Genomic DNA, 44820 nt, shown 5'->3' on the forward strand with positions numbered 1-44820 from the left:
GCCAGGAGCAGGTAGAAGAAGTCGACCGCGATGCCCGCCAGGTTGGACAGGACCAGGATGGTGGCGGCCAGCAGGCCCCAGCTGCCCATCCAGCCCACATACGGCCCGAAGGCCCGGGACGCCCAGGTGAAGGTGGTGCCGGCGTCCGGCATCGCCCGGTTGAGCTCCCGGTACCCGACGGCGACCAGCAGCATGGGTATGAAGCCCACGAGGAAGATCGCCGGGAGCTGCTCGCCCACCACGGCGGCGGACGGGCCGAGGGCGCCCGAGAGGGTGTAGGCCGGGGCGATGCAGGAGACCCCGATGACGACCGCGCCCAGCAGCCCGACGCGGCCTTTGGCCAGGCCTTTGCCGCCGCTGTCGTGCTCGCCGGAGGTCGTCGCGCCCGCAACGGAAGTGGTCATGATGGTTCTCCGTCCGTGTGCGGCACGACCACCATCGGGATGGGCAGGTGCCGGAGGATTCTGGCTGCGGTGGTGCCGAGGAAGGTGCGTCGGCGCGGCGCGAGGCGGGAGGAGCCGATCAGCAGGATGCTGCGCGGCTCCCAGTCGATCGACTCGACGGCCTGCTGCATGGTCCGGCCCTGCCCGATCTCGACGGCGGCCCGGCCGTCGGGGACGTCCTGCGCGGCGGTGACGATGAGCTCCGTGGCGCGCTGCCGCGCCGGCTCCTCCGCGCCGTGGTGTTCGTCCAGCTCCAGGAGCGAGACGAGGTGCAGGTCGAGTCCGGTGCGCCGGGCGGCCTCGACGGACTCCCGCACCACCTGCTGCGCCCCGGGCCGGGTGCCGACGGCGCAGTAGATCCGCTCCAGCAGCCCGCGCGACGAGTACCGGCGGGGCACCAGGGCGACCGGGACCGGTGAGGCGTGCAGGAGCTGCGTGGCGACCGGCCCGACGGTGAAGCCGGGGCCGCCCCCGGACGCCGTGCCGACCACGATCAGGCGGGCGTCGAGGTCGGCGGCGGCCTCCAGGATGCCCTGGGCGATCGAGCGGTGCCGGCGGACGTGGGTCTCGACCGGCACCTCGGACGGGACGGAGGCCCGCGCCTCGTCGAGCCACTGCCGGGCCTGGCGCTCGACCAGCGACTCGAAGTCCGGGGCGGGAGGGTAGACCGCGCCGAACGGGGCGTCGGACCGGACCACCAGCACGATGTCGAGGACCGCGCCCAGGGAGCGGGCCAGGTCCGCGCCCAGCCGCAGGGCGACCTTGCTCCGCTCGTCGCCCCCGTAGGCGACGACGTAGTGCGGGACGTGCGGGGTGTGCGGGGTGCTCATGACGCCTCCCCGGGGGTGGCGCCGGCGAGCTCGCCGACGATCTCCTCCGCGGCGGTCCGGCCCATCCGCAGCGCGCCCTCGACGTGCTGGTAGCCCTCGGCGGCCAGGTCGGAGCAGGCCCAGTGGATCGGGCCGACCGGGGTGCGCTGGTCGGCGCCGTACCGGGTGAGGCCGCCGAGGTCGAAGCTGGCGGCGTAGGCGCCGCGGGTCCACTCCTCGCTGCCCCAGTCGGACTCGTAGTAGACGACCGGCTCGAGCGCCCGGTCGCCGAGGTACGAGGCGATGGACTCGAGGATGCGGCGGCGGCGCTCCTTGGCGGGCAGCGCGAAGGCGGCGTCGGCCCTCTCCTCGGCGACGAAGGCGACCAGGGTGCCGCGGGTGTCGCCGTGGTTGGTGTTGTCGTAGACCTCCTGGACCAGCCGGCCGGCGCCGAACCCGGTGCCGGAGAGGCCGTCCTCGCGCCAGAAGGGCGTCTCGTAGACCGCGTGCACCTTGATCACCAGGCCGAGCGAGAAGTGCTGGTGGAGCTGGTGCTGGCGGCGCGGCAGCGGCGGCTCGTAGGAGACCCGGCTGTACAGGTTCGGCGGCACCGCCATGATCACCTTCTTGGCCCGCACGGTGACGCGGTCGGAGATCACGGTGACGCCCGTGTCGTCCCGGCGGATCGTCCGGACCGGGGTGGACAGGTGGACGTCGTCCCCGAGCGCGGCGGCCATCGCCTGGCTGACCGACTGCATGCCGCCGACCACGCGCCGGTCGAGGATGAAGTCCTCGTCGACGAGGTGGGAGAAGGAGCCCGCGGACGCCGCCATCAGGACGGCCTGCAGGGCGGAGAAGGAGTGGGCGGGCTTGGTGAGCATGCCGCCGGCGATGAAGAGGCCGACGTTCTGGCAGGCCTCCTCGTCGTCGGACTGCTCGCGCAGCCAGTGGTGGAAGGAGATCGTGTCCAGCTCACGGGCCCGGGGGTGCGCCCACGGCTCGGAGGGGCCGATCTCGGCGGCGAGCCCGTCGAGGATCTCGATCAGGCGCTCCATCTCGGCGGCCGTGTGGTCGCCGACGGGGAAGCGGTCCCCGGTGTACCGGGTGCGGGTGCCGTCCGGGGCGATGTACACCGAGTCGCCGTCCCGGTAACGGGGGTAGGTCGTGAGGCCGAGCTCGTCGAGCAGGCCGAGCAGTTCGCTCTGGTCGGGCGAGACCCACTGCCCGCCGATCTCCAGCCAGGCACCGTCCACGGTGTCGCTCCACGTGCGCCCGCCGACCCGGTCACGGGCTTCCAGGACGGCGACGGTGAGGCCGGCCTCGGCGAGACGGCGGGCGGCCATCAGGCCGGCCGGTCCGGCGCCGACCACGACGACATCGCGCTCGAGGGTGAGGGGGGTGGGCTGGGGGGTGTGCATGGCGCTTCTTCCGGACGGCAATATGAATGCCGCTCATTTAGCCTGGGTCCCGGGCGTCACGTCAATAGCCTCGGGTAAAGAGTCCACCAACCGAACCAACACACCAAGACCGCCGCAGACGGGGCGAAGCGGGAGCAAGGGGATCGGTGCCGCATCCGGAAGGATCACCGGAACGGCCTCGTGAGATCGTGGCACGGTGACTGCCGCCGAACAGCCGCGACGCCGCGGGCGCCCCACGACGCCGCTGCTTTCGCAGGAGAAGATCACCCGGGCGGCGGTGGAGCTGATCGGCGTCCGCGGTTACGAGGCGCTGACGATGGCGGGGCTGGCGCGGCGGCTGGGGGTGGCCCCGTCCGCCCTCTACAACCACGTGACCTCCAAGCGCCAGCTGCTGCTGTGGCTCCAGGACCACGTCAACCGGGAGATCGACTGCTCCGGCTTCGGCGACCGGCCCTGGGACGCGGCGCTGGAGACGTGGGCGCACTCCTACCGCGAGGCGTACGCGCGCCATTCGCTGCTCGTCCCGGTGATCGCCGTGACGCCCATCGCGGGCTCCCCGCACACCGTCGCGATGTACGAGAAGGTCGCCGCGGGGCTGCGGGACGGCGGGTGGCCCGACGACCAGATCATGGACGTCGTCGTGGCCGTGGAGTCCTTCGTCCTCGGGTCGGCCCTGGACGCGGCCGCGCCCGACGACATCTTCGACGTCCCGGGCGGGCAGGCGCCCGTGCTGGCCGAGGTCGTGGGCGCCCGGGTGGGCCGCGACACGGCCAGGGCGGCCTTCGACCTCGGGCTCGCCACGGTGCTGGCCGGCCTGCGCGACCGGTGGAGGGCCCTCCAGGGTTGAGGGGCACACCGGGTCCGCGTCCCCGGTGTGCCCCTCAGTCCTGCCGGCTGCGGGCGTAGTGGCGCTGGGCCTTGGCGCGGTTGCCGCAGCCGGACATGGAGCACCAGCGGCGGGTGCCGTTCTTCGAGACGTCGAAGAAGTGCAGCACGCACGCCGGGTTCGCGCACGCCCTGATGCGGTCCGGGCGTGACGCCAGCAGGTCCAGCCAGTCGGCGGCGGCGGCCCAGGCGGGCAGCCAGGACGCCTCGTCCACCTCGACCGCGGTGTCCGGGCCGGACGGGGTGAGCGACGGGCGCAGCCGGCCGTGCGCCAGAACGGCGTTGAGGGCCTCGACCGCCTCGGGGGAGGGGTGCTCGGGGTCGGCCACCGCCAGGTCCAGGGCCGCGCGGGCGGTCAGGAGCCGGGTGCGAGTGGTCTCGTCCGGCTGGAGGGCCGCGGCGCCGGTGTCCGCGCCGGTGTCCGCGGCGGTGGCGGTGGCGAGGAGGCGGTGGGTGCGGGCGCCGGCCAGCCAGACCGCCGTTCCGGCGAGGGTGTCCAGCAGGTCGTGACGCCCCTCGGCATCGATCCAGCGGGTGTTGAGCAGGTCCACCGCCAGGGGTTCCCCGGTCAGCGGGCGGGGGTCGACGCCCGTGCCCGCCGCCCGGCCGTCCGCGTCTCCGGCTCCTCGCTCCACCGTCGGTCCCTCCGTGTCCCCGCCGTACCGCTGCCGTCGTCGTCGAGTTTAACCGGTCATCGGGGGATAGGTGGTTGCGCGTCGGCTACCTAACCTCTAAATTCGGTTTCAGTGGTTACGAGATCCGCTCGGAGCCCCCGCACGGAGGCATGTGATCCCCCATGGGCACGTACAAGAACCTGCAGACCGGTCATGTCGCGCTGAACGTCGTCGAGTTGCAGCGGTCGCTCGCCTTCTACCGGGAGGTGTTCGACTTCGAGGTGATCGCCGAGGGCAAGGACGAGGACCGCCGCTGGGTGTTCCTCGGGCACAACGGCCGGCTGCTGGTGGCGCTGTGGCAGCAGAGCGGGGGCGGCTTCACCGCCGACCGGGCCGGGCTGCACCACCTGTCGTTCCAGGTCGACACGGTCGAGGAGGTCCGGGAGGCCGAGCGGGTGCTGACGGCGCTGGGCGCGGAGTTCGCCTACGAGGGCGTCGTGCCGCACGGCGAGAACGGCACCTCGGGCGGCATCTTCTTCACCGACCCCGACGGGATCCGGCTGGAGATCTACGCCCCCACCGGCGCCGACCCCGCCAAGGCCCCGGTCGCCGGGGCGCCGACCTGCGGTTTCTTCTAGGCCGCGCCGGGCCGCCCCGCTGCCCTGCCGTCCCGCCGCCCGCCGCCGTCCCCACCACCCCCGTCGTCACCCGTTCCGTCGGAAGGGAAGCCGTGTCCAGGTATCACAGCGGAGAACGCGCGGTGCAGGAGCGCGCCGGGCTCGCGGAGCAGGCGGCGTTCTCGCTCGGGGGGATCGGTGACGGCGTGCCGCCCGTCGCCCGGGACTTCCTCGCCGAGCAGCCGATGATCGTGGCGGGGGCGGCGGACGCGGAGGGGCGGCTCTGGGCCACCCTGCTCACCGGCCCTCCGGGGTTCCTCCGCGTCCCCGATCCCCGGACGCTGCTGGTGGACGCCTCGCCGGTACCCGGCGACCCCCTCGGTGCCGTGCTGCGCGGCGCGGGCCGCGGTGGACACGGGCTCCAGGTCGGCATGATCGCCGTCGAGCCGGCCACCCGCCGCCGGATGCGGATCAACGGCCGCGCCCGGTGGACGGGGGACGGCCTGCGGGTCGGCATCGACCAGGTCATCGCCAACTGCCCCAAGTACCTGCAGAAACGGGAGTACCGGTGGGCGGAGGACGGAACCGGGGGAGGGATGACCGGGGGCGGGATGGGGGACGGCGGCGGGCGGGCGGCCTCTCCGGCCGTCTCCGTCGGCCGGGCCCTCGACCCTGCCCAGCGCGCCGCCGTCACCGCCGCCGACACCTTCTTCGTCGCCACGGCGGGCGGTGACGGTGACGCCGACGCCTCCCACCGTGGCGGCAACCCCGGCTTCGTGCGGGTGCTGTCGCCCACCCTGCTGCGCTGGCCCGACTACACCGGCAACGCCATGTTCCTCACCCTCGGCAACCTCCAGCTCCACGACGCCGCCGGCCTGCTCTTCCCGGACTGGCGGACCGGGACGCTGCTCCACCTGACCGGCACCGCGAAGGTCGTCTGGGACCCGGCCGAGGTCACCCGGGTGCCGGGGGCGCAACGGCTGGTCGAGTTCGCGGTGGCCGAGGTGCGGGAGCGCCCCGGCGCGTCCCCGCTGCGGTGGTCCGATCCCGCCTACTCCCGCTTCAACCCGCCCACCGTCTGACCCCGCCCTCACGAACGGAGCCTTCCGCCATGCGCATCGCCGTCGACATGGACCTCTGCCGGAACCACGGGCAGTGCGTCTTCGCCGCGCCGGAGATCTTATCCTTCGACGACGACGAGAACCTGCTGTACGAGGAGAACCCCGACCCGCCGCTGCGGGAACAGGCCGAGCGGGCCGCGGCCTCCTGCCCCGTGCGGGCCGTCGTCGTGCACGCGTCCGCTCCCCTGGACGCGCCATGACGTCCGGCGGGCGGGGCGGTCGCGCGGTGGTCGTCGGAGCCTCGTCGGCCGGGCTGCGGGCGGCGGAGACGCTGCGCGCCCGCGGGTGGGACGGGCCGCTGACGATCGTCGGGGAGGAACGCCAACTGCCGTACGCGAGGCCGCCGTTGTCGAAGGAAGTGTTGCTGTCGGCGGAGGAGCCGGAGCCCGTCCGGCTGCCGGTGCCCGCGTCGCTCGGCGCACGGTGGCTGCTGGGCCGCGCCGCCGTGCGGCTCGACACCCGGGCCCGCCGCGTCACGCTGTCGGACGGCACCGAACTCGGCTACGACGGGCTGGTCGTCGCCACCGGGGCGCGGGCCCGCGCCCCCCGCTCCGCACCGCCGGGCGTGTTCACCCTGCGCGGCTGGGACGACGCGGTCGCGCTGCGGGAACGGCTGCTGCCCGGGCGGTCGGTGGTGGTCGCGGGCGGCGGTTTCCTCGGCTGCGAGATCGCCGACGCGGCACGGGCGCGGGGGGCCTCGGTGACCCTGGTGACGCGGGGCGCACGGCCCCTGGACCGCGCCCTGGGCCGGGAGGCGGGCGCGTTCGTCGCCGCCCTGCGGGCCGAGGCCGGCATCAGGGCGCTGCCCCGCGCGGAGGTCACCGGTCTCCGCACCGGGGCGGACGGGGCGCCGCGCGCCGTCGAGCTGGCGGACGGGTCGTCGGTCGCCGCCGACACGGTGGTGGCGGCGCTCGGCGCCGTGCCGGCCGTGGACTGGCTGACCGGATCCGGCCTGCTGCTGGACGGCGGTGTGGTCTGCGACCCCTGGCTCCGGGCGCTGCGGGTGGACGGGACGGTGGCGGAGGGGGTGGTCGCCGCGGGCGACGTGGCCCGGGTGCCGCAGGCCCTCGCCGGCGGCGCCCGCCTCCCCACCGGGCACTGGGCCGACGCCCTCGCCCAGGGCGCGGCGGCGGCCACCACGCTGGCCACCGGCCCGTCCGAGCCGTACGCCGTGGTGCCGTCCTCCTGGTCCGACCTGCACGGCGCGAGGCTCCGCGGGGTCGGTCTGCCCTCCCTGGCGGAGGAGGCGCGGGTGGCCGAGTACGACGTGCCGGGGCGGCGGCTGGAGATCACCTACCACCACCACGGCCGGCTCGTCGGCGCGCTCACCGCCGGGCGCATGTCGCGGCTGGCCGCGCACCGGGCCGAACTCGCCTCTGTGGCCGCTGAGTTGGTGGCCGTCCGGTAGTGAGGGTGGTCTCCGCCCGTTCCGTGGGGCGCCGTGGTGGCTGCCGCCGGGCGGTGCGCGCCGCCCGTTCAGGAGACCGGGTGGCCTGCGGCGTCGGTCCGGTCGGACTGGCTGGAGAACTTGTTGAGGAAGACGTCGTAATGGCCGTCGGGGCGCCGGGTGAGGGTGGCGCCGTCCTGCCAGACGCCGTTCTCGGTCCACCACGGGGAGCCCGCCGGGTCCCCCTGGTTCTGGTGGATGTTGTGCATGCCGAGGTCCCCCTCGGGGTCGTCGTCGAAGGGCTCGCCGAAGACCAGGACCTGCTGCCCGGGGACCAGGACCGACTCCAGGGCCAGCGCCGCGTCGAGGTTGGACCCCGCCTGCCAGGGGTGGGAGCCGGCGAGGTCCAGAAGGTCCTGGAGCCAGGAGGGCGGGCGGCGCAGGAACAGCACGCCGGAGTGGTCCGTCAGCGCGGCGTGGCGCAGGTAGTCCAGTGCGCCCGAGTCCGGGGTCCGCGGCAGTTCGTGGTAGCCCGGGGGCAGGGAGGCGGCCGGTCCCAGCGCCTCCGGGGGGACGGTGAACGTCTTCCACCGGACGCCGACCGCCGACGCGTGGCTGTCGACGTCGACGGCGCAGTGGTAGCGCCCGGCGGGCGCGTCGACCTCGAGGTTGACGTGGAACCAGCGGCCCTGGCTGTCGGGCCGGTCGCGGTGGTGGCGGTGCAGGGTTCCGGAGAGGGCGCCGTAGTGGACGAAGGGCATGCCGTCAGTGAACCAGCCGGTGCCGCCGGTACCCGGCACCGTGCGGGGTCGGTGTCACCCGGTCGCCGCAGGGGAGGGGCGACGGCGCCGAGGTGACAGGCGCCGTGGTGACGGGCGCCGTGGTCACAGGCGAAGGACGGGCACCCGCTTTTGTCGGGTCCCTGGCAATACCCGGGGCGGGGGGGACAGACTGCGGACGTGAGAGAACACATGCGGCAGAAGCTGGGGGTCGCCGCGGCGGGAGCGCTGCCGGGGCTGACCTTCGACCCCCAGGGATACCTGACATTCGCCTGGGGAGCGCTGTCGGCCGTGGCGCTGTTCCTGTCCGGGCAGTTGATCTGGACCTCGCCCCGATCGCCCCGGATGGGCATCGCGCTGCTGCCGCTGGGGCTCATCGGCGTCGCCCAGGACCTGCTGGTCTGGTGCCTGCTGATCTGGTTCACGCCCGTCGCGGTGGACGGGTTCTGGTGGGCGCCGGCCGCCGCGGCGCTGTCCCGGACCGGGGCCTGCCTCGGGCTGTGGCTGCTGCCCCGGGACCGCGCCGAGGCAGCCGCGGCCTGACCGGGAGCCGGGCCTGAGCCCCGGAGCCGCGGCCTGAGCCCGGGGCGTCGGGTGCGGCGTACGCGGGGAGGGCACGCCGCTGCCCGCGGCCGCGGGGAGACCCCGCGGGCGGCGCGGGCGGACGCCCGGGCGCGGCGGCGACCCGGTCAGGCCGAACCCGCGGCCAGCAGGGCGACGTGCGGGAGGGCGAGGAGACCGTCGTCGCCGAGGAGCGGCGCGGCGAGGGCGTCGAACTCCTTGCGGACCGCGTCGATCACGTCCTGGGGCTGCGCCGCGATGAGGGCGCCCGTGGGGCCGACGCCGCCGGCCGTGCCCGCCCACCAGCGGTCGGGGTCCACGCGATGCTCGAAGCGGACCGTCGCGCAGGTCACGCCGGTGAATCCGGCCTCGGCGAGGAGCGCGGCCACGCCTTCCTCGGTGCGCGGGAAGTCCTCCTCCGGCGCGATCGGCGGAAGCGCCGGGGGCAGTTCCACACCGGCCGCGACGACGGCGCGGTGCGCCAGGCTCTGGCCGGCGCCTCTCTCCTCGCCCCACAGGGTGAGGGCGACCCGCCCGCCGTCCCCGGTGACCCGGCGCAGCTCGGCGGCCGCGGTGCGCGGGCGGCCCACGTGGTTGAGCACGAAGTTGGCCAGCACGGCGTCGAACGTGCCGTCCACGAAGGGGAGTTCGGGCAGCGCGGCGACCCGGACGTCCGCCTCCGGAACCGCCTCGGCGGCCCACTGGGTCATGTCCGGCTCGGCGTCGACGGCGCTCACGATGGCCCTGGCCCGGCAGGCCGCGGCGGCGACCGCCCCCGTGCCCGTGCCGACGTCCAGCACCCGGGCGCCGGGGCCGACCTTCGCGGCCTCGACCAGTGCGGGGACGGTGTGCGCGCACAGGCCCGCGAACGTGGCGGCGTACGCCGAGGCGCGCCCGTCCCAGATGCGCCGCTCGGCTTCGTCGAATGCAGTCATGTTCATCGGGGCATGTTACGAACCCCCGTACCGAAATGGGTGTCTGACGGCGTGTCCGGAAGGTGAACCGGTGGTGCCGCGCTGACGCGCGCGCTCCCGAACGCGCCGGTTGTTGCGGGAGGACGAAGGCGGTGTGGCGGTCGCCTTACGGCCCGGCCGCTTCCCTTGTCCGCCCGGGAAGCCGGTCCCTAGGGTCATGGCCATGCGGACATTGTTGCGGCTCACCAAGAGGCGCGCCGTCGACCTGATGCGCGTCGCCACCTCCGTCTGTCGCTGAGCCCCTCGCCCGGCTCCACCGCCCCGCCGGCCGTACCGGCCCCGGCGCGCACGCCCGCCGTGCCGCAGGGCCTGACACGCGCGGTACCCGGCCCGCACCGGTCCGGACCCGGCCCGGATCCAGCGCGGACCCGGCCCGGATCCGGCGCGGACCTGGCTCGGATCCGGCGCGGACCTGGCTCGGATCCGGCGCGGACCTGGCTCGGATCCGGCGTGGACCTGGCCCGGATCCGGCGCGGACCTGGCCTGGACCCGGCCCAGACCGGCTCGGACCCGGCCGCACGTGCCGGGCCCGGCGGGACGGACCGTTTCCCCGGGCTACGTGTCCGCGCCGCCGACCGCCGCGTCACGGCCGCTGCCGGTCCGGCCCGTCGACCCGCCCAGCCGACCCGCCCGTGCGTCGAGCCCTCGTCCACCGCGCGCGGTGCCGCGAGGCGCCGAGGTGTGTCCCGCGCGCGGTGCCGCGAGGCGCCGTACGCCCAGTGCTCCCGCTTCTCCCCCTAAGGCTGCCCTCCATGAAGATCCGTTTCCGTTCCCGCATACCCCGCCCCCCGTCCGGGCGGCCCCGGCGCCCCGCCCTGCTCGCCGCGGTGCCGGCCCTGCTCCTGCTGCTCGCCTCCTGCGCCCTCGACGCGGAGACCGCCGCGAGCAGCGAGGAACTGGCCGGCTCCCGGATCCCCGCCACGGTGGCGCCCGGCACCGAACTCGTCGTCGGCGCACCGTCGTTGAAGGTGGCGCTGGAGCTGTCCGGCCAGATCGACGAGCTGCCGTTCACGGTGGAGTGGGCCAACATCAGCGGTGGCCCGCAGTGCTCGGAGGCGTTCCGGGCCGGGGCGCTGGACGTGTGCGCCGCCGCGGAGATCCCGTCCATCAACGCCCACTGGACCGGCCTGGACACCAAGCTGGTCGCCGCGGCGTTCCGCGAGGACCCCTACGCGAACCCGATCTACGAGCTGGGCATCGCCCCCGGCGCCGGCATCCGCACCCTGGAGGACCTGCGCGGCAAGAAGATCGCCTACAGCCCGGGCCAGGCCCAGGGCGCGCTGGTGCTGCGCGTCCTGCAGAAGGCCGGCCTCGGCCAGGAGGACGTCGAACTGGTCGAGCTCGCCAGCACCGGCGACGTCTACCCGACCGCGCTGGGCAACCACCAGGTGGACGTCGCCCCCATCGCCGACGTCAACATCAAGCGGTACCTGAAGAACTACGGCGGACAGGGCGCCACCACCCTCAAGCACGGCCTGCGCGACGACCCCTCGCACCTCTGGGCGCTCACCGAGTCGGTGGCCGACCCGCAGAAGGCGGCCGCCGTCCGGGAGCTGGTCAAGGTCTGGGCGCGGGCGCAGGTCTGGATCGACGAGCACCCCGACGAGTGGATCGACGGCTGGTACGTCAAGGACCAGGGGCTCAGCCGCGAGGACGGCGAGTACCTGGTCGAGCGGGCCGGACACCCGGACATCCCCGCCGACTGGACCGCGGCCATCGAGCGGCAGCAGCGGACCGTCGACCTGCTCGCCGAGGAGCAGGGCCACGAGCGGTTCGAGGCGAAGACGCTGTTCGACCGGCGGTTCGAGAAGGTCGGCGCTCAGGCCCTGACCGACGGTGCCGGACGGGCCTCGGGCGGCGGAACCGCGGCGAAGAGCGCAGCCCCCGCACAAAGCGGAGCCCCCGCGAAGAGCGGAGCCCCCGCGAAGAGCGGAGCCGCGGCGAAGAGCGGAGCCGCGGCGAAGAGCGGGGGCGCGTCATGAGCGTCGAGGCACCCACCCGTTCCCTCGCGCCGGCGCGCCCCGCCGGTGACCGGCCCGTCGCGGTGCGGAAGCCGCCGCGGACCGGCGCCCGCGGGCGGCGGCTGGGCCCCGGCCGCCCCGTGCGGTACGGCTGGGCCGTCGGCCCCGTACTGCTCCTCGCCCTGTGGGCGGCGGGCTCCGCGGCCGGCTTGGTCGACCCCCGGGCCCTGCCCGCGCCCTGGACCGTGGCCGCCACCGCCGGTGACCTGATCGCCGAGGGGCGCCTCCAGGACCACCTGCTGACCTCGGCCGGACGGGCCGCGCTGGGGCTGGTGTCCGGCGTGGCGGCCGGGCTGCTGCTGGCCCTCGTGTCGGGGCTCAGCCGCATCGGCGAGGCGCTGGTCGACGGTCCGGTGCAGATCAAGCGGGCGGTGCCCTCGCTGGCGCTGATCCCGCTGCTCATCCTGTGGTTCGGCATCGGCGAGACCATGAAGGTCGTCACCATCGCGCTCGGCGTCTTCGTGCCCATCTACATCCACACCCACAACGGCCTGCGGGCCATCGACAACCGCTACGTCGAGCTCGCCGAGACGGTACGGCTGGGCCGGGCCGCCTTCGTCCGCCAGGTCGTCCTCCCGGGCGCGCTGCCGGGCTTCCTGCTCGGCATGCGCTTCGCGGTCACGGCGGCCTGGCTCGCGCTGGCCGTCGTCGAACAGGTCAACGCCACCAGCGGCATCGGCTACATGATGGAACTGGCCCGGACCTACGGACAGACCGACGTGATCCTCGTCGGCCTCGTCGTGTACGGCCTCCTCGGGCTGGTCTCCGACGGCCTGGTGCGGCTCGTCGAGAGGAGGGCGCTGTCATGGCGTCGCACCCTGGCCGGCTGAGCCCGGCCGAAGCCGTCCGGATCGAGGACCTGGTCCGCTCCTTCGACGGGCGCCGCGTCCTCGACGGACTCGGACTGACCGTGCACGAGGGCGAGTTCGTCGCCCTGCTGGGACGCAGCGGATCCGGCAAGAGCACCCTGCTGAGGGCCCTGGCCCGGCTCGACCACGACGTGGACGGCGACGGGCTGCTCACCGCCCCCGACAACGTGTCGGTGGTCTTCCAGGACGCCCGCCTGCTGCCGTGGAAGCGGCTGCTGGACAACGTCGTCCTCGGGCTCGAAGGCCCGGACGCCGAGGAACGCGGACGGGCCGCGCTCGCCGAGGTGGGACTCGCCGGCCGGGAACGGGCCTGGCCCGTGGAACTGTCCGGCGGCGAGCAGCAGCGCGTCTCGCTGGCCCGCTCCCTGGTGCGCGAGCCCCGACTGCTGCTGGCGGACGAGCCGTTCGGGGCGCTGGACGCGCTGACCCGCATCCGGATGCACGCCCTGCTGCGCACCCTGTGCGCCCGGCACCGGCCGGCCGTGCTGCTGGTCACCCACGACGTCGACGAGGCGATCGCGCTCGCCGACCGGGTGGTGGTGCTGGACCACGGCCGGATCGCCGCCGACCTGGAGGTCCGGCTGCCCGCGCCCCGCCGCGCGGGCACACCGGAGCACGGCCGCCTGCGCGACCGCCTCCTCACCCACCTGGGCGTCGACCTCACCGACCTCGACCCCGGCCCCGACCCCGACCCCGGCCCCGCCCTCGACCCCCACCCCGGCTCCGCCCCGGCCCCCACCGCTCCCGAGTCCACCGCCGCAGTCGCCTCCGTCGAGGCCACCACCTCCACCGGCACCACCGCCGACCAGCAGAAGGAGCCCGTCCCGTCATGAGCACCCGCAGATCCCGCACCGCCCTGGCCGCCCTCGCGGCGGCCGTCCTGACCGGCGCGCTCGCCGCCCCGCAGGCCGCGGCGCACCCCCGGACCGCCGGTGACACCGCCGTGGAGTGGTTCGACGTCACCGCCCGCACGGTGGCCGCCGCGCCCGCGCCGACCCAGGTCACCAACAGCCGCACCTGGGCCATCGGCTGGCTGGCCGCCGCCCGGGCCACCCGCGAGACGCCGCGCGGCGTCGACGCGGGCGAGTACCGCCGGGCCGCGCTCGCCTCCGCCCTGCACCGTGCGCTGACCGAACTGGTGCCCACCCAGGCGGCCCAGGTCGACGCCGCGTACGCGGACACGCTGGCCGCGATACCCGACGGCCCCGCCGAGGACCGGGGCGCGGCGGCCGGCGAGCGGCAGGCCGCGCTGCTCCTCGCCGACCGGACCGGGGACGGCCTCGACCCCGCCTCGGTCAACACCCCGTACCCGGTGCCGGCGGCCGGCCCCGGCGTGTGGCAGCCGACGCCGCCCGCCCACGCCCCGGCCACGCAGTACGGCAACCGGGTGGCCGAACCGTTCGCGCTGCGCTCGCAGAGCCAGTTCCGGCTGCCGCCCCCGCCCGCCCTCGACTCGGCCCGGTACGCCGCCGACCTGGCCGAGGTCCGGGCGTACGGCGCGGCGGACAGCGCCGTGCGCACCGCCGAGCAGACCGGGACCGCGCAGTTCTGGTACGGGTCCTCGTTCACCCTGTACACCGAGCCCCTGCGGGTGGCGCTCACCCGCTCCCCGGAGGGCCTGGCGGGGCAGGCCGCGCTGGTGGCGCTCTTCCACGTGGCGTCGGTGGACACCCAGATCGCCACCTCGGACAGCAAGTACGCCCACGCCCGCTGGCGCCCGGTGACGGCGATCCGCACCGGCTCCCTCGACCCGGACCCGCAGTGGACGCCGCTGCACGTCACGCCCGCGCACCCGGACTACCCGAGCGGCCACGGCACCTACTCCGGCTCGGCGGAGGGCGTGCTGACCGCGCTCGCCGGGCCGCGCACCGCGCCGTTCGAGCTGACCAGCCCCACCGCGCCGGGTGTGACCCGCACCTACACGGACTGGCGGCGGCTCTCGGTGGAGAACGTGGACGCCCGCGTCTGGTCCGGCATCCACACGCGGACCGCGGACGAGGCGGGCATCACCCTCGGGAAGAACGTCGCCCGGTACGTGCTGGAGCGCCGGGGGACGCTGCTGGCACCGCGCTGACCGTCCCGGCGGCGACCGTCCCGGCGCCCACCGCCCAGGCGCCGACCGCGCGGGGACGGCGGCACGGTTCCGGAGCCGGGGGTGTACCCAGCACCACCCCCGCTCCGGGTGCCGCGCCCCGTGCGGCGGCGCTCCGGCGTCCGTACCGTCCTCGATGGGGGGCGAAGGGCCCGCCGGAACACCGCAGGGGAACGGGGAGTCGGACCATGACCGTCGCACGGGCAACCATCGCTGCCGCACGGGGACTCGGCCTGGGGGTGATGGCGTTCTTCGGGTCCGTGTTCCTCCTGCTGGGGGTCGTCCTGGCCGCCGCCCTGCTCCCGCTCGGCGTCGGCGCCTACCTGCTGCCTCCCCTGCTCACCGCCGTCCGCCGCCACGCCGACCTGCGACGGCGGACGGCCGAGCGGTGGTACGGGACGAGCATCCCGGGCGCCTACCGTCCCGTGCCCGCCGGAGCGCCCGCCACCGGGGTGACCCGCACCCTGCGCCTGCTGCAGGACCCGGCGGTCCGCCGCGACCTGCTCTGGCTGCCGGTGGACGCGACCGCGGGCTTCTTCCTCGCCCTGCTGCCCGCCGCGCTGCTGGCCAAGGCGGCGGAGGGCCTGGCCCTGGCGCTGGGGTTCTGGCGGGCCGCCGCGGACGGCGGGGACTACTGGTACGTGTTCCTCCCGGTCAGCGGACAGGCCGACGCGATCGGCGCGGGCGTCCTCGGACTGCTCCTGATGCACCTCGCCTTCCGCTTCAACGACCGCCTGCTGCTAGCCCACTTCACCCTCACCCGGACCGTGCTCACGCCCACCGGGCGGGCCGCCCTGGAACACCGGGTCGAGGAGCTCGCCCGCACCCGGCACGACGCCGTGGACACCTCCGCCGCCGAACTGCGCCGCATCGAACGGGACCTGCACGACGGGGCGCAGGCCCGGCTGGTCGCGGTGGGGATGAGCCTCGGCACCGTCGAGGCGCTGCTCGACAAGAACCCCGAGCAGGCGCGGGCGCTGCTCGCGAAGGCCCGCGCGGAGTCCGTGGAGGCGCTCGCCGAACTGCGGGACCTGGTCCGCGGCATCCACCCGCCGGTCCTCGCCGAACGCGGACTCGGCGACGCCGCCCGCGCCCTGGCCCTGCGCACGCCGGTGCCCGTGGAGGCCGACGTCGACCTGCCCGGCCGCGCGGAGCCCGCCGTGGAGTCCGCCGTCTACTTCGCGCTCAGCGAGATGCTCACCAACGTGGTCAAGCACGCCGGCGCGAGCCGCGTCTGGCTGGAGCTCGGACACCACGACGGCATGCTCCGCCTGACCGTCACCGACGACGGCCGCGGCGGCGCCGACCCGGCGGCCGGCACCGGACTGGCGGGAGTGGAGCGGAGGCTGGGAGCATTCGACGGCGTCCTGGCCGTCGTCAGCCCCACCGGCGGCCCCACCGTGGTGACCCTGGAGATTCCGTGCGCGTTGTCCTCGCCGAAGACCTCTTCCTGCTGAGGGACGGCCTGGTCCGGCTGCTGGAGGCGCACGGCTTCGAGATGGCCGCCGCCGTCGACAACGGCCCCGCGCTGGACCGCGCCCTCGAGGAACTCGAACCGGACGTCGCGGTGGTCGACGTCCGGCTCCCGCCCTCCTTCACCGACGAGGGCCTGCAGTGCGCCCTGCGCGCCCGGCGGCGCACCCCCGGACTGCCCGTGCTGGTGCTCTCCCAGCACGTCGAGCAGCTCTACGCCCGTGAACTGCTCGCCGACGGCAGTGGCGGCGTCGGCTACCTGCTCAAGGACCGGGTGCTGGACGCCGAGCAGTTCACCGAGGCGGTCCGCCGGGTCGCCGCCGGCGGCACCGCCATGGACCCGCAGGTCATCTCCCAGCTCCTGCAGCGCCAGGGCGCCGCCGACCGGCCCGTCTCCCGGCTCACCCCGCGCGAACGGGAGGTGCTGGAGCTGATGGCGCAGGGCCGCTCCAACACCGCCATCGCCGCCCGGCTGACCGTCACCGAACGGGCCGTCGCCAAGCACACCGCCAACATCTTCGCCAAGCTGGACCTCGAGGTGTCCGACGACGACAACCGGCGGGTCCTCGCCGTCCTCGCCTACCTCGACGCCGCCTGAGCCGCGGCGGCCGGCTCCCGCTCCTGCGGGCCGGCGGGCGCGGCGCCGCCCGGGGCGCGGTACGGGCTCCACCAGTTGGCGGGGCCCAGCACCGTCATCACCGCCGGCACCAGAACACCCCGCACCACCACCGCGTCCACCACCGCCGCCAGCGCGATGCCGACCCCGATCAGCTTCAGCGAGGTGACCGGCGCCGACGCCATCGCCGCCGTGGAGATCGCCACCGCGGCCGCCGCCGAGGTCAGCAGCCGCGCCGTGCGGGCGATGCCGTCCACGATGGAGCGGCGGTTGTCGCCGCAGCGGTCGAACTCCTCGCGGATCCGGCCCAGCAGGAACACCTCGTAGTCCACCGACAGCGCCAGCGCCACGAACAGGGTGAACAGCAGCAGCGAGGCGTCCAGCGTGCCGGTCACCGTGAAGTCGCCCACCAGCCACCGCAGCCGGCCCTCCTGGAACATCCACACCATCGCGCCGATGCTCGCGCCCAGGCTCAGCACCGCCACCGCCAGCGCCTTCAGCGGGGCCACCCAGCTCCGCGTGAAGTACCCCAGCAGCAGCGTCAGCGCCACCGCCAGCAGCAGCAGACAGCGCGGCAGCGCCTCGCGCACCGCCGCGTTGGTGTCGGCGATCTCCGCGGCCCGGCCGCCCACCGCCAACTCGCCCGGCGCGGGCACCGCCCGGACCGCCTGAAGCGCCGTCCGGGCCCGCTCCGAGTCCGCGGCCACGCCCAGCGCCGCCGCCAGCACCACACCGCCCTCCCGCTCACCCCGCCCGGTGGCCGCCGGCCGCACCCAGGTCACGTCGTCCACGGCCCGCAGCCGCTCCAGGTAGGGCCCCATCGCCGCGGGCCGGGCGACGCCGGTGAGCACCACCGTCAGCATCCGCTCCGGCGGCGCCGCCAGCTCCGCGTCCACCCGCGCCTGGGTCCGGGCCACCTGCGCGGACGCCGGCAGGGCCCGCTCGTCCGACAGGCCGAACCGCGCCTGGGTGATCGGCGCGGCCAGCAGCACCAGCAGCAGCGCCGCCAGCGACCCCGCCAGCCACGGCCGCCCGGTGACCGCCAGCGAGGACCGCCGCCAGAACCGGCTGTCGTCCCCCGTGCCCGCCCGCCGCCACCGCCGCAGCGGATCGAACCGGTCGACCCGGCCGCCCAGCAGCCGCAGGCACGACGGCACCACCGTCAGCGCCACCACCGCCGCCAGCACCGTCGCCGTCGCCCCCGCCATCGCCAGGGCCCGCAGCAACGGCACCGGCACCACCAGCGCGCACGCCATGCAGCAGGCCACCGCCGCCGCCGAGAACACGATCGACCGGCCGCTGGACCGGCGGGCCGCCGCCAGCGCCGACTCCAGGTCCTCCCCGCGGCCGGTGTGCTCCTTCACCCGCGCCAGCAGGAACAGCGTGTAGTCCACCGCCAGGCCGAAACCGACGGCCGCGGCCGCGTTCACCGCGAACGACGAGACGTCGAGGAACCGGGCCAGCAGCCCGATCACCGGGATCGAGCACGCCACCGTGAGCAGCGCCACCAGCACCGGCAGCAGCGCCGAGACGACCGAACCGTAGGCGAACACCAGCACCGCGAACACCAGCGGCGCCGCCACCAGTTCGGCCCGGGCGAGCCCCGCCGCCGACGCCAGGTTCAGCTCGCGCCCCGTCCACACCGGGCCGCTCGCCTCCACCCGCACCCCGTCCGGGACCGCCGCCCGCGCGTCGGCCAGCACCCCGGGCGCGGCCCGCTTGCGGTCCGCCGCGTCACCCGTCATCCCCACCGGGACCAGCTGCAGCGTCCCCGCGGGCGACCGCCCCGGGTCCGCCGGGGAGGCGCCCGCCGTCCCCACCCGCCGCACCGCCGGATGGTCCGCCAGGGCGTCCGCCACCGCGCGGGAGGCCGCGGCGACCGCCGTCCGCTCCCCACCGGTCACCACCAGCACCAGGTCGGGCGCCGCCACCCCCAGCCGCTCCGCCTGCCGCGCCGCCCGCTCCGCCTCGGTACCGGTGGCCGACGCGCCCCCGGTGTTCAGCGACGCCAGCGACGCCGGGGCCAGGAGCGCCGCGCAGACCAACGCCAGCAACGCCCCCGCCAGCACCAGCCGGGCCCGCCGCAGCACCGGGTCCCCGGACCCCCGCCGACCGGGGCCGCCGGTCTTCCCGCCGACCGTCTCCACGCCGTCACCACCTCCCGACCCGCCCCCGGGGCCCGCCGGACGTCACGCCTGCGCCGGCGGCCCGCGAGCACCGCCGCCCTGGTGAATCCGGGCGACGCGGGATGCGTGTCACCGATTGTCCGCCCATGCGATGTGCCTACGGTGCCGAAGGCGGGAGCGGCTGCCGGGCGATCCGCCGTGTCCGGGCCCGAATCCCACCTGTTTGGCGGGCGGCGGACCCGGAGCCCCACGACGGACGGGGTGCGGCTGCGCCGCGCGGTCCGCGGCGGTCCGCGGGACGGCGGCCGCACATCGGCACATTCCCTGTGAGGAGAGACAGTTGACGGACCAGCCGCTTGTCGCACGGCTCGAGGCGCTGCTGCGCGACCACTTCGAGATCGACCCCGAGGCCCTGCGCCCGGACGCGACCTTCGGGGAACTGCAGATCGACTCGCTGGCCATGGCCGAGATCCTCGCCATCCTGGAGGACGAGGACGGCATCAGCCTGCCCCCGACGCTGCCCGGACTCGGCGCCGACACCTCCCTCGCCGACGGCTTCCGGATCATCGCCGAGGCCGCCGCCGAACAGCAGGGCGAGACCGCGGGGGCCGGCAGGTGAGCTTCCCGATCGCGGTCACCGGCCTGGGGATCGTCGCCCCCGACGGCGTCGGGGTCAAGGAGGCCTGGGAGCGGCTGCTCAGCGGCGTCTCCACGGCGGCCCGCGACCCCGAACTGGACGGCATGCCGGTCGACTTCTCCTGCCGCGTCGACGACGAGGCGATCTCCGCGCGGCTCGGCCGCGGCCTGCGCTGGCGCACCGACCGGTTCATCCAGTTCGCCGTCATCGCCGCCCGCGAGGCCGTCGCCGACGCCGGCCTCTACCCGGAGGAGTGGGACGCCGAGCGCGTCGGCGTGGTCATCGGCGTCGGCGGCAGCGCCATGGTGCACACCGGGGAGTACACCAAGCTGATGGAGGGCCGCTTCGGCGCCATGATGCCCAGCCTGGTGGCGCGCAGCCAGCCCGGCATGGCGGCCGGCGAGGTCTCCATCGACCTCGGCGCGCGCGGCCCGATCCTCACCACCAGCACCAACTGCACCTCCGGCGCCTCCGGGATCGCCATGGCCAAGCTGCTCCTGGACTCCGGCGCCTGCGACGTCGTCGTCGCCGGAGGGGCCGAGTCCGTCCGCAACAACTGGGGCTCCGCCGCCTTCTGGCGGATGGGCGCCCTGTCCACCCGCGGCGACGACCCGGCCGCCGCCTCCCGCCCGTTCGACGCGGACCGAGACGGCTTCGTGCTCTCCGAGGGGGCGGGGGTGCTGGTCCTGGAGCGGGAGGAACACGCCCGCGCCCGCCGCGCCAGGGTCCGCGCCCGCCTCGCCGGGCAGGCCCTCTCCGGCGACGCCCACCACTGCGTCGCCCCCGAACCGGACGGCGCCGGTGCGGCCCGGGCGATGCGGGCGGCCATCGCCGACGCGGGCCTCACCCCCGCCGACATCGACCACGTCAACGCCCACGGCACCTCGACCACCCTGAACGACGTCGCCGAACACCTCGCGCTGCGCTCGGTGTTCGGGACGCCACCACCGGTGACCGCCAACAAGGGCGTGTTCGGGCACGCCATCGCGGGCGGCTCCGCCATGGAGGCCGCGTTCAGCGTGCTCTCCCTCGACCAGCAGGTCATCCCGCCCACCGCCAACCTGCTACGGCAGGACCCCGCGATCGACCTGGACGTGGTGTCCGGGGCGCCCCGGCCCGCCGCCCTGCGGTCCGTGCTGTCCAACTCGGTCGGCTTCGGGGGCCACAACACGGCCCTGGTGTTCACCGCGCCCTAGCCGTACTGCCCGGCGGACCGGCCGTCGGGGCCGGGAAGCGTCAACCACCGTCCGGCGGGCGGGAGTTCTCCGAGCCGGGAACCCCGTCCACCGGGCGGGACCTCTCCGCCTCGACGGCCTCCTGGCGCCTGCGGACACCGTCCACGTGGGCCAGGAACACCTCCCGCGCGTCGGGGGTGAGGGTGCGCAGCGCCACCAGCGCGGTCAGCGCCACGTCGCACAACTCCGCCCGCACGTCGGACCAGTCGTGGGTGACGCCCTTGCGCGGGTTGTGCCCGAGGGCGCCGATCACCGCCTGCGCGACCTCGCCGACCTCCTCGGACAGCTTCAGCATGCGCAGCAGCAGCTCCTGCTCGCGGGGGCCGGTGCTGCTCCGGTCCAGCCACGCCCACAGGGCGTCGACCGACGCCCAGGCGTCGTCGTCCCGCGTGTTCCCGTCAGGGGTCGAGGTCACCGGTCAGCGCTCCAGGACGACGCGGCCGCCGATCTCCACCCAGCCGTGCGGCTGCGGCGCGGTCAGGATCTGGGAGCCCAGGCCCTGGGTGATGTTGAGGGCACGGCCGAGCCGGTCGGTGAGGAGCAACGCCGCCGCCCCGGTCGCCTCGTCCTCGTCGACGCCGTCGTCCCGGCCGGGGAACGCCCGGGCGCGGACCCGCCCCGCCGCCTCGTCCTCCCAGGCCCAGGCGTAGATCCACTCGCCCTTCCCGGGCACCTCCAGGGCGTCCACCTCGACCGCGGAGTCGTACTGGCGCAGGACGCGCGGCGGCGCCCACTCCGCGCGGGCCTCGATCCAGGTGAACTCGCCGTCCAGGCGCACGCCCACCTCACCGGCCGCGGTGACCAGTTCGGGCACGTCCAGCAGCCAGGCGGTCCCGACACAGGGGTGGCCGGCGAACGGCAGCCGCAGGGACGGCGTGTAGATCTCGATCACGCCGCGCTCGGGGTCGTCTACGAACACCGTCTCGCTGAAGCCGAGTTCGGCGGCCATGGCCTGCCGTTCGGTCTCGCCGGGGATCTTCGACCCGTCGCGGACCACGGCCAGTTCGTTGCCGTAGCCGCGTCCGGCGTCGCAGAACACCCGCAGCACGTCGTAAGGAGTCACGTCGCGCATTCAAGCATCCCCGGGTACCGTCCGCGCGCGCCGCCCGGCACGGGTAGGGTGCCGCTGCGTAAGCCGGAAGGAGAAGGCGAGTTGTCGATCACGTGGGGGCGTCGTGTCCTGCCGGCCGCCGCGGCGGCCCTGGCACTGACCCTGAGCGGGTGCGTCGTGGTGCACGGCGAGCGGGAGGTCCTGCCGGCCGCCACGCCCGACGAGGCGGGCGGGGCGCTGCGGGCGTTCACCGACGCCTACAACGCGGCCGACAAGGCGTACGACCCCAGCCTCGACGAGGACCGGGTGACCGGCGCCTTCGGGGCGATAGACGGGGCGCGCCTCAAGGCGCGCCAGGCCAACCACCCGCAGGGCAACGAGCGGCACGAGCCGCTGGAGCTGACCGACGCCCGGTACACCATCCCCGCCAAGGCGGGCTGGCCGCGCTGGTTCCTCGCGGACGCCAAGGCCAACAAGGGCGGCGACGCGCGCTGGATGCTGGTGTTCGTCAAGGAGCGCAAGGAGGAGCCCTGGCAGGCGGCCTACCTGACGCTGCTCGACCCCGCGGACGTGCCGGAGTTCCGCAAGGACGAGCAGGGTTACGCGGAGCCGGCCGTCGGCGGCGACGCGCTGGCCGTCGCCCCGTCGAAGCTGAGCCGGGCGTACGCCGACTACCTGGGCGAGGGCGGCGAGACGTTCGCGCGGGGGCCGCACACCAGCGTGGTGCGCGAGCAGCGGGAGAAGAACGAGAAGCGGCCGGGCCTGGTGCGGCAGTTCAAGGACGAGCCGCTGGTGGCGGGCGACTACGCGCCGCTGGGCCTGCGGACCGCCGACGGCGGGGCACTGGTGTTCTTCGCGACACGGCACTTCGAGAAGCTGACGGCGGCCCCGGGCACGGAGATCCCACTGCAGAACGCGGACGTGCGGGCGCTGACCACCGGCGAGGTCGGGCAGACGCTGACCATGGAGTACGTCTCGCAGCAGGCCGTGCGGGTGCCGCGCCGGGGGCAGGTGGTCTTCCTCGGCCGGGTTCCCGGGCTCACCGCGGCGCGCGGGGAGTGACCCGTCCCGCGGCGGCGGGGTGTAGGTGCGGGGGCATGGCACAGGTGCCAGGAGGCACGCACCGGGGCTCAGGTTCGGCGGGTGCGGGGTGCGGGGTGCGGGGTGCGAGTGCGGGGGCGGGTGCGGTCAGCGCTGGAGCGGCCAGACCGCGCCGGCCGGCTCCTCGTCGCCGTACCGCTCGCAGGCGTCGGTGAGGGTCTCGAGCAGGATGAGCGGCTCCGGCAGCGGGTGCTCCGGACCGCGCAGCCAGCGCACCGAGCGGCCGTCGTCACCCGGCAGCCGGGCCGGGGGCACCAGGACGTAGGAGCCCCGGCAGTGCCAGCGCAGTCCGGGGTGCCCCTCGTCGGTCTCGGGGTGGCTGTCCAGCTCGCAGGGCCACCACTCGTCCTCGTCCTCGGGCGTGCCGCGGGTCTGGGTGAAGAAGAGCATCCGGCCGTCGTCGCTCTCGGCGACCGGCCCGACCTCGACGCCCTGCTCCAGCAGGCGCCGCAGCGCGGAGCGGCCCGCCGCCAGGGGCACGTCCAGGACGTCGTGGAGCATGCCGGTGGCGGTGATGAAGTTGGCCTCGGGGTCGCCCTGGGCCCAGCGCTCGACCTGGGCGAGGTCGGTGGTGGACTGGGTCTGCCAGGCGAAGGAGACCGGGTGGCGGGCGGGCGTCGGACAGCCCACCCGGGCGCACGAACACCGGTAGCCGACCGGATGGGCCGCGGGCGCGAGCGGCAGCCCCGCGGACGCGGCGGCCAGGAGCAGGGCTTCGCGGTCCTCCGCCCCGGCGGCCTCCTGCGGACGCCGTCCGCGCAGCCACTGGGAGATCCTGCTCTGCCGGCCGGGACGGCCGCCGAACGTCGCGCTCATCTATCCCCTCGCCTCGCCGATGGTGCGGACAGCATGCCCCATGGTCGCACCGTCACGTGCCTCCGGGCGGGCCGGGCACAACACGCCTGAGGCTCGGATCGGAGGTCATTGCCTGATTTCATGGTAATTGCCGGGCTCGGCGGGCGGCCAGGAGTCGCCCCAGTCCGCGTCCCGGGCCGCCTTGTACAGGTCGCCGTGGCGCTTGGTCACCGTGTGGCGGCGCAGCTGTTCCTCCGCCTCGCACAGGTCCAGCAGCACCTGTCCCTTGCGGATCTGCGGGCGGCGGACCACCCGCGCGGGGGCGGGGGAGAGGTCCGTCACAGGCAGCCGGGTGGCGGCGACGTAGCTGAACTTCTCGTCCTCGTAGGGCAGCGAGCCGGCCTTCACCCGGCGGTGCAGCGAGGAGCGGCTGACCCGGGCGGAGAAGTGGCACCAGTCGGTGCCGGGGACGATCGGGCAGGCGGCACTGTGCGGGCAGGGGGCGGCGACGCGGAAGCCCGCGGCGATCAGGCGGTCGCGGGCGGCGATCACCCGGGCGTAGCCGTCCGGGGTGCCGGGCTCGACGACGACCACCGAGCGGGCGGCGCCGGCGGCGGCGTCCACGACGTGGGCGCGGTCCTTCGCGGTGAGCTCGCCCAGGACGTAGGAGACCGTGACGAGATCGGTGCTCTCGATCTGGAGCGCCGCTCCGATACGCGAGCGCTGCCAGCGCGCCCCGGCGAGGGCCGGGTTGGCGGCGGCCAGCTCCTCACCCAGGGCGAGCGCGGGCTCCGCCCAGTCCAGCACCGTGACCGGCCGCACGCCGTCCCAGGCGGCGGTCACCGCCCAGGTGGCCGCGCCGGTGCCGCCGCCGACGTCCACGTGCGAGGCGGGCGTCCAGCCGGGGACCGCGTCGGCGAACGCCGCCAGCGCCGCGCTCACCGCCTCGAAGGTGGCCGGCATCCGGTAGGCCGCGTACGCCGCGACGTCGGCGCGGTCACGAAGGATGGGGGCGTCGGTCGGGGTCTCGCCGCGGTAGTTGGCGATCAGCCGGTCGACGGCCTGGGCGGCCTGGCGGGGAGGGAGTCCGTCGAGCAGTTCCGCGAGCGCGGTGCGGAGGGTCTCGGCGGGGGACGGCGCGATGTTCACCCCACGATTGTCGCAGCCGGCCGGGGGCGCCCGGTCCGGCGGCCGCGCGGGCCCCAAGCCGGTGCGCCCGCCCGTGACCGCCCCTGCCCGCCCTGTGAGACGTCCGGGCCGTCCCCGCCGGGCGGCCCGGCGCGCGATCTATGCTCTCCGCCAGGGCCGGTGTCCGGCGGCGTCCCGGTGTCCGACGGCGTCCGGTGGCCAGGTGTCCTGGTGTCCTGGTGTCCTGGTGTCCGACGGTGTCACGGAGTGAGGAGCGGCCGGCATGGCTGAGACGGTGCGGTGGGGAATTCTGGCCACGGGCGGGATCGCGGCGGCCTTCGCGGGCGACCTCGTCGACCTCCCGGACGCCGAGCTGGTGGCGGTCGGATCCCGTTCCCAGGAGTCGGCCGACGCCTTCGCGGAACGGTTCGGCATAGCGCGTGCCTACGGCGACTGGGCGTCGCTCGCCGCGGACGAGGAGGTCGACGTCGTCTACGTCGCCACCCCGCACACCGCGCACCGGGCCGCAGCCGGGCTGTGCCTGGAGGCCGGGCGCAACGTCCTCTGCGAGAAGCCCTTCACGCTGAACCTGCGGGAGGCGGAGGAGCTGGTCGCGCTGGCGCGCGAGCGCGGGCGCTTCCTCATGGAGGGCATGTGGACCGCGTGCAACCCGCTGGTCCGCCGGATGAAGCAGCTGGTGGACGACGGGGCGATCGGCGAGGTCCGGACCGTGCAGGCGGACTTCGGTCTGGCCGGGCCGTTCCCGGTGGCGCACCGGCTGCGGGACCCGCAGCAGGGCGGCGGCGCGCTCCTCGACCTCGGGGTCTACCCGGTCGCCTTCGCGCAGATGCTGCTGGGAGAGCCGACGCGGGTGACGGCCCAGTCGGTGCTGTCGCCGGAGGGCGTCGACCTGCAGACCGGAGCGGTGCTCGGATGGGAGAGCGGTGCTCTCGCCATGGTGCACTGCTCCATCGTCGGGGCGACCGGGATCACCGCCTCGGTCACCGGCACGCGGGGGCGGATCGACGTGCCCGACGGCTTCTTCCACGCCGACCGGTTCGTCCTGCACCGTGAGGGCCGGGAGCCGGAGGAGTTCGCGCTCACCGCGGGGGACGGGCTGCGGAGCAGCTTCCGGCACGAGGCGCTGGAGGTCATGCGCGCGATCCGCGCCGGGGAGACCGAGTCGCCCCTCGTCCCCCTCGACGCCACGCTCGCCGTGATGCGGACCCTGGACACCGTCCGCGCCCAGACCGGCGTCCGCTACCCCGGGGAGTGACCCGCGACTACCCCGGGCACTGACCCGCGGCCACCCCCGGGAGTGGCCCGCGCCCGCGGCGGGCCCGGCGGCGACCGCACGCCACCGGACCCGCCGCGGGGCCGTCACGCCGGGGTGAGGCCCGGGTCGCCGGACTCGGTGACGTACGTGGCGGCGACGGTCAGCGGCGCGTCGGGCACCGTGACGCGCGGGACCGTCTTGAAGCGGGTGACGGCGGCCCGCCGCCCCAGCTCCACCGTGGTGTAGCCGCGCAGCCCGTTGTAGAACCTCAGGTGCGGGTTCCGCTCCAGGTACCCCGCCCAGTTGGCCGGCCGCTCCGCCCCGTCCCCGCCGGACGAGACGGAGGTGGTGACGATCTCCGTGCCCACGGTCCGCGAGGCCGGGTCGTCGAAGTCCTCCTTGATCTCCAGCCCGTAGTGGACGTGCACGTCGCCGGTGAGGACCATCAGGTTCTCCTGGCCGGACGCCTTCCACCCCTCCAGCACCCGCCGCCGCGACGCCGGGTAGCCGTCCCAGGAGTCCATGGACCGTGTGGTGTTGCCCGCCGCGGGGTTGTTGCGGCGGCTGAAGGTGACCTGCTGCGGCACCACGTTCCACACCGCGGAGGACCGGCGCCAGCCGTCCACCAGCCAGCGCTCCTGCTCCGCGCCGGTGAGCGTCATCGACTCGGCCTCGGACTCGGCGGTGGGCGTCTTCCAGCCGTCCCCGTTCGCCTGGTCGGTGCGGTACTGGCGGGTGTCCAGGACGTCGAACTGGGCCAGGTCGCCCCAGTGCATGCGGCGGTACAGCTTGAGGTCCGGGCCCTCGGGGCGCTGCGCGGCGCGCAGCGGCATGTTCTCCCAGTACGCCCGGTAGGCGGCCGCCCGGCGCAGCAGGAACTCCTCCGGCGGGACGGAGTTCTCCGGGTTGTCGCCCGCGTAGTTGTTCTCCGTCTCGTGGTCGTCCCAGGTCACCACGAACGGGTGCGCCAGGTGCGCGGCGATCAGGTCCGGGTCGGACTTGTAGAGGGCGTACCGCAGGCGGTAGTCCTCCAGCGTCACGGTCTCGTGGTTGAAGTGGGCCGGGATCACCCGGTCCGTGTAACCGCGGCCGCCCGCCTGGGCGTTGACCGCGTACTCGTAGAGGTAGTCGCCGAGGTGGAAGACCGCGTCCAGGTCCTCGCCCGCCAGGTGGCGGAAGGCCGTCCAGTGGCCCTGGTCGTAGCGCTGGCAGGAGACCAGGCCGAAGCGGAGCGCGTCCACCCGGGCGCCGTGCCCGGGCGCGGTGCGGGTCCGGCCGGTCGGGCTGATCCAGTCGCCGGCCCGGAAGCGGTAGTAGTACACGGAGCCCGGCCGCAGGTTGCGCACGTCCACGTGCACCGCGTGGTTGAACTCCGGGTGCGCCCAGGCGTGGCCGCGCCGCACGACGCGGCGGAACCGCTCGTCGTGCGCGAGCTCCCAGCGCACGGAGACCCGGCCGGCCGGCAGCCCGCCGTCCAGGTCGAGGGGCCGGGGGGCCAGCCGGGTCCACAGCGCCACCGAGTCCGGCAGCGGGTCGCCGGAGGCCACGCCCAGCGTGAACGGGTCCTCGGAGAGCCGGGCCGGCTCCAGCTCGTCGGCGGCGGCGGTGCCGGCCGCGGGAAGGTTGACGGCGAACGCCAGGGCGGCCGCGGCCGCGGTGCTCGTCAGGAATCTTCGGCGCCCCAACGCGCCCGCCGCGGCGCGGAGTTCAGGTGAGTGGGCAGCGGGGCGGGCAGGCGCGGTCATGGTGGCCTTCCGTGACGGTGGCGGGATGCGGAAGGCATTCGAACGGGACAGGACGACCCCCGGTTGTTGAGCACACGACATGCACATGACGGCTGGGTAACCTCCCCATGACCCCCTGTGATCACACCCGTGCGCGGGTGGAACGGCGGAAACGGGGGGACTCGGGACCGGTCCGTAGCGGTCATCGGTCTCAAGGAGTCGACGTGACGTGTTTCGACCGGCGTGATCTCGGTCTGCTGCTGCTGAGGGCGGGCACCGGCGGGGTGCTCGCCGCCCACGGGGCGCAGAAGCTGTTCGGCTGGTTCGGCGGCCACGGGCTGGAGGGCACCGGACAGTGGATGGAGTCCATCGGCTACGCCCCGGGGAAGGCGAGCGCCACGATGGCGGGCGCCGCGGAGACCGGCGGCGGGGTGCTGCTGGCGCTGGGGCTCGCCACCCCCGCGGCCGGGGCGGCGGCGGCCGGCGCGATGGCGGGCGCGGCCGTGGTGCACGCCCCCCAGGGCTTCTTCGCCCAGAGCGGGGGCTACGAGTACGCGGCCTCGCTGGGGCTCACCGCGGCGAGCCTCGCCGTGACCGGGCCCGGGCGGATCTCGCTCGACCACCTCTTCGGGCACGCCGTCAACAAGGACTGGATGGTCCCGGCCGTGTTCGCCGCGGTGGGCGCGGCGACGGCGTACGTGGTGGGCAGCCGCAACCGCCGCGTCAGGAAGCAGGCCGAGGGCGAACAGGACCCCCTCTTCGAAGCCTGACCCGCACCTTCGCCCCGGCCGTCGAAACCTGCCGGACCCGGCCGTCGAAACCTACGGCCCTGGCCCCGGACCCGGACCCGGCGCGGGCCCAGGCCCCCGCCCGGACCGGGCAGGGGCCCCGCACCCGGTCGCGCCGGGCGGCGCGGGCGCGGGCGGGCGGCTCAGCTGCCGGGCGGCGGGTTCACCGCCATGTGGAGGCGGAGGACCAGCCCGCCCGTCTCGGCGCGCATCTCGACCAGGTCGCACAGCTGGTGCATGATCCACACCCCGCGGCCGCCGTGCGGCGAGCGCGGGTCGGGGCGGCGGCGGCCCACCAGGGGGTCGGTCAGCTGCCCGGCGTCGCGTATCTCGGCGACCAGGGAGTTCTCCGCCCGCCACATCCGCAGCGTGCCCTGCCCACCGCCGTGCCGCACCGAGTTGCCGGTGGCCTCGCCGATGGCCAGCAGCCAGTCGGTGCGCCGCGCCGGGGACAGCCCGCAGCGCGACGCCCAGTCCTCGGCCTCGCCGCGCACCAGCGCCAGCTGGTGCTCGCCGAACTCGACGACCAGCGGGTCGGCGGGCTCGGGCAGCGGGGTGTCGAAGGTCCGGCAGACGTCCAGCGGGTCCGCGAAGTCGCGGCTGATGCGCCGCGTGCCCTCCTCGGTGACCACCGGGTGGATCCGGCGCGCCTGCGTCAGGACCTCCTCCGGCAGCCGGGCGTCGTACGGGCACAGCACGCTGACCCGGCGGCCCGCGAAGGCCACGTTGACCAGTGCCTGGTGGCGCAGTGCCTCACGGGTCTCGGCGGGCCCCCGGCCCACCCACAGGGCCTCGCCCACGATGCACGGCCGGGACTCGGAGGACTCGTGCCGGTCCGCGAACTCGCGGAACTGGGACAGGATGCGGCCGGGGTTGCGCCCGGCCTCCGTCATGTCGAGCCAGGTGACGCGCTCCTCGGGGTCGTCGAGGAGCTCACGCAGCCGCGCCAGCCGTGCGCCGGGCACGGCGACCAGCGCGTGGTCGCCGCGGGCCTGCACGGCGGTGCGGACGAACCGGCACACGCCGTCGAGGTACTCGTCGTCGGAGCGGTAGAAGAGCGCAGGGTGGAAGAGACCGGAGCCGGGCCCTCTGCCGGGCGGCTGCCGGAAGTATGTGGTGGTTCGGCTGTGTGTCGTCATCGCTCGGCGATCTCCACAGCGGCCCCGAGCTCGGGGAACAGTCCGAGGAGCCGTCGAAGGGGTGCGGGTGGGTGGAGGAGGCGCAGGCGACCCGCCGGGCGGCGCCGGGCGGCCTCGGCGAGCGTCACCAGGGCGGCGATGTCGAGGTGCCGGAGGCCGGACAGGTCCAGTTCCACGTCCCCGCCGGGCGAGCCGGCCACCACGGCCGCCGCCGCACGGACCGTCCGCCGGGTGTCGTACCCGGCGGAGCCCGACAGCCGCAGACCGGTACGGCCGCCCAGCGGCTCCAGCCGCAGGGTGGGGCACGGGGCGGGTCCGCCGCGGCGGTCCAGGTGGGCGCCGGCCAGGACGGCCAGCAGCTCCGGGGGGACCCGGCGGCGGTCGTAGAAGCACCAGGCGGTGAGCGGGAGCGGTTCGAACACCTCGTGGTGGAGGCGGAGCTCGTACTCCAGGAGCCGGTCCGCCCCCTTGGCGCCCAGTGCGCCCCAGGCCATCTCGCCGATCGCGCGGAGCCCGCGGTGTCCCTCCGCGAGCGCGCTGTCCACGGCCTGCCGCCACAGGCCCATCATGGCGTCCGGGTCGAAGGCCGGGCCCGACAGGTAGGTGCGGGTGGCCGTCGTGACCACCAGCCGCCCCTCGGCACGGGCCCGGCCCGCGTCGACGCCGGCGGACGCCAGGGCGCCCATCACCCGGTCGGTGTCGGTGGTGTCCGAGAAGTACTGCACCTGCTCGCCACGCTCCAGCCCGGCGCGGACGAAGGTCACCAGGTGACCGGCCCACTCGCGGTCGTCGGAGAACACGACGCCGCTGTGCCGTCCGTGCGCGGGGGACACCGGCACGGGAACGTCGGCCGTGGAGGTCATGGCCATCTGTCCGTCCTTCTCGGAGCCCGTGTCCCGTCGCGTCGCCGGGGCGCCTGCCCCGGCAGGATAACGAAGTGCAGAGCACACCGATGCCCCGAACGGCTCCCGGTAAACAGGGCCGGACGGCCTAAATCCCCAGAGCGGTCACCGCACCGTCGACATCGGGATGGAACGTGAAGATCTGGTCCAGCCCCACCGTCTCGAACATCTGGCGCAGCTCGGTGCCCAGTCCGGCCAGCGCCAGCGGGCAGGCCGCCCGGTCGGCGCGGTGGTGGGCGGTGACCAGCACCGTGATGCCGGTGGAGTCGCAGTAGGAGAGCGCCGACAGGTCGATCACCAGGGCTTCCGTCCGGGCGAGGTCCAGGCCGTCCAGTTCGCCCAGCAGGGCTCCGGCCGTGTGGTGGTCGAGTTCGCCGGTCACCCGCAGCACGACGGCGCCCGAGGGGTGCGTGTGCCGGTCGACGGTCAGGACGGGATCGGTCGTGGTCACCGGGTCTCCTGGGGGGTGGTGCGGATCGGGTGGGGTGCAGGAGCCGACGGCCCGGGGGTGCGTCCGGGAGCGGCGACCGCCGTCCGGGCCGGATACCCGGCCCGGAATATGCCATGGGTTCGGCTTATCCTACGAAGCCGGTGGAATGTGTGTGGGGTTCCCGTGAAGACCGGCGTCGAACGTGTCGCCGCCACGGGGGACTCGGTCGAGACGAAAGGCCCGCCCATGGCACGCTCCTTCTCCGCCGGCGACACGGTGCCGGACGGGTCCGAGGTGTTCGCCGCCGACCCGGAGGTGGGGCGCGACCTCGCCGCCGTCGACTGGGCGGCGACGCCGCTCGGACCCCCGTCCGGCTGGCCGCAGAGCCTGCGCACGGCGGTCAGCATCCTGCTCTCCTCACGGTTCGCGATGTGGATGGCCTGGGGGCCGGAGCTGACGTTCTTCTGCAACGACGCGTACCGCCAGGACACACTCGGGCAGAAGTATCCGTGGGCCCTGGGCCGGCCCGCGCGCGAGGTGTGGGCGGAGGTCTGGAGCACCGCCGAATCCCGCATCGACACCGTCCTGACCAGCGGACGCGCCACCTGGGACCAGGGGCTCCAGCTGTTCCTCGAACGCTCCGGTTACCCGGAGGAGACGTACCACACCTTCTCCTACAGCCCGCTCCGCGACGAGAGCGGCGAGGCCGTCGGCATGCTCTGCGTGGTCACCGAGGAGACCGAGCGGGTCATCGGCGAACGGCGGATGGCCACCCTGCGCGACCTCGGCTCGGACCCCAGCGTGGTGCGCACCGAGCAGCAGATGCTGGACTTCGCCGCCCGCCAGCTCGGCCGCAACCCGCAGGACCTGCCGTTCACCCTCACCTACCTCTTCGACGACGACGAGACCGACGGCGACGAGACCGACGACGCCCCGGCCACCGGCCCCGGTGCCGAGCCGGCCGGCCCTGACGCCCCGCCGACCGGTCCCGGTGACGGTCCCACCGGCCCCGGCCCCGGTGCCGAGCCCGAGGGCGCCGACGCGGGGCCCGACGGCACCACCCCCGCCCCGCCCTCGGGCCGGGGCCGCCGCGGTGCCCGCCTGGTCTGCGCCAGCGGCATCGAACCCGGTCACCCCGCGGCCCCGCTCCGCCTGCCGCCCGGCGCCCTGACGCCCTGGCCCGCGGCCGGACCCGCCGACGGTCCCGTGGTCGTGGACCTCGCCGCCCTGCCCTGGCCGTCCGGCGAGGCGCCGCCGCTGCCTGCGGGCGTGTGGGAGGAGCCGCCCACCGGGGCGCTGCTGGTGCCGCTGCCCCGGCAGGGCGGCGAGCCGTACGGCTTCCTGGTGGCGGCGCTCAACCGGTACCGCCCGCTGGACGAGGACTACCGGTCCTTCCTCGACCTGGTCGCCGGGCACCTGGCCGCCGGCATCGGCAGCGCGCGCAGCTACCGGGCTCAGCAGCGGCGGGCCGAGGAGCTGGCCGAGCTGGACCGGGCGAAGACCGCGTTCTTCCACAACGTCAGCCACGAGTTCCGCACCCCGCTGACCCTGATCATGGGCCCGCTGGAGGAACTGCGCGGCCGGCTGGACGCCGCCGACCCCCGGGTGCGCGAGGAGCTGGACGTCGCCCACCGCAACGGGCTGCGGATGGGCCGGCTGGTCAACACCCTGCTGGACTTCTCGCAGATCGAGGCCGGCCGCATGCGGGCCGCCTTCGCCCCCGTCGACCTCGCCGCCACCACCGCCGACCTGGCCGGGGTCTTCCGCTCCGCCGTCGAGCGCGCCGGGCTCACCCTGGAGGTCGACTGCCCGCCGCTGGGCGAACCCGTCCACCTGGACCGTTCCATGTGGGAGAAGGTCGTCCTCAACCTCCTGGGCAACGCCCTGAAGTTCACCTTCGACGGCGGCCTCAGGGTGGCGGTGCGCCGCGACGGCGACCACGCGGTCGTCACCTTCGCCGACACCGGCGTCGGCGTCCCCGCGGCGGAGGTGTCCCGGCTGTTCGACCGCTTCCACCGGATCCGCACCAGCCGGGCCCGCTCCCACGAGGGCAGCGGCATCGGCCTGGCCCTGGTCAAGGAGCTCGTCCAGCTCCACGGCGGCACCATCACCGCCGACAGCACCGAGGGCCGCGGCACCGTCTTCACCGTCCGGCTGCGGTTCGGCACCGCGCACCTCCCCCCCGGGTCCCTCGTCCCGGCCGCCGCCGCGTCGGTCATGACGGACGCCCGCCCCTACGTGCAGGAGGCGCTCGGCGCCCTCTCCGAGGAGGCCGCGCGGACCCCCGGCCACCTGGCGGCCGAGGTCCGGGAGTCCGGCGTCACCCCCGCCCTGGCGGCCGGCCGGACGGCCGGCGCCAGAGTGCTGGTCGCCGACGACAACGCCGACCTGCGCGGATACCTCACCCGGCTGCTGACCGGCGCCGGCTACCGGGTGCGGGCCGTCGGTGACGGCGCCGCGGCCCTGGAGGCGGCCCGCGCGGCCCAGCCCGACCTGGTGGTCGGCGACGTGATGATGCCCCGCATGGACGGCCTGGCCCTGGTGGCCGCGCTGCGCGCCGACAGCCGCACCGCCGCCGTGCCGGTGCTGCTGCTGTCCGCCCGGGCCGGGCAGGAGGCCTCCATCGAGGGCCTGGAGGCGGGCGCCGACGACTACCTGGTCAAACCGTTCGCCGCCGCCGAACTGCTGGCCCGGGTGCGGGCCGCCATCGAGCTGGCGCGGATGCGCGGCCGCAACGCCCGCTGGCGGGCGGCGCTGGTCGACGCCCTGCAGGAGGCGTTCTTCGTCTGCGACGAGGACGGCACGCTGCTGGAGGCCAACTCCGCCTTCACCGAGATCCTCGGCCACGACCCCGACCGGCTGCCCGGCCCGCCCCGGCCCGGCGACGCGGCCGGCCAGGAGATGTACGACCGGTGGACGCGGGCCTTCCGCGACGCCCTCTCCGGCGGCGCCGGACGATGCGACCTGGCCGTCGAACGACCCGACGGACAGCGGATCTGGCTCGCGGTCAGCTGCAACGGCGCCCGCGACCCGGACACCGGCCGCCGGGTCGTCGTCGGCACCTTCCGCGACGTCACCGCCGAGCAGTACGCCGTCCAGCGGGACGCCACCCTGGCCGCCCTCGGCCTCAGGCTGTCCCAGGCCACCGGCCCCGAGGACGCGCTGGCCGCCGCGCTGGACGAGCTGCGCCGGGTGTGGCGGGCCGGCCAGGTCCTCGCCGTCGTCCTCGGCGACCGCCCCGAGCCGTGCGTCGCCGCGGTCGGCGAGGGGGCCGTGGACCGCTGGGCGCGGCTCCCGGAGGAGGACCGGGCCGCGCTCACCGCCCTGCGGGACCACCCGGCGCTCACCCCGGTCGCCGAGGGCGGCCGGGCCCACGTCGTGCTGGAGCACCCCGAGGGGCCGCTGGTACTGAGGGTGGACCTCGGCGCGCGGCGCCCGTTCACCCCCGAGGACCGGCTGCTGCTCTCGCTGCTCGCCGGCCGGATCGCGCAGGGCCTGACCCGCATACACCAGGCCGACCAGGACCGCCGGACCGCGCTCGCCCTGCAGCGCTCCATCCTGGGCCCCGCACGGCTGCCCCGGGGCTTCGCGGTCCGCTACGAGCCGGCCGTCCCGCCCCTGGAGGTCGGCGGCGACTGGTACGACACCATCGCCCTGCCGGACGGGCGCACCGGCATCGTCGTCGGCGACTGCGTGGGCCGCGGCCTGGAGGCCGCCACGGTCATGGGCCAGCTGCGCAGCGCCTGCCGGGCGCTGCTGCTCCAGGACGCCGGGCCCGCCCGGACCCTGGCCGCGCTGGACCACTTCGCGGCCGGCGTCCCCGGCGCGCTCTGCACCACCCTGTTCTGCGGCGTGCTCGACCCGGAGACCGGGCGGCTGGTGTACGCCGGGGCCGGACACCCGCCGGGCATCCTCGTCGGACCCGACGGCGGGACCACCCTGCTCGACCAGGGCCGCTCGCTGCCGCTGGCCGTGCGGCCCGGCGCCGAGCGCCCGGAGGCCGAGTGCGTGGTGCCCCCGCGGTCCACGCTGCTGCTCTACACCGACGGCCTGGTCGAGCGGCGCCGCCGCCCGCTGAGCGAGGGCATCCGCCTGGCGGCGGAGACGCTCGAGGAGGGGCGCGACCTGCCCGCCGACCAGCTCGCCGCGCGGGTGATGGACCGGCTCGCCCCCGAGGGCGGCTACGACGACGACGTGGCCCTGCTGCTGTACCGGCACCCCGGCCCGCTGGAGCTGACCTTCCCCGCCGAATCGGCCCAACTGGCCCCCACGCGGGGGACGTTGCGCGGATGGCTGCAGCGCTGCGGCCTGCCGCCCGGGCTCGCCCAGAAGGTGCTGGTGGCCGCGGGCGAGGCCTGCGCCAACGCGGTGGAGCACGGGCACCGGGACCACCCCGGCGGGGCGGTGCGGCTCTCCGCGGCGGCGACCGCGGACGAGATCCACCTCGTCGTCGAGGACAGCGGGCGGTGGAAGACACCGGAGCCCGGGGCGGACCCCTTCCGGGGCCGCGGGCTGGCGCTGATGCGCGCCATGATGCAGGAGGTCTCCGTCGCGCCCGGCGGGACGGGGACCACGGTTCGGATGTGGACGAGGATCGCAGGATGACGCCGCTGACCGTGACCCCCGGAACCGGGCCCGACGGGAGACCGCTGCTGACCGTGGCCGGCGAGATCGACCTCGGCAACGCCCAGGTCCTCGCCCGTGCCCTGGAGGCGACGGAGACCACCACCGGCCCGGTGGTGGTCGACCTCACCGCCGTGGAGTACCTGGACAGCGCCGGGCTGAGCGTGCTGTTCGCCCACGCGGAACGGCTCGAGATCGTGGTCCCGCCACTGCTCGAGCCGCTGCTGACCTACTCCGGCCTCACCGAACTGGCGGTGGTCCGTGCGCCGTAGGACCCCGCCCCGCGCCGCGTCACCGGAGGCAGGGGCGTCACGGGAGGGTGAGGATCTCCGCGCCCGTGTCCGTGACCACCAGCGTGTGCTCGAACTGCGCCGTGCGCAGGCGGTCCTTGGTGACGACCGTCCAGTTGTCGTCCCAGATCTCGTACTCGTGGGTGCCCAGCGTCAGCATCGGCTCGATGGTGAACGTCATGCCCGGCCGCATCACCGTCGTGGCGTACGGGCTGTCGTAGTGCGGGATCACCAGGCCGGAGTGGAACGAGGTGTTGATGCCGTGGCCGGTGAAGTCGCGGACCACCCCGTAGCCGAACCGCTTGGCGTAGGACTCGATGACCCGGCCGATCACGTTGATCTGCCGTCCGGGCCGGACCGCCTTGATCGCCCGGTTCAGCGCCTCCCGGGTGCGCTCCACCAGCAGGCGGGACTCCTCGTCGACCTCGCCCACCAGGTAGGTGGCGTTGTTGTCGCCGTGCACCCCGCCGATGTACGCCGTGACGTCCAGGTTGACGATGTCGCCGTCGCGCAGCACGGTCGAGTCCGGGATGCCGTGGCAGATGACCTCGTTGACCGAGGTGCACAGCGACTTGGGGAAGCCGCGGTAGCCCAGCGTCGACGGGTAGGCGCCGTGGTCGCACATGAACTCGTGCGCCACGCGGTCCAGTTCGTCGGTGGTCACGCCGGGGGCGATGTGCCTGGCGGCCTCCTCCATCGCCTGCGCGGCGATCCGGCCGGCCACCCGCATCGCCTCGACCGTCTCCGGGGTCTGCACCTCGGGGCCGGTGTACGGCGTCGGCGCGGGCTTGCCCACGTACTCGGGCCGCCTGATGTTTCCGGGAACGGATCGGGTGGGAGAAAGCTCCCCTGGTACGAGCAGCGACTGGGCAGACATGCCTGCGAGTCTAACCAGCGGGGCATACGGTTCCGGCCCGCGCCGGTGGCGTAGGACCGCGGAGGAGAAGGAGGCACAGCATGGCCCTGTTCAAGAAGCGCACGGTGGGCAAGCCGGGCGAGTGGTACTACTGCCTGGAGCACAAGAAGGTCGAGGAAGGCCCGGAGTGCCCGGCCAAGGACCGGTTCGGCCCGTACGCCAGCCGCGGCGACGCCCAGCACGCCATGGAGACCGCCCGGGAACGCAACCTCGAGTGGGAGAACGACCCCAAGTGGCACGACTCCCCGTCCCGCGGCGACGCCGACGACTGACCGCCCCCGGGCCGCCCGGCACAGCGCCCCCGGAGCCGCCGCGGCGGACCGGCGGGGTCACCAGCGCGGTGGGGGCGGGGCCGTCAGCTGGTCGGCGAGCCGGCCGAGGCGGTCGCGGAAGCGGCGGCGCCCGCGCGGCGCCGCCGCCGAGTTCTCCCCGGCCGCCGCGCTGACCAGGTGCTGCACGGTGTCCAGGTCCACCGGGGCCGGGGCCCCGGCGTCCACCGGGCCGAGCAGCTCGTGCGCCATCGCCGCCAGGTCCGCGTGGCCCTCGGCCTCACCCGGCGCCGGCCCGGCCAGCGCCAGCACCGTCGCCCCGGCCCGCCGGGCGTCGTGCACCCGCTCCAGCAGCTCGGCCCCCGTCGCGTCCGGGGCCACCACCAGCAGCGTCTCCCCGCGCCGCGCCGCCTCCAGCCGCCCCAGCCCCACGGCCAGGTGTGCCGGGTCCGAGGTCCGCGCGGCGTGCCGGACCAGGGTGGGGGAGAGCTCCGGTGTGCCGGACCAGGCCGCCTCGTCCACCAGGTGCGCCGCCAGGTGCCACGGCTCGTAGCCGGGCGTGCCCACCAGCAGCAGCCCCCCGCCGTGCGAGACCACCGACCCGCGCAGCACGCCCGCGAACCGGCGCGTCGCGTCCAGCCACTCGGTCCCCGCCAGGACCTCGCGCAGCAGCGCCACCCGTACCGCATCCATGCGGCGCATGCTGCCCCAAGGCGCCGGCCCGAACCCCGGCTTCGCCCCCGATTCCCCCGAAGTGACGGCCGCCGCGGCACACGCTGACGTGACCCACACCACCGCCGTGCCGGGCCCGCCCGCACGTAAAGTCAGGCGCATGACCACTACCGACAGTGCACAGACCCCTCCGCAGGACGCGGCGCGCAAGGCCCCCGCCAAGGACCCCTGGGACCTCCCCGACGTCTCCGGGATGACCGTCGGCGTCCTCGGCGGCACCGGCGACCAGGGCCAGGGCCTCGCCTACCGCCTCGCCCGCGCCGGCCAGAAGGTGATCATCGGCTCCCGTGCCGCCGACCGCGCCCAGGCGGTCGCCGAGGAGCTCGGCCACGGCGTCGAGGGCGCCGACAACGCCGAGTGCGCCCGCCGCAGCGACATCGTGATCGTCGCCGTGCCGTGGGAGGGCCACGCCAAGACCCTGGAGTCGCTGCGCGAGGACCTCACCGGCAAGCTGGTCGTCGACTGCGTCAACCCGCTCGGCTTCGACAAGAAGGGCGCCTACGCGCTCGAGGTCGAGGAGGGCAGCGCCGCCCAGCAGGCCGCCGCGCTGCTGCCGGACTCCCGCGTCACGGCCGCCTTCCACCACCTGTCCGCCGTCCTGCTGAAGGACCCGGAGATCGACGAGATCGAGACCGACGTCATGGTCCTCGGCGAGGAGCGCGACGACGTGGAGATCGTCCAGGCGCTCGCCGGCCGCATCCCCGGCATGCGCGGTGTCTTCGCCGGCCGGCTGCGCAACGCCCACCAGGTGGAGGCGCTGGTCGCCAACCTGATCTCGGTGAACCGCCGCTACAAGGCCCACGCCGGCCTGCGACTCACCGACGTCTGAGCGGAGGGGGCGCGGGGCGCGGAACGGGGCATGGTGGACACTGGAGGCACAGCAGTCCCCCGTCGAACCACGTCGCCCAGGAGCGCCCCCATGCCCCGCCTCGCTCTCTACGCCCTCGTCGTGTGCGTCCTGTCCGTGGTCGCCGCCGTCGTCTCCTTCGTCGAGGGCACGTGGGGCCTGGGCATCGTCTGGGTGCTGCTGGCCGGCCTCTCCTCGAACATGTGCTGGTACTACTACAAGCGCACCAAGGCGGAGCGCGGCCACTCGGCCTCCCGCTGACCGTCCCCCGCCGTCCCGCGGGGGACAATGGGGCCGTGCGCTACCGAGTCCTCGGCCCCACCCAGGTCACCCGCCCCGACGGCACGCCCGTGGCGGTGGGCGGGGCGCGGCTCCGCGCACTGCTCACCCTGCTCGCGCTGCGGCCCGGCCGGACGGTCCCGGCGGCCGTCCTGGTCGACGAGGTGTGGGCGGGGGAGCCCCCCGCCGACGCGGTGGGCGCGCTGCAGGCCCTGGTCGGGCGGCTGCGGCGCACCCTCGGCCCGCAGGCGGTGGCCTCCGCGGACGGCGGCTACCGGCTGGCCGCCGACCCCGACGACGTCGACCTGCACCGCTTCGAGCGGCTCACCGCCGAGGGACTGCGGGCCCTGGACGCCGGCGACCCCGGCAAGGCCGCCGACGCGCTCGACGAGGGGCTCGCCCTCTGGCGCGGCCCCGCCCTCGCCGACCTGCCCGACCCCGGAGCCGAGGCCGCCCGCCGGGAGGCCCGCCGCCTGGAGGCCCACCGGGGCCGCGCCGCCGCCGCGCTCGCCCTCGGCGAGGCCGCCGCCGTCCTCCCCGACCTCACCGCGCTCTGCGACGCCCACCCCCTCGACGAACCCCTCCAGGCCCTCCGCCTGCGCGCCCTCGCCGCCACCGGCCGCCCCGCCGAGGCCCTCGCCGGCTACGACGCGCTCCGCCGCCACCTCGCCGACACCCTCGGCACCGACCCGGGCCCGGCCCTGCGCGCCGTCCACGCCGACCTGCTGCGCGGCGACCTCGACGGCTCCGGCGCGCCCGCGCCCACCCCCGCCCCGTCCGCCCGCACCACCGGCGCCAGGCCCGGCGCCGCCACGGGCCCCGGCGCCGCCACGGGACCGGGCGACGCCCCGGCCCCGACATCACCGCCTCCCACCGCCGGGAACCTCCGCGCGCCGCTCACCTCCTTCGTCGGCCGGGACGCCGACGTCGCCGCCCTCCACCGCGACCTCGCCGGGGCGCGGCTGGTGACCCTGCTCGGGCCCGGCGGCGCGGGCAAGACCCGGCTGTCGCAGGAGGCCGCCCGCACCGTCGCCGCGGAGCTCGCGCCCGACGGCGTGTGGCTGGCCGAGCTCGCCCCCGTCGACGACCCCGCCGCCGTCCCGGAGGCCGTGCTCACCGCCGTCGGCGCCCGCGAGACCGTGCTCTACGGCGCCGGCGCGGAGGAGATACGCACCGTCGCCGACCGCAAGGACGACCCGCTGCGGCGGCTCACCGAACACTGCTCCCGCCGCCGGATGCTGCTCGTGCTGGACAACTGCGAGCACGTCATCGACGCCGCCGCCCGCCTCGCGGACGACCTCCTCGCCCGCTGCCCGCACCTGACCGTGCTGGCCACCAGCCGCGAACCCCTCGGGGTGCCGGGCGAGCTGGTGCGCCCCGTGGAGCCGCTGCCCGAGCCCCACGCGATGCGCCTGCTCGCCGACCGTGCCGCCGCCGCCCGCCCCGGCTTCCGGGTCGACGCCGACGCGGAGACGGCCGCGGCGTGCGCCGAGATCTGCCGCCGCCTCGACGGCCTGCCGCTGGCCGTCGAGCTCGCCGCCGCCCGCCTGCGGGTCCTCACCCCCCGCCAGATGGCCGACCGGCTCGACGACCGCTTCCGCCTCCTCACCGCCGGCAGCCGCACCGCCCTGCCGCGCCAGCAGACCCTGCGCGCGGTGGTGGACTGGTCCTGGGACCTGCTGGACGAGCACGAGCGGGCCGTGCTGCGCCGCCTGTCGGTCTTCGCCGGCGGGTGCGACCTGGAGGCCGCCGAGGCGGTCTGCGGCCCCGCCGCCCTGGAGGCCGTGGGCTCGCTGGTCGACAAGTCCCTCGTGGTGGCGTCCCCCTCGGACGACGGCGCCATGCGCTACCGCCTCCTGGAGACGGTCGCCGAGTACGCCCGTGAACGCCTGGAGGAGGCCGGCGAACACCGCGCCGTCACCCGCGCCCACCTCACCCACTACCGCGAACTCGCCCGCACCACCGACCCGTTGCTCCGCGGCGAGGGCCAAGTGGTCGCCGTGCGGCGGCTGGAGACCGAGTACGAGAACCTGCGCACCGCCCTGCGCACCGCCGTCGCCGAACGCGACGAGCAGGAGGCCCTGTACCTGGTCCTCTCCCTGTTCTGGTTCTGGCAGATCCGCGGACTGCGCGGCGAGGCCCGCCAGTGGAGCACGGCCGTCCTCGCCCTCGGCCCCAACCCCTTCGCCCCCGACGCGCCCGAGGCCCGCCCGCTGTGGGAGCGCTGCACCGACACGCCGCCGCCGCTCACCGGGGAAGCCCTCCAGGAGGCGCGGCGGGGCGTGCACCTGATCCACCTGGCGTGCATGGACATGCAGGGCGAGCTGGAGGCGTGGCAGGACCCCGGGGCCCAGGAGAAGCTGCGGGTCATCGCCGCCGCGTACCGGCCCGGCATGCCCCAGGTCTGCCGCAACCCCGGCACCCTGTGGTTCTTCGCGGTGCTGCTCACCGGCCAGGTCGACCGGCTCCCGGAGATCGTCGACGCCGCCGTGCGCACCACCGCCGACCGCCCGGACCACGCCTGGGAGCACGCCCTCGCCCTCCAGACCCGGGCCAACCTGATCGCCAACCGGCCCGACTGGAAGGGCGACGCCGTCGCCGACGCCGACCGGTCGCTGGAGATCTGCCGCCGCCTGGGCGACGTGTGGAGCATCGCCGAGGGCCTGTGCGCCCGGGGTGCCGCCAACGAGCGCCGCGGCCGTTTCGAGCAGGCGGCCGACGACTACCGGCAGGCCGTCGAACAGGTGGAGCTGCTCGGCGCCCACGCCCAGCGGGAGGTGCTGCGGGCCCGGCTCGGCGCCGTCCTGCTGGAGACGGACCGTCCCGAACGCGGTGAACGGCTGCTGCGCGAGGTCATCGCCACCCAGGAGTCCGGCAGCCAGGAGGCGGGCCCCGCCGCCCGGATCATCCTGTCGAGCTGGCTCGGCGTCACCGGCCGCGTCGCCGAGGCCCGCCGGTACCTGCGGGAGGTCCGCGAGGAGTTCCCGGCGGCCCCCTTCGTCGTCTTCGACTCGTTCATCACCGGCACCGAGGCGCTGCTCGACGTGATGGACGACAGGCCCGCCGAGGCCCTGGAGCGGGTCCGCGGCGCGCTGGCCGGCGCGGGCGAGGTGCTCTCCCGGACGATCGCTCCGCACATGCGTTCCTTCCTGCTGACTGTGGCGGCCGTGACCCTCGCCTCCGCGGACGGCGGACGCCGTGCCGCCGACGGCGCCCGCTGCTTCGGCGCGGCCGTCGCCGCCCTGCCGGAGGACCACGTGACCGGGGTCGCCGAACGCCGGCTGGCGGACCACGCCACGGAGGCGCTGCGCGCGGCCCTCGGCGGGCCGGCGTACGCCTCCGCCTACGCCGAGGGCCGCGGCCTCTCCGAGGAGGAGGCCGCGGCCCTGGTGTGACCCGCGCGGCGACCGGGCGGGGCGCGGGTCAGTTCCGGGTGCGGAACTTGTGGATCGCGTACGGGGCCATCACCGCGGTCAGCACCGCCGTCCAGCCCAGCGTCACCCACAGGTCCCGGGCGACCTCGCCGTGGCCCACCATCAGCGCCCGCGAGGCGTCCGCCAGCGCGGACAGCGGGTTCCAGTCGGCGAAGGCCTGCAGCCAGCCCGGCATCGACGCCGTCGGGGCGAAGAGCGAGGAGCCGAACTGCAGCGGCATCATCACCAGGAAGCCCATGGCCTGCACGGACTGCGCGCTCTTCGCCGTCACGCCGATCGCGATGAACACCCACATCAGCGAGGAGGCGAACAGCATCGACAGCAGGACCGCGGCGAGCAGCCCGGGCCAGTCGGTGATGTCGAAGCCGACCAGCACCGACACCACCAGCAGCACGGTGGTCGCCAGCAGCACCCGCAGCATCTCCACCAGGATCTTGGCGAAGATGACCGAGCCGCGCCCGATGGGCAGCGACCGGAACCGGTCCATCACGCCCTTCTCGAAGTCCTGGTTGAAGCCGGTGCCGACCGACATGGACATCGACAGGCCCATCATCGCCAGCATGCCCGGCACCAGGTACTGGACGTACTCGTCCCGCCCGCCGCCCAGCGACTGGCCGATGGAGCCGCCGAAGACGTAGACGAACAGCAGGGTGAAGACGATCGGCATCAGCAGGGCGTCGAACATCGACTCCGGGTCCTGCTTGATCCACAGCAGGTTGCGGCGGACCAGTGCCCCGGTGTGGCGCAGATGCCCGCGCAGGCCGATCCGGTCGTCGGCGACGGCGGCCTTGGGGGCCGGGGTCCGGTCCGGGGCGACGGTGACGGCGCTCACGCGGCCACCTCCTCACGGTTCTCGCGGGTGTCGGCGTCGCCGGACCGGTGACCGGTCAGGGACAGGAACACCTCGTCCAGGCTGGGCAGTTCGGTGGTGACCGAGGAGACGGTGACGCCGCGCGCGGTCACCGCGGCGACCACCGCGGTGAGCTGCTCGTCGCTGAGCACCGGCACGTTCAGCACGCCGCCGTCGCGGTCCACGGTCACCTGCGCGAGGCCGGTGACGCCCAGCGCGTCCAGCGCCTCGGCCAGCGGGCCCGCCTCGGCGGGGTCGGCGGTGCGGATCCGCAGGGTGCGGCCGCCGACCTTCGCCTTCAGCTCGTCCACCCGGCCGCCCGCGACGATCCGGCCGTGGTCCATCACCGTCAGCTCGGAGGCGAGGCGTTCGGCCTCCTCCATGTACTGGGTGGTCAGCAGCACGGTCACGCCGTCGTCGGCCATCCGCTGCACCTCGTCCCACACCTCGTTGCGGGTGCGCGGGTCGAGGCCGGTGGTGGGCTCGTCCAGGAAGAGCACGGCGGGCCGGCCGATCATCGAGGCGGCCAGGTCCAGCCGCCGGCGCATGCCGCCGGAGTAGGTGGACGCCGGGCGGCGCGCGGCCTCGCTCAGCGAGAACCGCTCCAGCAGCTCGTCCGCGCGGGAGCGGGCCTCGGGGCGGGAGAGGTCCAGCAGGCGGCCGATCATGTACAGGTTCTCGCGGCCGGAGAGCTTCTCGTCCACGGAGGCGTACTGGCCGGTCAGCCCGATCACGCGGCGGACCCGGCGGGGGGCGGCCACCACGTCGAAGCCGGCCACGGTGGCCAGGCCGCGGTCGGGGCGGATCAGCGTCGAGAGGATGCGGACCAGGGTGGTCTTGCCGGCGCCGTTGGGACCGAGCACGCCGAGCACGGAGCCCTCGCGCACGTCGAGGTCGACGCCGTCGAGCGCCTTGACCTCCCCGTAGTGCTTGACCAGCCCCCGTACCGACACGGCGTTCCGCGCGCCGCCGGAGGTGTCGTCGATTCGTGTCATGGGCCGAGCCTGTCAGTCCCCGCCGACAGATCGCCGACATTTTTTCCACCCCACCCGACACCCACCGACACCCCACCGACACGCCGCGGCAGCCCACGACGCCCCCCGGGTCGGCGGCCAACCCGGCGCCCGCGGCAGCCCACGGCCCCCTCCGGCGACCCACCCGCGCCGCCGACAGCCCCCGGCGCCCGTCGGCAGCCACCGACACCTACCGGCGCCCACCGACAGCCTGTCGGCGGCCCATCTCGGCGCCCGCCGACAGCCTGACGGCGGCCCACCTCCGCGCCCGCCGACAGCCCACGTCCCCCTCCGGTGGCCCACCGGCGCCCGTCGGCAGCCACCGACACCTACCGGCGCCCACCGACAACCTGTCGGCGGCCCACCCCGGCGCCCGTCGGCGCCGCGCCGGTGCTGGGAAGGCCGACAGCCCACGGCCCCCTCCGGCAGCCCACGTCCCCCTCCGGTGGCCCACCGGCGCGCGTCGGCAGCCACCGACACCTACCGGCGCCCACCGACAACCTGTCGGCGGCCCACCCCGGCGCCCGTCGGCGCCGCGCCGGTGCTGGGAAGGCCG

At 75.5% G+C, this 44820-nt stretch carries 43 protein-coding genes (1 of these 43 running past the window's edge); 24 read left to right on the forward strand and 19 right to left on the reverse strand.

The genetic code is table 11. The features are described from left to right. The 3 genes in view from ACWD3O_RS16445 to ACWD3O_RS16455 are tightly spaced (each overlapping or abutting the next) and all read right to left on the reverse strand, a layout consistent with a single transcriptional unit that may run on beyond the window. A protein-coding gene (locus ACWD3O_RS16445; protein WP_451416337.1) for an APC family permease crosses the window boundary here: on the reverse strand, positions 1–404 show its beginning. It extends 1129 nt beyond the left edge of the window; only the first 404 of its 1533 coding nucleotides appear in the window; its start codon is at positions 402–404; its stop codon lies off the left edge, out of view. Further along, positions 401–1273, reverse strand: coding sequence for a universal stress protein (locus ACWD3O_RS16450; RefSeq protein WP_451416338.1), 873 nt, complete (start codon positions 1271–1273; stop codon positions 401–403). Before ACWD3O_RS16450 ends, ACWD3O_RS16445 begins: the two co-directional genes overlap by 4 nt. Then, entirely contained in the window at positions 1270–2670 is a 1401-nt protein-coding gene (locus ACWD3O_RS16455) for a flavin monoamine oxidase family protein (RefSeq protein WP_451416339.1), read from the reverse strand. Before ACWD3O_RS16455 ends, ACWD3O_RS16450 begins: the two co-directional genes overlap by 4 nt. 196 nt (positions 2671–2866) lie before the next feature. On the opposite strand from ACWD3O_RS16455, the gene ACWD3O_RS16460 reads away from it, so the two are divergent. Then, complete coding sequence (locus ACWD3O_RS16460; protein WP_451409976.1) at positions 2867–3517, forward strand: TetR/AcrR family transcriptional regulator; 651 nt, start codon at positions 2867–2869, stop codon at positions 3515–3517. Positions 3518–3551: 34 nt separating this feature from the next. On the opposite strand, the gene ACWD3O_RS16465 is transcribed toward ACWD3O_RS16460, so the two are convergent. Continuing rightward, complete coding sequence (locus ACWD3O_RS16465; RefSeq protein ID WP_451416340.1) at positions 3552–4190, reverse strand: CGNR zinc finger domain-containing protein; 639 nt, start codon at positions 4188–4190, stop codon at positions 3552–3554. Positions 4191–4351: 161 nt separating this feature from the next. Between ACWD3O_RS16465 and ACWD3O_RS16470 the strand changes: the two genes are divergently transcribed. From ACWD3O_RS16470 to ACWD3O_RS16485, 4 genes are all read left to right on the forward strand, one after another. Beyond that, positions 4352–4807, forward strand: a complete 456-nt coding sequence (locus ACWD3O_RS16470) for a VOC family protein (RefSeq protein ID WP_451416341.1) — start codon at positions 4352–4354, stop codon at positions 4805–4807. A gap of 92 nt (positions 4808–4899) precedes the next feature. Beyond that, entirely contained in the window at positions 4900–5868 is a 969-nt protein-coding gene (locus tag ACWD3O_RS16475) for a pyridoxamine 5'-phosphate oxidase family protein (RefSeq protein ID WP_451416342.1), read from the forward strand. Positions 5869–5897: 29 nt separating this feature from the next. After that, positions 5898–6107 carry a ferredoxin gene (locus ACWD3O_RS16480; protein ID WP_451416343.1) on the forward strand — a complete coding sequence of 70 codons (210 nt, stop codon included), beginning with the start codon at positions 5898–5900 and terminating at the stop codon, positions 6105–6107. Then, entirely contained in the window at positions 6104–7315 is a 1212-nt protein-coding gene (locus ACWD3O_RS16485; RefSeq protein ID WP_451416344.1) for an NAD(P)/FAD-dependent oxidoreductase, read from the forward strand. Before ACWD3O_RS16480 ends, ACWD3O_RS16485 begins: the two co-directional genes overlap by 4 nt. Positions 7316–7383: 68 nt before the next feature. Here ACWD3O_RS16485 and ACWD3O_RS16490 read toward each other — a convergent pair whose 3' ends face one another. Continuing rightward, positions 7384–8055, reverse strand: coding sequence for a DUF2278 family protein (locus tag ACWD3O_RS16490; RefSeq protein WP_451416345.1), 672 nt, complete (start codon positions 8053–8055; stop codon positions 7384–7386). A gap of 198 nt (positions 8056–8253) precedes the next feature. Between ACWD3O_RS16490 and ACWD3O_RS16495 the strand changes: the two genes are divergently transcribed. Then, positions 8254–8616 carry a hypothetical protein gene (locus ACWD3O_RS16495; RefSeq protein ID WP_451416346.1) on the forward strand — a complete coding sequence of 121 codons (363 nt, stop codon included), beginning with the start codon at positions 8254–8256 and terminating at the stop codon, positions 8614–8616. A 146-nt stretch (positions 8617–8762) separates the two neighbouring features. Here the strand turns inward: ACWD3O_RS16495 and ACWD3O_RS16500 are convergent, their stop codons facing one another. Next, positions 8763–9569, reverse strand: a complete 807-nt coding sequence (locus ACWD3O_RS16500) for a class I SAM-dependent methyltransferase (RefSeq protein ID WP_451416435.1) — start codon at positions 9567–9569, stop codon at positions 8763–8765. 202 nt (positions 9570–9771) lie between these two features. Between ACWD3O_RS16500 and ACWD3O_RS16505 the strand changes: the two genes are divergently transcribed. The 7 genes from ACWD3O_RS16505 to ACWD3O_RS16535 all read left to right on the forward strand — a co-directional run bounded on the left by ACWD3O_RS16505 (position 9772) and on the right by ACWD3O_RS16535 (position 16661). Beyond that, positions 9772–9846, forward strand: coding sequence for a putative leader peptide (locus tag ACWD3O_RS16505; protein ID WP_451410040.1), 75 nt, complete (start codon positions 9772–9774; stop codon positions 9844–9846). A 514-nt stretch (positions 9847–10360) separates the two neighbouring features. Further along, on the forward strand, positions 10361–11590 hold the full coding sequence (locus ACWD3O_RS16510; protein WP_451416347.1) for an ABC transporter substrate-binding protein: 1230 nt from the start codon (positions 10361–10363) through the stop codon (positions 11588–11590). Further along, the gene (locus tag ACWD3O_RS16515) at positions 11587–12459 is read left to right on the forward strand and encodes an ABC transporter permease (RefSeq protein ID WP_451409985.1); all 873 of its coding nucleotides are present in this window, start codon (positions 11587–11589) and stop codon (positions 12457–12459) included. The genes ACWD3O_RS16510 and ACWD3O_RS16515 overlap by 4 nt, the downstream gene beginning before the upstream one ends. After that, the gene (locus ACWD3O_RS16520; protein WP_451416348.1) at positions 12435–13331 is read left to right on the forward strand and encodes an ABC transporter ATP-binding protein; all 897 of its coding nucleotides are present in this window, start codon (positions 12435–12437) and stop codon (positions 13329–13331) included. The genes ACWD3O_RS16515 and ACWD3O_RS16520 overlap by 25 nt, the downstream gene beginning before the upstream one ends. Then, on the forward strand, positions 13328–14572 hold the full coding sequence (locus tag ACWD3O_RS16525; RefSeq protein WP_451416349.1) for a phosphoesterase PA-phosphatase: 1245 nt from the start codon (positions 13328–13330) through the stop codon (positions 14570–14572). Before ACWD3O_RS16520 ends, ACWD3O_RS16525 begins: the two co-directional genes overlap by 4 nt. Before the next feature lie 206 nt (positions 14573–14778). Beyond that, positions 14779–16047, forward strand: a complete 1269-nt coding sequence (locus ACWD3O_RS16530; protein ID WP_451416350.1) for a histidine kinase — start codon at positions 14779–14781, stop codon at positions 16045–16047. Further along, positions 16011–16661: a LuxR C-terminal-related transcriptional regulator gene (locus ACWD3O_RS16535; protein ID WP_451409989.1), complete on the forward strand. Its 651-nt coding sequence runs from the start codon at positions 16011–16013 to the stop codon at positions 16659–16661. The genes ACWD3O_RS16530 and ACWD3O_RS16535 overlap by 37 nt, the downstream gene beginning before the upstream one ends. Here ACWD3O_RS16535 and ACWD3O_RS16540 read toward each other — a convergent pair. Then, complete coding sequence (locus ACWD3O_RS16540; protein WP_451416351.1) at positions 16643–18826, reverse strand: MMPL family transporter; 2184 nt, start codon at positions 18824–18826, stop codon at positions 16643–16645. The two genes, ACWD3O_RS16535 and ACWD3O_RS16540, sit on opposite strands and share 19 nt — an antisense overlap. 319 nt (positions 18827–19145) lie before the next feature. Here ACWD3O_RS16540 and ACWD3O_RS16545 point away from each other — a divergent pair, with 319 nt between their 5' ends. Next, entirely contained in the window at positions 19146–19424 is a 279-nt protein-coding gene (locus tag ACWD3O_RS16545) for an acyl carrier protein (RefSeq protein WP_451409991.1), read from the forward strand. After that, the gene (locus tag ACWD3O_RS16550; protein WP_451416352.1) at positions 19421–20638 is read left to right on the forward strand and encodes a beta-ketoacyl-[acyl-carrier-protein] synthase family protein; all 1218 of its coding nucleotides are present in this window, start codon (positions 19421–19423) and stop codon (positions 20636–20638) included. The genes ACWD3O_RS16545 and ACWD3O_RS16550 overlap by 4 nt, the downstream gene beginning before the upstream one ends. Positions 20639–20678: 40 nt before the next feature. Here the strand turns inward: ACWD3O_RS16550 and ACWD3O_RS16555 are convergent, their stop codons facing one another. Then, the gene (locus ACWD3O_RS16555; protein WP_451416353.1) at positions 20679–21092 is read right to left on the reverse strand and encodes a MazG-like family protein; all 414 of its coding nucleotides are present in this window, start codon (positions 21090–21092) and stop codon (positions 20679–20681) included. Positions 21093–21095: 3 nt separating this feature from the next. Beyond that, positions 21096–21740, reverse strand: a complete 645-nt coding sequence (locus ACWD3O_RS16560; protein WP_451416354.1) for a PhzF family phenazine biosynthesis protein — start codon at positions 21738–21740, stop codon at positions 21096–21098. Positions 21741–21830: 90 nt separating this feature from the next. Between ACWD3O_RS16560 and ACWD3O_RS16565 the strand changes: the two genes are divergently transcribed. Further along, positions 21831–22790, forward strand: a complete 960-nt coding sequence (locus ACWD3O_RS16565; protein WP_451416355.1) for a hypothetical protein — start codon at positions 21831–21833, stop codon at positions 22788–22790. Between the two features lie 126 nt (positions 22791–22916). Here the strand turns inward: ACWD3O_RS16565 and ACWD3O_RS16570 are convergent, their stop codons facing one another. Together ACWD3O_RS16570 and ACWD3O_RS16575 are read right to left on the reverse strand one after the other, a co-directional pair. Beyond that, a complete protein-coding gene (locus tag ACWD3O_RS16570) occupies positions 22917–23645 on the reverse strand; it encodes a bifunctional DNA primase/polymerase (protein WP_451409996.1) in 729 nt (242 codons plus the stop codon). Between the two features lie 105 nt (positions 23646–23750). After that, positions 23751–24773: a small ribosomal subunit Rsm22 family protein gene (locus ACWD3O_RS16575; protein WP_451416356.1), complete on the reverse strand. Its 1023-nt coding sequence runs from the start codon at positions 24771–24773 to the stop codon at positions 23751–23753. 262 nt (positions 24774–25035) lie between these two features. Here ACWD3O_RS16575 and ACWD3O_RS16580 point away from each other — a divergent pair, with 262 nt between their 5' ends. Beyond that, a complete protein-coding gene (locus ACWD3O_RS16580) occupies positions 25036–26028 on the forward strand; it encodes a Gfo/Idh/MocA family protein (protein WP_451409998.1) in 993 nt (330 codons plus the stop codon). Positions 26029–26132: 104 nt separating this feature from the next. On the opposite strand, the gene ACWD3O_RS16585 is transcribed toward ACWD3O_RS16580, so the two are convergent. Further along, the gene (locus ACWD3O_RS16585; protein WP_451409999.1) at positions 26133–27773 is read right to left on the reverse strand and encodes an alkaline phosphatase D family protein; all 1641 of its coding nucleotides are present in this window, start codon (positions 27771–27773) and stop codon (positions 26133–26135) included. Positions 27774–27976: 203 nt separating this feature from the next. Between ACWD3O_RS16585 and ACWD3O_RS16590 the strand changes: the two genes are divergently transcribed. After that, a complete protein-coding gene (locus ACWD3O_RS16590) occupies positions 27977–28522 on the forward strand; it encodes a DoxX family protein (protein ID WP_451410000.1) in 546 nt (181 codons plus the stop codon). A 161-nt stretch (positions 28523–28683) separates the two neighbouring features. Here the strand turns inward: ACWD3O_RS16590 and ACWD3O_RS16595 are convergent, their stop codons facing one another. The 3 genes from ACWD3O_RS16595 to ACWD3O_RS16605 all read right to left on the reverse strand — a co-directional run bounded on the left by ACWD3O_RS16595 (position 28684) and on the right by ACWD3O_RS16605 (position 31032). Beyond that, positions 28684–29679 carry an anti-sigma factor RsbA family regulatory protein gene (locus ACWD3O_RS16595; protein WP_451410001.1) on the reverse strand — a complete coding sequence of 332 codons (996 nt, stop codon included), beginning with the start codon at positions 29677–29679 and terminating at the stop codon, positions 28684–28686. After that, complete coding sequence (locus ACWD3O_RS16600) at positions 29676–30548, reverse strand: MEDS domain-containing protein (protein WP_451416357.1); 873 nt, start codon at positions 30546–30548, stop codon at positions 29676–29678. Before ACWD3O_RS16600 ends, ACWD3O_RS16595 begins: the two co-directional genes overlap by 4 nt. A gap of 121 nt (positions 30549–30669) precedes the next feature. After that, on the reverse strand, positions 30670–31032 hold the full coding sequence (locus ACWD3O_RS16605) for an STAS domain-containing protein (RefSeq protein ID WP_451410003.1): 363 nt from the start codon (positions 31030–31032) through the stop codon (positions 30670–30672). A 225-nt stretch (positions 31033–31257) separates the two neighbouring features. On the opposite strand from ACWD3O_RS16605, the gene ACWD3O_RS16610 reads away from it, so the two are divergent. After that, positions 31258–35616, forward strand: a complete 4359-nt coding sequence (locus tag ACWD3O_RS16610; protein ID WP_451416358.1) for a SpoIIE family protein phosphatase — start codon at positions 31258–31260, stop codon at positions 35614–35616. Then, positions 35613–35906, forward strand: a complete 294-nt coding sequence (locus ACWD3O_RS16615) for an STAS domain-containing protein (protein WP_451416359.1) — start codon at positions 35613–35615, stop codon at positions 35904–35906. The genes ACWD3O_RS16610 and ACWD3O_RS16615 overlap by 4 nt, the downstream gene beginning before the upstream one ends. 37 nt (positions 35907–35943) lie before the next feature. On the opposite strand, the gene map is transcribed toward ACWD3O_RS16615, so the two are convergent. Further along, the gene (gene map, locus ACWD3O_RS16620; RefSeq protein WP_451410006.1) at positions 35944–36801 is read right to left on the reverse strand and encodes a type I methionyl aminopeptidase; all 858 of its coding nucleotides are present in this window, start codon (positions 36799–36801) and stop codon (positions 35944–35946) included. 80 nt (positions 36802–36881) lie between these two features. Here map and ACWD3O_RS16625 point away from each other — a divergent pair, with 80 nt between their 5' ends. Next, complete coding sequence (locus ACWD3O_RS16625) at positions 36882–37112, forward strand: hypothetical protein (protein ID WP_451410007.1); 231 nt, start codon at positions 36882–36884, stop codon at positions 37110–37112. Between the two features lie 57 nt (positions 37113–37169). Here the strand turns inward: ACWD3O_RS16625 and ACWD3O_RS16630 are convergent, their stop codons facing one another. Then, complete coding sequence (locus ACWD3O_RS16630) at positions 37170–37802, reverse strand: hypothetical protein (protein ID WP_451416360.1); 633 nt, start codon at positions 37800–37802, stop codon at positions 37170–37172. A 139-nt stretch (positions 37803–37941) separates the two neighbouring features. Between ACWD3O_RS16630 and npdG the strand changes: the two genes are divergently transcribed. The 3 genes from npdG (at position 37942) to ACWD3O_RS16645 (ending at position 42362) form a co-directional block, all read left to right on the forward strand. Further along, entirely contained in the window at positions 37942–38670 is a 729-nt protein-coding gene (npdG, locus tag ACWD3O_RS16635) for an NADPH-dependent F420 reductase (RefSeq protein WP_451416361.1), read from the forward strand. A gap of 90 nt (positions 38671–38760) precedes the next feature. Next, the gene (locus ACWD3O_RS16640) at positions 38761–38949 is read left to right on the forward strand and encodes a hypothetical protein (protein ID WP_356135322.1); all 189 of its coding nucleotides are present in this window, start codon (positions 38761–38763) and stop codon (positions 38947–38949) included. A 35-nt stretch (positions 38950–38984) separates the two neighbouring features. Continuing rightward, positions 38985–42362: an AfsR/SARP family transcriptional regulator gene (locus ACWD3O_RS16645; protein ID WP_451416362.1), complete on the forward strand. Its 3378-nt coding sequence runs from the start codon at positions 38985–38987 to the stop codon at positions 42360–42362. Between the two features lie 28 nt (positions 42363–42390). Here ACWD3O_RS16645 and ACWD3O_RS16650 read toward each other — a convergent pair whose 3' ends face one another. Both ACWD3O_RS16650 and ACWD3O_RS16655 read right to left on the reverse strand, forming a co-directional pair. Beyond that, positions 42391–43233 carry an ABC transporter permease gene (locus ACWD3O_RS16650; protein ID WP_451410011.1) on the reverse strand — a complete coding sequence of 281 codons (843 nt, stop codon included), beginning with the start codon at positions 43231–43233 and terminating at the stop codon, positions 42391–42393. Then, positions 43230–44246: an ATP-binding cassette domain-containing protein gene (locus tag ACWD3O_RS16655; protein ID WP_451416363.1), complete on the reverse strand. Its 1017-nt coding sequence runs from the start codon at positions 44244–44246 to the stop codon at positions 43230–43232. The genes ACWD3O_RS16650 and ACWD3O_RS16655 overlap by 4 nt, the downstream gene beginning before the upstream one ends. Positions 44247–44820 lie beyond the last annotated feature (574 nt).

The organism is Streptomyces sp. NPDC002640, assembly GCF_053592575.1.

Excerpts from the sequence above, each read along its gene's own strand:
- ACWD3O_RS16450 (WP_451416338.1), bottom strand. The coding sequence starts at position 1,273 with ATGAGCACCCCGCACACCCCGCACGTCCCGCACTACGTCGTCGCCTAC.
- ACWD3O_RS16455 (WP_451416339.1), bottom strand. The coding sequence starts at position 2,670 with ATGCACACCCCCCAGCCCACCCCCCTCACCCTCGAGCGCGATGTCGTC.
- ACWD3O_RS16470 (WP_451416341.1), top strand. The coding sequence starts at position 4,352 with ATGGGCACGTACAAGAACCTGCAGACCGGTCATGTCGCGCTGAACGTC.
- ACWD3O_RS16480 (WP_451416343.1), top strand. The coding sequence starts at position 5,898 with ATGCGCATCGCCGTCGACATGGACCTCTGCCGGAACCACGGGCAGTGC.
- ACWD3O_RS16485 (WP_451416344.1), top strand. The coding sequence starts at position 6,104 with ATGACGTCCGGCGGGCGGGGCGGTCGCGCGGTGGTCGTCGGAGCCTCG.
- ACWD3O_RS16490 (WP_451416345.1), bottom strand. The coding sequence starts at position 8,055 with ATGCCCTTCGTCCACTACGGCGCCCTCTCCGGAACCCTGCACCGCCAC.
- ACWD3O_RS16500 (WP_451416435.1), bottom strand. The coding sequence starts at position 9,569 with ATGACTGCATTCGACGAAGCCGAGCGGCGCATCTGGGACGGGCGCGCC.
- ACWD3O_RS16510 (WP_451416347.1), top strand. The coding sequence starts at position 10,361 with ATGAAGATCCGTTTCCGTTCCCGCATACCCCGCCCCCCGTCCGGGCGG.
- ACWD3O_RS16515 (WP_451409985.1), top strand. The coding sequence starts at position 11,587 with ATGAGCGTCGAGGCACCCACCCGTTCCCTCGCGCCGGCGCGCCCCGCC.
- ACWD3O_RS16520 (WP_451416348.1), top strand. The coding sequence starts at position 12,435 with ATGGCGTCGCACCCTGGCCGGCTGAGCCCGGCCGAAGCCGTCCGGATC.
- ACWD3O_RS16525 (WP_451416349.1), top strand. The coding sequence starts at position 13,328 with ATGAGCACCCGCAGATCCCGCACCGCCCTGGCCGCCCTCGCGGCGGCC.
- ACWD3O_RS16530 (WP_451416350.1), top strand. The coding sequence starts at position 14,779 with ATGACCGTCGCACGGGCAACCATCGCTGCCGCACGGGGACTCGGCCTG.
- ACWD3O_RS16570 (WP_451409996.1), bottom strand. The coding sequence starts at position 23,645 with ATGAGCGCGACGTTCGGCGGCCGTCCCGGCCGGCAGAGCAGGATCTCC.
- ACWD3O_RS16580 (WP_451409998.1), top strand. The coding sequence starts at position 25,036 with ATGGCTGAGACGGTGCGGTGGGGAATTCTGGCCACGGGCGGGATCGCG.
- ACWD3O_RS16585 (WP_451409999.1), bottom strand. The coding sequence starts at position 27,773 with ATGACCGCGCCTGCCCGCCCCGCTGCCCACTCACCTGAACTCCGCGCC.
- ACWD3O_RS16595 (WP_451410001.1), bottom strand. The coding sequence starts at position 29,679 with ATGACGACACACAGCCGAACCACCACATACTTCCGGCAGCCGCCCGGC.
- ACWD3O_RS16600 (WP_451416357.1), bottom strand. The coding sequence starts at position 30,548 with ATGGCCATGACCTCCACGGCCGACGTTCCCGTGCCGGTGTCCCCCGCG.
- ACWD3O_RS16610 (WP_451416358.1), top strand. The coding sequence starts at position 31,258 with ATGGCACGCTCCTTCTCCGCCGGCGACACGGTGCCGGACGGGTCCGAG.
- ACWD3O_RS16615 (WP_451416359.1), top strand. The coding sequence starts at position 35,613 with ATGACGCCGCTGACCGTGACCCCCGGAACCGGGCCCGACGGGAGACCG.
- map (WP_451410006.1), bottom strand. The coding sequence starts at position 36,801 with ATGTCTGCCCAGTCGCTGCTCGTACCAGGGGAGCTTTCTCCCACCCGA.
- ACWD3O_RS16625 (WP_451410007.1), top strand. The coding sequence starts at position 36,882 with ATGGCCCTGTTCAAGAAGCGCACGGTGGGCAAGCCGGGCGAGTGGTAC.
- ACWD3O_RS16630 (WP_451416360.1), bottom strand. The coding sequence starts at position 37,802 with ATGGATGCGGTACGGGTGGCGCTGCTGCGCGAGGTCCTGGCGGGGACC.
- npdG (WP_451416361.1), top strand. The coding sequence starts at position 37,942 with ATGACCACTACCGACAGTGCACAGACCCCTCCGCAGGACGCGGCGCGC.
- ACWD3O_RS16640 (WP_356135322.1), top strand. The coding sequence starts at position 38,761 with ATGCCCCGCCTCGCTCTCTACGCCCTCGTCGTGTGCGTCCTGTCCGTG.
- ACWD3O_RS16655 (WP_451416363.1), bottom strand. The coding sequence starts at position 44,246 with ATGACACGAATCGACGACACCTCCGGCGGCGCGCGGAACGCCGTGTCG.